58 protein-coding genes and 1 other annotated feature (1 of these 59 running past the window's edge) are annotated in these 57,671 nt (G+C 34.9%); of the genes, 6 read left to right on the forward strand and 52 right to left on the reverse strand.

What is annotated here, in order from left to right:
• The first annotated feature begins 234 nt into the window (after positions 1–234).
• A complete protein-coding gene (locus BN3326_RS20645) occupies positions 235–1,212 on the forward strand; it encodes a hypothetical protein (RefSeq protein ID WP_070001126.1) in 978 nt (325 codons plus the stop codon).
• Between the two features lie 238 nt (positions 1,213–1,450).
• Here the strand turns inward: BN3326_RS20645 and BN3326_RS20650 are convergent, their stop codons facing one another.
• The 7 genes from BN3326_RS20650 to BN3326_RS20680 all read right to left on the reverse strand — a co-directional run bounded on the left by BN3326_RS20650 (position 1,451) and on the right by BN3326_RS20680 (position 11,206).
• Complete coding sequence (locus tag BN3326_RS20650) at positions 1,451–2,572, reverse strand: DEAD/DEAH box helicase (RefSeq protein ID WP_070001127.1); 1,122 nt, start codon at positions 2,570–2,572, stop codon at positions 1,451–1,453.
• Between the two features lie 483 nt (positions 2,573–3,055).
• Positions 3,056–3,514: a hypothetical protein gene (locus BN3326_RS20655; RefSeq protein ID WP_070001128.1), complete on the reverse strand. Its 459-nt coding sequence runs from the start codon at positions 3,512–3,514 to the stop codon at positions 3,056–3,058.
• An 18-nt stretch (positions 3,515–3,532) separates the two neighbouring features.
• Complete coding sequence (locus BN3326_RS20660) at positions 3,533–4,363, reverse strand: MerR family transcriptional regulator (protein ID WP_070001129.1); 831 nt, start codon at positions 4,361–4,363, stop codon at positions 3,533–3,535.
• 178 nt (positions 4,364–4,541) lie between these two features.
• Positions 4,542–8,138 (reverse strand): SIR2 family protein, encoded by a 3,597-nt coding sequence (locus BN3326_RS20665; protein ID WP_070001130.1) that lies wholly within the window; start codon positions 8,136–8,138, stop codon positions 4,542–4,544.
• Between the two features lie 35 nt (positions 8,139–8,173).
• The gene (locus tag BN3326_RS20670) at positions 8,174–8,392 is read right to left on the reverse strand and encodes a hypothetical protein (protein WP_070001131.1); all 219 of its coding nucleotides are present in this window, start codon (positions 8,390–8,392) and stop codon (positions 8,174–8,176) included.
• Positions 8,393–8,549: 157 nt separating this feature from the next.
• On the reverse strand, positions 8,550–9,521 hold the full coding sequence (locus BN3326_RS20675) for a DUF2971 domain-containing protein (protein WP_070001132.1): 972 nt from the start codon (positions 9,519–9,521) through the stop codon (positions 8,550–8,552).
• A gap of 1,001 nt (positions 9,522–10,522) precedes the next feature.
• Complete coding sequence (locus BN3326_RS20680; RefSeq protein ID WP_070001133.1) at positions 10,523–11,206, reverse strand: adaptor protein MecA; 684 nt, start codon at positions 11,204–11,206, stop codon at positions 10,523–10,525.
• A 532-nt stretch (positions 11,207–11,738) separates the two neighbouring features.
• On the opposite strand from BN3326_RS20680, the gene pflB reads away from it, so the two are divergent.
• Both pflB and pflA read left to right on the forward strand, forming a co-directional pair.
• Entirely contained in the window at positions 11,739–13,967 is a 2,229-nt protein-coding gene (gene pflB, locus BN3326_RS20685; RefSeq protein ID WP_070001134.1) for a formate C-acetyltransferase, read from the forward strand.
• A gap of 142 nt (positions 13,968–14,109) precedes the next feature.
• Positions 14,110–14,835, forward strand: a complete 726-nt coding sequence (pflA, locus tag BN3326_RS20690) for a pyruvate formate-lyase-activating protein (RefSeq protein WP_070001135.1) — start codon at positions 14,110–14,112, stop codon at positions 14,833–14,835.
• Positions 14,836–14,880: 45 nt separating this feature from the next.
• On the opposite strand, the gene BN3326_RS20695 is transcribed toward pflA, so the two are convergent.
• The 6 genes from BN3326_RS20695 to BN3326_RS20720 form a co-directional block, all read right to left on the reverse strand.
• Positions 14,881–15,537, reverse strand: coding sequence for a helix-turn-helix domain-containing protein (locus BN3326_RS20695; protein WP_070001136.1), 657 nt, complete (start codon positions 15,535–15,537; stop codon positions 14,881–14,883).
• A gap of 78 nt (positions 15,538–15,615) precedes the next feature.
• Positions 15,616–17,178 carry a 2-isopropylmalate synthase gene (locus BN3326_RS20700; RefSeq protein ID WP_070001137.1) on the reverse strand — a complete coding sequence of 521 codons (1,563 nt, stop codon included), beginning with the start codon at positions 17,176–17,178 and terminating at the stop codon, positions 15,616–15,618.
• Positions 17,179–17,240: 62 nt separating this feature from the next.
• Positions 17,241–17,593 (reverse strand) — a binding site (T-box leader).
• An 86-nt stretch (positions 17,594–17,679) separates the two neighbouring features.
• Positions 17,680–18,687 carry a siderophore ABC transporter substrate-binding protein gene (locus BN3326_RS20705; RefSeq protein ID WP_070001138.1) on the reverse strand — a complete coding sequence of 336 codons (1,008 nt, stop codon included), beginning with the start codon at positions 18,685–18,687 and terminating at the stop codon, positions 17,680–17,682.
• Positions 18,688–18,708: 21 nt separating this feature from the next.
• Positions 18,709–19,464, reverse strand: a complete 756-nt coding sequence (locus tag BN3326_RS20710; protein ID WP_334292632.1) for an iron ABC transporter ATP-binding protein — start codon at positions 19,462–19,464, stop codon at positions 18,709–18,711.
• Positions 19,460–20,407, reverse strand: coding sequence for an iron chelate uptake ABC transporter family permease subunit (locus tag BN3326_RS20715; RefSeq protein WP_070001140.1), 948 nt, complete (start codon positions 20,405–20,407; stop codon positions 19,460–19,462). The genes BN3326_RS20710 and BN3326_RS20715 overlap by 5 nt, the downstream gene beginning before the upstream one ends.
• Positions 20,404–21,351, reverse strand: a complete 948-nt coding sequence (locus BN3326_RS20720) for an ABC transporter permease (protein WP_070001141.1) — start codon at positions 21,349–21,351, stop codon at positions 20,404–20,406. Before BN3326_RS20720 ends, BN3326_RS20715 begins: the two co-directional genes overlap by 4 nt.
• A gap of 177 nt (positions 21,352–21,528) precedes the next feature.
• Here BN3326_RS20720 and BN3326_RS20725 point away from each other — a divergent pair, with 177 nt between their 5' ends.
• Entirely contained in the window at positions 21,529–22,314 is a 786-nt protein-coding gene (locus BN3326_RS20725) for an AraC family transcriptional regulator (RefSeq protein ID WP_070001142.1), read from the forward strand.
• 101 nt (positions 22,315–22,415) lie between these two features.
• Here BN3326_RS20725 and ablB read toward each other — a convergent pair whose 3' ends face one another.
• The 24 genes from ablB to BN3326_RS20845 form a co-directional block, all read right to left on the reverse strand.
• Entirely contained in the window at positions 22,416–23,252 is an 837-nt protein-coding gene (gene ablB / locus BN3326_RS20730) for a putative beta-lysine N-acetyltransferase (RefSeq protein WP_070001143.1), read from the reverse strand.
• Positions 23,253–23,260: 8 nt separating this feature from the next.
• Positions 23,261–24,556, reverse strand: a complete 1,296-nt coding sequence (gene ablA / locus BN3326_RS20735) for a lysine 2,3-aminomutase (protein ID WP_242876040.1) — start codon at positions 24,554–24,556, stop codon at positions 23,261–23,263.
• A 384-nt stretch (positions 24,557–24,940) separates the two neighbouring features.
• Positions 24,941–25,633: an acylneuraminate cytidylyltransferase family protein gene (locus tag BN3326_RS20740; protein WP_070001144.1), complete on the reverse strand. Its 693-nt coding sequence runs from the start codon at positions 25,631–25,633 to the stop codon at positions 24,941–24,943.
• 9 nt (positions 25,634–25,642) lie between these two features.
• Positions 25,643–26,797, reverse strand: a complete 1,155-nt coding sequence (gene neuC, locus BN3326_RS20745) for a UDP-N-acetylglucosamine 2-epimerase (protein WP_070001145.1) — start codon at positions 26,795–26,797, stop codon at positions 25,643–25,645.
• Entirely contained in the window at positions 26,794–27,789 is a 996-nt protein-coding gene (gene neuB, locus BN3326_RS20750; RefSeq protein WP_070001146.1) for an N-acetylneuraminate synthase, read from the reverse strand. The genes neuC and neuB overlap by 4 nt, the downstream gene beginning before the upstream one ends.
• Entirely contained in the window at positions 27,782–28,429 is a 648-nt protein-coding gene (locus BN3326_RS20755) for an acetyltransferase (RefSeq protein ID WP_070001147.1), read from the reverse strand. Before BN3326_RS20755 ends, neuB begins: the two co-directional genes overlap by 8 nt.
• Positions 28,426–29,475, reverse strand: a complete 1,050-nt coding sequence (locus tag BN3326_RS20760) for a nucleotidyltransferase family protein (protein ID WP_070001148.1) — start codon at positions 29,473–29,475, stop codon at positions 28,426–28,428. Before BN3326_RS20760 ends, BN3326_RS20755 begins: the two co-directional genes overlap by 4 nt.
• 22 nt (positions 29,476–29,497) lie before the next feature.
• Positions 29,498–30,646 (reverse strand): LegC family aminotransferase, encoded by a 1,149-nt coding sequence (locus tag BN3326_RS20765; RefSeq protein WP_070001149.1) that lies wholly within the window; start codon positions 30,644–30,646, stop codon positions 29,498–29,500.
• A gap of 14 nt (positions 30,647–30,660) precedes the next feature.
• Positions 30,661–31,641 carry an NAD-dependent 4,6-dehydratase LegB gene (locus BN3326_RS20770; protein ID WP_070001150.1) on the reverse strand — a complete coding sequence of 327 codons (981 nt, stop codon included), beginning with the start codon at positions 31,639–31,641 and terminating at the stop codon, positions 30,661–30,663.
• Between the two features lie 94 nt (positions 31,642–31,735).
• A complete protein-coding gene (locus tag BN3326_RS20775; protein ID WP_070001151.1) occupies positions 31,736–32,038 on the reverse strand; it encodes a hypothetical protein in 303 nt (100 codons plus the stop codon).
• Positions 32,039–32,060: 22 nt separating this feature from the next.
• Entirely contained in the window at positions 32,061–32,372 is a 312-nt protein-coding gene (locus BN3326_RS20780) for a peptidase associated/transthyretin-like domain-containing protein (protein ID WP_083258990.1), read from the reverse strand.
• Between the two features lie 18 nt (positions 32,373–32,390).
• Positions 32,391–32,696 carry a carboxypeptidase-like regulatory domain-containing protein gene (locus BN3326_RS20785; protein WP_141722963.1) on the reverse strand — a complete coding sequence of 102 codons (306 nt, stop codon included), beginning with the start codon at positions 32,694–32,696 and terminating at the stop codon, positions 32,391–32,393.
• 8 nt (positions 32,697–32,704) lie between these two features.
• Positions 32,705–32,887, reverse strand: coding sequence for a hypothetical protein (locus BN3326_RS20790; RefSeq protein ID WP_070001154.1), 183 nt, complete (start codon positions 32,885–32,887; stop codon positions 32,705–32,707).
• Between the two features lie 41 nt (positions 32,888–32,928).
• A complete protein-coding gene (locus BN3326_RS20795; RefSeq protein ID WP_070001155.1) occupies positions 32,929–34,647 on the reverse strand; it encodes a motility associated factor glycosyltransferase family protein in 1,719 nt (572 codons plus the stop codon).
• A 34-nt stretch (positions 34,648–34,681) separates the two neighbouring features.
• Positions 34,682–34,984, reverse strand: a complete 303-nt coding sequence (locus BN3326_RS20800; RefSeq protein ID WP_141722964.1) for a hypothetical protein — start codon at positions 34,982–34,984, stop codon at positions 34,682–34,684.
• A 107-nt stretch (positions 34,985–35,091) separates the two neighbouring features.
• Positions 35,092–35,379, reverse strand: a complete 288-nt coding sequence (locus BN3326_RS20805; protein ID WP_070001157.1) for a hypothetical protein — start codon at positions 35,377–35,379, stop codon at positions 35,092–35,094.
• A gap of 117 nt (positions 35,380–35,496) precedes the next feature.
• A complete protein-coding gene (locus BN3326_RS20810; protein WP_070001158.1) occupies positions 35,497–35,850 on the reverse strand; it encodes a hypothetical protein in 354 nt (117 codons plus the stop codon).
• Entirely contained in the window at positions 35,847–36,839 is a 993-nt protein-coding gene (locus BN3326_RS20815; RefSeq protein WP_070001159.1) for a glycerophosphodiester phosphodiesterase family protein, read from the reverse strand. The genes BN3326_RS20810 and BN3326_RS20815 overlap by 4 nt, the downstream gene beginning before the upstream one ends.
• Before the next feature lie 31 nt (positions 36,840–36,870).
• The gene (locus tag BN3326_RS20820) at positions 36,871–38,400 is read right to left on the reverse strand and encodes a transglycosylase domain-containing protein (RefSeq protein WP_070001160.1); all 1,530 of its coding nucleotides are present in this window, start codon (positions 38,398–38,400) and stop codon (positions 36,871–36,873) included.
• 5 nt (positions 38,401–38,405) lie between these two features.
• Positions 38,406–38,774: a BlaI/MecI/CopY family transcriptional regulator gene (locus BN3326_RS20825; RefSeq protein ID WP_070001161.1), complete on the reverse strand. Its 369-nt coding sequence runs from the start codon at positions 38,772–38,774 to the stop codon at positions 38,406–38,408.
• 176 nt (positions 38,775–38,950) lie between these two features.
• Positions 38,951–39,907, reverse strand: a complete 957-nt coding sequence (gene msrB / locus BN3326_RS20830; RefSeq protein ID WP_070001162.1) for a peptide-methionine (R)-S-oxide reductase MsrB — start codon at positions 39,905–39,907, stop codon at positions 38,951–38,953.
• 65 nt (positions 39,908–39,972) lie between these two features.
• Positions 39,973–40,830 carry a mechanosensitive ion channel family protein gene (locus tag BN3326_RS20835; RefSeq protein WP_070001163.1) on the reverse strand — a complete coding sequence of 286 codons (858 nt, stop codon included), beginning with the start codon at positions 40,828–40,830 and terminating at the stop codon, positions 39,973–39,975.
• Between the two features lie 82 nt (positions 40,831–40,912).
• A complete protein-coding gene (locus tag BN3326_RS20840) occupies positions 40,913–42,949 on the reverse strand; it encodes a sensor histidine kinase (RefSeq protein WP_207646383.1) in 2,037 nt (678 codons plus the stop codon).
• Between the two features lie 58 nt (positions 42,950–43,007).
• The gene (locus BN3326_RS20845) at positions 43,008–43,700 is read right to left on the reverse strand and encodes a response regulator transcription factor (RefSeq protein WP_070001165.1); all 693 of its coding nucleotides are present in this window, start codon (positions 43,698–43,700) and stop codon (positions 43,008–43,010) included.
• Between the two features lie 259 nt (positions 43,701–43,959).
• On the opposite strand from BN3326_RS20845, the gene BN3326_RS20850 reads away from it, so the two are divergent.
• Positions 43,960–44,646 carry a thioredoxin family protein gene (locus BN3326_RS20850; RefSeq protein ID WP_070001166.1) on the forward strand — a complete coding sequence of 229 codons (687 nt, stop codon included), beginning with the start codon at positions 43,960–43,962 and terminating at the stop codon, positions 44,644–44,646.
• A 62-nt stretch (positions 44,647–44,708) separates the two neighbouring features.
• Here the strand turns inward: BN3326_RS20850 and BN3326_RS20855 are convergent, their stop codons facing one another.
• The 3 genes from BN3326_RS20855 to BN3326_RS20865 form a co-directional block, all read right to left on the reverse strand.
• Positions 44,709–45,686, reverse strand: a complete 978-nt coding sequence (locus BN3326_RS20855) for an aldo/keto reductase (RefSeq protein ID WP_070001167.1) — start codon at positions 45,684–45,686, stop codon at positions 44,709–44,711.
• A 312-nt stretch (positions 45,687–45,998) separates the two neighbouring features.
• On the reverse strand, positions 45,999–46,919 hold the full coding sequence (locus BN3326_RS20860; RefSeq protein WP_070001168.1) for a DUF4367 domain-containing protein: 921 nt from the start codon (positions 46,917–46,919) through the stop codon (positions 45,999–46,001).
• Positions 46,919–47,467: a sigma-70 family RNA polymerase sigma factor gene (locus BN3326_RS20865; protein WP_070001169.1), complete on the reverse strand. Its 549-nt coding sequence runs from the start codon at positions 47,465–47,467 to the stop codon at positions 46,919–46,921. Before BN3326_RS20865 ends, BN3326_RS20860 begins: the two co-directional genes overlap by 1 nt.
• A 229-nt stretch (positions 47,468–47,696) precedes the next feature.
• On the opposite strand from BN3326_RS20865, the gene BN3326_RS20870 reads away from it, so the two are divergent.
• Positions 47,697–47,930, forward strand: a complete 234-nt coding sequence (locus BN3326_RS20870) for a hypothetical protein (protein ID WP_070001170.1) — start codon at positions 47,697–47,699, stop codon at positions 47,928–47,930.
• Between the two features lie 54 nt (positions 47,931–47,984).
• Here the strand turns inward: BN3326_RS20870 and BN3326_RS20875 are convergent, their stop codons facing one another.
• The 12 genes from BN3326_RS20875 to fabD all read right to left on the reverse strand — a co-directional run.
• Positions 47,985–48,638, reverse strand: a complete 654-nt coding sequence (locus tag BN3326_RS20875) for a M48 family metallopeptidase (protein WP_070001171.1) — start codon at positions 48,636–48,638, stop codon at positions 47,985–47,987.
• 49 nt (positions 48,639–48,687) lie between these two features.
• Complete coding sequence (locus tag BN3326_RS20880; protein ID WP_070001172.1) at positions 48,688–49,443, reverse strand: nitroreductase family protein; 756 nt, start codon at positions 49,441–49,443, stop codon at positions 48,688–48,690.
• Positions 49,444–49,528: 85 nt separating this feature from the next.
• On the reverse strand, positions 49,529–49,705 hold the full coding sequence (locus BN3326_RS22150) for a hypothetical protein (RefSeq protein ID WP_171903874.1): 177 nt from the start codon (positions 49,703–49,705) through the stop codon (positions 49,529–49,531).
• 556 nt (positions 49,706–50,261) lie between these two features.
• On the reverse strand, positions 50,262–50,816 hold the full coding sequence (locus tag BN3326_RS20885) for a cysteine hydrolase family protein (protein ID WP_070001173.1): 555 nt from the start codon (positions 50,814–50,816) through the stop codon (positions 50,262–50,264).
• A 581-nt stretch (positions 50,817–51,397) separates the two neighbouring features.
• Positions 51,398–52,339 carry an acetyl-CoA carboxylase carboxyltransferase subunit alpha gene (locus BN3326_RS21810; RefSeq protein ID WP_141722966.1) on the reverse strand — a complete coding sequence of 314 codons (942 nt, stop codon included), beginning with the start codon at positions 52,337–52,339 and terminating at the stop codon, positions 51,398–51,400.
• Positions 52,340–53,194 carry an acetyl-CoA carboxylase, carboxyltransferase subunit beta gene (gene accD, locus BN3326_RS21815; RefSeq protein ID WP_070001174.1) on the reverse strand — a complete coding sequence of 285 codons (855 nt, stop codon included), beginning with the start codon at positions 53,192–53,194 and terminating at the stop codon, positions 52,340–52,342. It lies immediately after the preceding gene.
• Positions 53,184–54,560: an acetyl-CoA carboxylase biotin carboxylase subunit gene (locus tag BN3326_RS20900; RefSeq protein ID WP_070001175.1), complete on the reverse strand. Its 1,377-nt coding sequence runs from the start codon at positions 54,558–54,560 to the stop codon at positions 53,184–53,186. The genes accD and BN3326_RS20900 overlap by 11 nt, the downstream gene beginning before the upstream one ends.
• Before the next feature lie 16 nt (positions 54,561–54,576).
• Positions 54,577–54,999 (reverse strand): 3-hydroxyacyl-ACP dehydratase FabZ, encoded by a 423-nt coding sequence (gene fabZ, locus BN3326_RS20905; protein ID WP_070001176.1) that lies wholly within the window; start codon positions 54,997–54,999, stop codon positions 54,577–54,579.
• A gap of 17 nt (positions 55,000–55,016) precedes the next feature.
• Positions 55,017–55,472, reverse strand: coding sequence for an acetyl-CoA carboxylase biotin carboxyl carrier protein (gene accB, locus BN3326_RS20910; RefSeq protein ID WP_070001177.1), 456 nt, complete (start codon positions 55,470–55,472; stop codon positions 55,017–55,019).
• The gene (gene fabF / locus BN3326_RS20915) at positions 55,473–56,717 is read right to left on the reverse strand and encodes a beta-ketoacyl-ACP synthase II (protein WP_070001178.1); all 1,245 of its coding nucleotides are present in this window, start codon (positions 56,715–56,717) and stop codon (positions 55,473–55,475) included.
• Positions 56,718–56,743: 26 nt separating this feature from the next.
• Entirely contained in the window at positions 56,744–57,487 is a 744-nt protein-coding gene (gene fabG / locus BN3326_RS20920) for a 3-oxoacyl-[acyl-carrier-protein] reductase (protein ID WP_070001179.1), read from the reverse strand.
• Positions 57,481–57,671, reverse strand: partial view of an ACP S-malonyltransferase gene (gene fabD / locus BN3326_RS20925; RefSeq protein ID WP_074463635.1) — the 3' portion only. Its footprint extends 751 nt past the window's final position; the window shows 191 of its 942 coding nt (coding positions 752–942); its start codon lies beyond the right edge, outside the window; the stop codon is at positions 57,481–57,483. The genes fabG and fabD overlap by 7 nt, the downstream gene beginning before the upstream one ends.

Here is a 57,671-nt window from a genome sequence, read left to right on the forward strand (position 1 = left end):
AACCCACGAACTCTAATGAATTATCAGAAATTCGTGGGTTATAACCATAGAGGTGACCCCTGGTAATACTACTCTCTATTTTTTAAACTACAAATTTTATAGTTATCTACTCAATTGCCTATATTTGCCGGCATTCCAATATAGAAGATATTATTTAGGGAATCTTCCTTTTCAAGACATATATCATATTGAGAAGATAAATATCCAGAAAGTTTAAAGGGGAGAACGATTACCATGTCTATGAAATATCTTAAATATTGTCCAGAACTTAATCAAATAACAGGCAGTATCAATGCAACTATTCTTTTATTACAACTCGAATATTGGTTTACAAAAATGACAGGAGATAAATTTTATAAATTTCTAGATATTTGTGAACACGAACTCTACAAAAAAGGAGATAGCTGGGTAGAAGAGCTAGGCTTTAGCAAACAAGAATTCCGTACTGCTTTTTCAAAAATTGGCAAGGTTTATACATCTAAAAAAGCCTTTAAAGAAAGCAAAGATCTCTTTAGCGGCAAATACTATGCTTCCTACTACGACCGCATCAAAGGACTTACATACTATATTCGAAATGACACTAAATTAAGTGAACTATTTCATGATGACTCAAACAAAATCTCATATTCTGAAGAGAAAAGCACCGAAAACACAGAAGAGGTTCTACGCACACCACAAAACATAATCCCCGCAAATCCAAAAACTCCATCTCCATTATCAGTAGATTACAACAAATTATTAACATCAGTAAAAGACACACATACTCCAAAAGTGTGTGTGCCTTACGAAACGATTAAAACCCTTTTTAACCAATACTGCCCATCTTATCCTCGTCTTACACTCCTTACTGCCAAAAGAAAAACCCTGCTCAAAAAGCTATGGCACGACCTGGGACAAACTCTGGATAACTTTAAACAAGCCTTTTTACTCGCCCAAAACAGCGACTTTCTAAGCGGTCGTCTAGGCACCTTTAGAGCTAGTTTTGATTGGCTGATTCAAGAGGACAAGTTCATTGCCCTCTTAGAAGGCTGCTACACCAATAACCGCCATCAAAACCAATCATCATCAACCCCCTCTGCCCCTAAGCCTGATTCTAAGTTTATAACTATGTATTCCCACCATTGGGATTTTGAAGAGCTGGAAAAACTCGAAGATCAGTATATCGATAGACAGATCGCTAAATACTCAACCATCTCATCAGCCTTAGATTAATTTCTATAAAACAAGCCTCTCGGGTATAAACCTTATCTTATACAAAAAAGCACATCTATCATCTTACACATTCTAACAAAAGTCGAGTAGCACCCGATGCCCTAGTATGCTACTTCTTTTAAATTATGCTTGAATTGTGTGGCGCAGGGAACCATAGGCGAGAGGTAGCACCTTTAGCTCCTTGAGCCTTGCTACTATTTCAATATACTCATGATACACATTGATATCCTTTTCCAATTTATATTTCCATAACCTCTATTGAGCCGCCTTGAAGTTCTTCAATATCTTTTAAAAATGCTGTTTCTTGACTGCTGCAGAATGAAACTGCAGTACCACCCATCCCAGCTCTTCCTGTGCGTCCAATTCTATGAATATAAGTTTCGGGAATATTTGGAATATCCATGTTCACTACATGTGACAATTTTTCTATATCAATACCTCTTGCTGCTACATCTGTGGCAACTAAAACCCTTATTTCTTTATTTTTAAAAAGCTCCAAAGCCTTTAGTCTTTCAGATTGATTTTTATCACCATGAATAGCTTTAGTCCTTATATTTGCTATATTAATAGCTTTACTTACTTTATCTGCTTTTATTTTAGTTCTTACAAAAACCAATACTGATTCAAATGATTTATCCTTTAGCAAATGTAATAATAACGATGTTTTGTCTGGTTCATCAATGAAATATACTTGTTGTTTAATATCTCTTTCATCTGTAAGATTGCTTTTAACTTCTATTTTAACTGGATTTCTTAAAATCGAATGAATAAGTTTAGAAATCTCCTTGGGCATTGTTGCTGAAAACAACATATTTTGTCTCACTTTTGGTAATTTTGATATGATCGTTTTAACATCTTTTATCATTCCGAGATCAAGCATCCTATCTGCTTCATCAAGTACAAATATTTCAATACTACTTAAATCAACATATACTTGTTCACTGAGGTCAAGAAGTCGTCCAGGTGTTGCAACTAAAATATTGGGTTCTCTTTTCAATACCTTGATATGGCGTTTTGGAGTTACTCCCCCATAAATAACACCAATCTGAATATTGAGATGTTGCCCATAAGTTTCAAAGCTTTCACCAATTTGAATAGCTAATTCCCTAGTAGGTGCTAAAACCAAAGCTCTAATTTGATTACATTCTCTCTGATTAATACTATCTTTTGAAAGCATATGCAATATCGGCATTGCAAATGCAGCCGTTTTACCAGTTCCTGTCTGGGCACATCCAAGCAAATCTTTTCCACTTAATATTGATGGAATAGCTTTTTCTTGTATTGGCGTTGGTTTTTCATATTTTTGATCCTCTATAGCTTTTATAATAGATGGATTTAAGTTGAAATCTAGAAATAACATTTATCTTCTCCTTTTACATATAGATTTCACATATTTAGTTTTAACTTATCCGTGGCGATTCATGATGTGAAATCATTCTGAGAAACAACTTTGTGCAGCTGCATAGATTAAGTTTTTAAGTTGTTTCTCTATAAATGCTATATTACATCTTATCACACTTTCTAGAAGTTACGTTATTACATTTTATAAATGAAAATTGAAATCACATTCTTTTATATTACAAAACCATTTAATCATTATACTCCTCCTTATTACTCAAAAAAACGAACTCATTTATGATACAGTTCACCGTATCGTTGTATCAGTGATTCTTAGATGTACTTATCTGTAAATGGTTAAAATAAATTCTAGATCCCTACACCTAACAACAAATGAAAGAAAATTCACTTGAGGGGTTCGATTTTTTCATTTAACAACTCAAAAGCACTGTAAAGGCACAAATTTTATCCCCCTACAGTGCATATAAATATTTTATCATATCTATTATTTTATTCTTGTCATTGTGGATTCATATCCTCCGCCACCAGGGTATACCCAAGCACCACTGTTACTATTTCCCTCTTCGTTAAATTGACCTTTGTAATAAGCAGGGGATCCTTTTTCTCCACCCCAAATAATAAGGGTATCCTCCTGTATCTCATAGGTATAATTAAATGTATTTCCCAAGTTGTCATAATACCTTGATTTAATATCTTCACTTGGACTTTCTGCTCCAAATTCTCTATCTTGTCCAATTATTTCTATACCTTTTATTTTTTGTCCATATTGTTCAAGATCTACATGTTGAGTCAGAAAAAAACCGCCTTCCATCCATGAGTAGGTAACTTGTCCTCTAATATCCGACCCCGACACTTTCCATGTACCCACTAATCTGTTTAGTTCCTTAAGCTCTACACTTGGTACTGGCATTTGGTATGTTTCATTATTCATTGTATCACTCATAATTTCATCTCTCCTTTTTTATTGTTTTTTAGCTATTGGAAACTGAATTTCAGTTTGATACTTATCAGGGTCTTGTTCATTTCCCGGATGACGTAATCCATATGCTCGTTCACTTCCTATAATCTCATATCCATTATCTTCAATCCATTGAGCCAGCATGGCTTCCCCTTCGGGAAGCGTCTTATCATAGTATCCGTCACAGATTACTGTGGCTGCAAGCGCTATAGGCTCTAACTCTTTAAAGATAAAATTACCTGTGCTATTTCTCCTCTCTTTTACAGGAATAGCTATTTCAATATCAATATCTTGTTCTTTATATTCTGTCTCATGATAAATAGCAATAACATCCTTCTCTATGATAGTATACAAATTATTATCTTCAATATAGGCGTACATTTTTTCCCAAAGTGCCTCTTGATAACTATAATCAGAGATTGTTTCTCTTAATGATAATACTTTTATACAAGGTATTTTCTTTAATATAACCTCTTCACAGGTTGTTGTGTAATTGCCTTTCTCTATCCTCTCATACATTTTATTTATCAAGTCCATCTTTTTCATTTCATTAGCAATACTCTCTTGTAGGGCTTTGGATTTTTCCTGAAAAATCTTTTGAGTATTATCTTGCTCCTCAAAATTATCTAAAATATCTCCAATTTCTTGAATAGAAAATCCGATATCACGTAAAGCAACAATTCTTAAAATCAGTGGAATCTGAGATGCACTATAAAGTCTATATCCGTTAATTTTGTCTATTTCAGCAGGGTAAAATAATCCACTCTTTTCATAATGCCTCAGCATTCGAGGCGATACACGTACCAGTTGAGAGAACATCCCTATTTTGAACATTATAACACCACCTATTATCTATAATCATGATTATAAATAAAGTATATAGTTTGACACTGTGACAAGGTCAAGTACCAATTTATATAATTCTAAATATCATTAGAATTTATGAAGGATTATACAATATTTATAATCTTATTTCAAAAACCGCCGTCATTTATGGTACGGCTCTCCTCACCTAACTAAGTAGAGGTTTTTTTGTTATATCATCTCCTAGTTTTTTTCCCCACTCTTTCATTTGATTAATTACTTTGCCTTGCGATATAAGTATCCTACAGATATCTTTTGCCTCGTTTACCATACCTTCTGATAATAGCCTTTCCATTATACTTTCTATATACTCATATGAAGCAGTATCATTAATAACCTCGAATATCTGTAAAAGTATCTTAGTGAACCATGGTATATTTTTATTTATTAATCGTTCTAGCAAACTTTGAAATTCATACCAATATGCATCTTGACCTTGTAACATACTAATACTGTTATAAACCACTTGCCATGTTCTTTCTGAAAAGCCATCTATAACCGCTGTAGTATTAATTATTTGAAAAATAGTATCCCTATCTAGTATATTTTTCTTATCTAGTACTTCAGTATATAACTTATAATATATATCATCGTAGTTAATCATATCCTTACTATTTACTTTTTGATTTAATGCTTCAAATAATGCTATGTACTCATTCTCCTTCATTATATCTATCATTGACTTAATAACCTTAAATTCACATTGTTTAAATAAATGTGCTGTGACCATGTACCTAATTATTTCATGTATATATCTCAAATCTTGTTCATTCTCTTTATTCCAATTACTATCTCTAAAATGTAGCCATACCTGCTTGTCAACCATTAAATTTGTTAAATCTTGATAAATATAATGCGTATGACCTATTGCCAGTCGAATAGCTGTCATGTCTATCTTTCCTTCATGACAAAAAATCACCTCTAAGTTATTCTTTGTCCATTCTTTATTCATATAGTATAAATTTTGGACATTCATAGCTAAACCATATCTTAACCAAATATTTTCTCTATTGCTTAATATATCACTAATATTCTGTATATATTGATTGACATATACTCTGTCATTCTTAGTACTATACATATCAACCAAGTTCTCGATTAAACATAATACAACACTTCCTTGATATGTATTCAAGATTGCAATTTCAATGTCACTATCATTATAATTATTATCTTCAGCTAATTTAGCTTCATATAAAAACATCCAGCATTTCTCTACTATCTGTTTCTTTTGCGATGTATTCTTTGCTATTGTCTTTATATATAGTAATATATTTTTTATACATTCACTATTCAAATCATTAATCTCTTTATCTTTTAAGTTTGATAGTATTAAATGTCCCTTACTACTATATATGTCTTGATTAATTATGATTTTTTTATCATCCCATATTCTTAATCTTTGATAAATATCATTTATTAGCCCTACTGATAAGTCTATAAATATCTCTTGTTTAAAACTTCTTTCACAACTAATTATTTTTATTAATTGCTCTGCCAAGTACTGTCTATTCCAATAACTATTTGCCTCTTTTTCATAAATATCGTTTATATAATTCAATTGCTCTTGTCTATCTCTTTTTTCTAATTCTTTTAAGTCAATAAACTCCTTTGGCTTAGCATATTCAAACGTATTTTCTTTTAATCTTTGATAAGGAGGTTCTAATTTCCATATATCTTCCTCTTTTAGTTCTTGATATTTCTGATTTGCTTGCTCATTAACACTTGATAATATTTTATATAATGCAGCTTTCCTGCTTTTAATACGTTTTAATGTGTATGGTTCCTCCTTTATTTTATTTTCTCCAAAATCCGCATTGTCAATCATATTCAATATAATTATAACATCTTCTTCCTTAAACTGATTGCTACTCTTTTCAAGATAAATATAAAAATCGGGATATATGTAATCTTTCTTAAGCAATTGACTATTATTTAAGATGATTCTATAATCAACATTTAATTTAGTACATAAATATATTGTTAACTTAAGTATACATTCATTACTGCTCTGTATCCATTCATTTAGCTTGCTTACTCTGTATTCAATATTACTATTTCGACATATTTCGCGTATAAGTAATATTAAATTGCCCATATACTTTCCCCTATATAATTTTAATGAAGTATCTATATCATCTTTCATTGAAATTCTATTAATCATTACTTCCAGTTCTCTACTAAAATAACTAAATGCTATTTGTAGCATAGTATTTTTCTTATGATCACTTATTTTAGGCAAGAGATTTGCTATTAATCCCCTATATAGACTATCATTTAAAATACCTTTTTTATTCCACTGTTTTTCACATTTATAACTATCTAACAAGATACTTACTATTTTTTCAAAGCTAATAATGTCCCACGTATTTATTGAATAGTTGTTTTCATCAAGACAATACCCCAAAGAATACATACCAGCCTCTCTAGCAAGTCCTAAGTACTCCAATATTACCTCAGGAATAGTATCTATACTTAATTTAAAAGTAATCATTGCAACATCATGATATATATGCCAATTCTGCTTCAAATCTTCATTAGCTAAAATTCCGGGGATTATCTCTTCTATAATTCCACTAATTGTTATACTTAATTTTGATTTATCAGTATCCTTATCAAGTAATCTAAGCATCATTTGTAAAGCTTCCCAATACTCTCCTCTTATACTGCTGTCTTTTCTGATTACAGTTGGAGAATACTCACACTTAAATAACCCTTTAGTTTGTGCAAACTCTAGCCACTGTTCATATTGCTCACTCTTAGAAATGTTTCTCATAAATTCATTATATGTAATCTTATTCTCATTATCTAATGCTAAATAATACTCTACTAATTCAGTACTTTCTTCTGAGTATGTCTTCATAATCTCATCTAATTCAATTATATTTTCAGGATTATAGAAAGTTGATTTCGTTAAGTCTTTAATCCATTTTTCAAGAATATCATATTGCTCATCATACCCCTTATTATCCTGAATATATTCTAATAATTCTATACCTAATGACTCATAATAACTTCTCTTTGCGTCACGTAAAGCTTCATAATCTGTGCAAAATCCTTCTAAGATAAAATATCGCTTTCTATTGTCTCCTTTCCCTATTTTTGTAAACAAGTGATCAAGTAATTCAAACTCGTTCAATCCATAACCTAAAAAAAGAACTGTTTTAGTAGCAAATATCCCCTCAATAAATTCTAAAAATACTTGGTCACTATATTTATTTAAATACTGATCCACAGTGAAAACTAATGATTCCTTATCTTCTTCTATTCCATCTCTGTACCTTCCATGCAAATAAAATACAAAACCACCTCTTTTGCAATCTTGAAGTCTTGATATATTGCAATCTCTAGACCAATTATTTTTAGGCAATACACTTTCAAGTAAGCCATCTGCATTGGTTGTAAGAAATAAGCAATTAAACTTTTTTATTAAATTATATATTTTATTCCCTTCATCTGTTGATGCAAAACTATTTTTTAAACATGAATAAAATTCCTCTTCCCTATGCTGTTTACAATACTCTTTATATGCAATTGTAATTAATTCTTTATTTCCTCTTATAGTTGATAAAATCTGTTCCCTCTGCTTAAAATTAAATATTCCCTTTATAAGATTATTTGCTAGTTCATCCCAACCTTTACAACCTGCTAATCTTGATATTCCAGCCCCAATAAAAACTACTAATTCATGTCTATCCCATGCTTCTTTTATCTCTTTAGGTAATTCTGATTCCATAATACTCATATTACTATTCTCCTTTTTAATAATAAAATCGCTGATTATTTTTTCTTAAGCAATTCGACCAGCTCTTTTAAAACCTTTGGATGATTAACTACTTCTTTTATCCTTTGAAAAACATACTCTTTTGCATGGTCAGCTCTAATGCTATTGAACCCACACGCTGATGCATCCTTGCTTCTAGCATCCCCACACCAGTAGTCCCGTAAGAGTTTTTTTATGCCATCGTTAAGCCTGCTAGTTGTTCGTGTCCCTACCATTGTGGCTCCGCTGACAGGGCATTAGATGAGACCAGTGAGAACATAGTTCCCTTCGTAGTTTTTGATGAGCTTCTCCATTTTTTCTTGTTAGATAGCTGTCCTTTATCCTACGATTTGGAGCAAATGATTGTCTTGTAAACCCCACTCACTTTAAAAATTATCTATATGTAGCTTCAGATCTACTTATTTTTATATCATTAGCCTCATATCCTTTTGATAATAAAAAATAATATAAGTCATCTTCTTTAAGCGTAGATTTTGGGCCAAGAAATATTTCATTTATTATTTTCTCATTTATTAATGCGCTAAAATCAATATCACAAGAAGTAACTAACTGATTGTTTCTATAATTAATTGCCAGAGGCCTTATTTTAAACTTTTCAACTTCCTTTACCTGTTCAAAATAATCTTTTGCTTCTTTTAATGATATGTCTCCCACAACTTCACGATTAGGTAATTGAGGATTATATATTATTCTCACTTCTTTTTCTTCACTAAAAGCTGGATTTTTAATAATACATCCTACTCGCCAAATATCTTCAGCTAGCACTTCACAAAAAGTATCAAATTCATCCTTAAAGAAATCATTAAAATTATCAAAAAACTTAGCAGACATCTTTCTATAGAGTCTATCGACATAATAAATAGTTGCATCTATCAGACCTGCCAATCTTTTTTTCTGATCATTTTCTCTATAAATTACTTTTTCTATAAATATATTATACTCCCCATCTTTTAGTTGAGTAAGTAGTTTATAGTTGAATCCTATAGCCACACCTTCTCCATCCTGCCCATAGGCTCTCCATTGACTTAGTTTATCTTTTTCCTCTGAAAAGCAAGAAATCAATATGGGGCTTTCATCATACAAAACTCTTTCAATCTCTTTTTTATAATACCGTAGATGATTATTAGCTTGTTCATCGTACCAATAATCCTCTTCCAAATCCATATCAATTTCATATTCTTCTAACTGCTCTTTTAAAGCATATGCAATAAGCTTGTTCGCCCACTTCTTTTCCATATAATCGTTTGTTTTATTTAGGTCTGATAGCCTTATAGTTTTATTTTGAATTATAGCTAAAAATGTATCTATGGTGCAATAATGATATATTGAATCTATTTTTGCCATTTGTCTCTCCCCCAAATATATTAATCCTTAATATACAGTATAATCCCGCTTCATTAGATTTCAAAGCTTTACTTACTTATGAAACTTCTAATTATCAATGATTAGCAAGTAATTTCAGTATTCGGAAGCTGCCTGTGGAGTGTTTCGTTAAGAAAATCTTACTGGTTTTTTCAAATGGTATTTAGCTCGCACTGTTTGAACGAAGTGAGTTTGCGGCGTTCATTTGAAAAAACCAGTTAGATTTTTAGAAACGCGCAACTGAGCAGCTGGAGAATGCTGAAATTACTTGCGAAACCACTCAACATACTAGAGAACTAATTTATGCAATTTTTTTACTTATGATACGGTACCGCACCACAACACCTGAATTAATCATCTACACCACAGTATTATCCAGGCTTGAAGGTCAAATCTCCCTTATTTATGGTAGGGTTCACTATCTTTAATCCTAAAATTTATTTTCTTTAAAACTTAAATAACCCACGTCTTCTAACAAATTATTCGAAATTCGTGGTTTATAACCATGGAGGTAAACTGCACTGAACCCCTGTCCATTATTCTTTCTATTGCCTGCCTTAATTATTATTAATAAAAGATTATTTTGCAGTTCATTAGAAATAATTCACGAAATTATGTTATGCCTCCTTATAATGGGCTAAGCCATTTGGAAGATATTTTTATAGCTCAAGGCCAAGTATGAAAGTATCAATAATACATATAGCATTAAATTTTATAACATAGTGCTTTTTATAATTCTTTAATAAATACATAGTTTATAAAGACTAGTGAGGCAGGCAGGGGCTCTTACAGCTCGACTCGGGTTTGGCTGTGGGTAGGCGGGAGAGATGTAAGAGCCCCTGTCTGCCTCACGCCCCCTTTAGATACATAAAAGTATAAATATCACTTCAAGTACAGGCAGCAAAAAAAATCCTGCATCTGAGCCTCTTTGTTCTCAAATACAGGATTATCATATTTTTATTGCATCTCCTAGGCAACCCATCTTACAAGTACTTCGCAAGAACATCAACTGCATGTAAAGGAATAAGCAATTTACCGTGTTCTTTTAAAAACATTTCATTAAGATCTGTGGAAGGACACCTACTACCAAACTCATCTAATATGCCTACTAATGTATCTGTTTTAACATTAGCCTTACTATTTTTATTTAAAATAAGAAAATACCTTTCGTTATATTTATAAAGAGAACTATCTCCAATAAACATAGGCGTTATGCGATGTGCTGCCATGCTTACAGTATCAAATTCACCAAATAAATAAGTTAAAGATCTAACTTTCACTTTACTATCGTTTTCTTTATGCTCCTCACTACCTTTACCCATAAGTGCCAAATCAGTTAGTCGATCCTCTTCTGGGTCTTTAAAAGTACGATGTGTAGGTCTTTCTCCTATAGCATCTAACTTTTCTTCGATCTGAGAGGGGTCTTCTACCTTAGTGACCACTATCATAATACTATCTGTTGATAAAGGAACTGCTTCTATCATAAGAGGGACATTTTCTGTCTCAAATCCAAAATCCTCATAAGCTCTTGCCATCATGTCTTTAAAAAGTGCTTGTGCCTTCTTAGAGCCATAGGCAAGCTCACTAATTTTAATATTTCTATCTATAAGATCTGAGTGATTTAAAGTGACTTGTATTTGTGTATCGCTGAGTTTTTCTATCTTCATTCAAATCACATCCTTTCACATAAATACAGATTATTCGTAATGCACATAAACCAAAGTTTGATATAGACTAAGTATAATGTAGATAAGCCACAGATGTAAAGAGGATAATATCACTAATTAATAATAATATACTATGCACCATGTTAGCAAAAAAATCAATATTTATACTTATATTATACAATAATTTTTATTAAATGAATATTGATTTTAAAATATAATCAATTTTTATTATTCTAGAAACGCTCTGCTAAAATCAACAAATCCTTTTAAACTAGGGCTTTTACACACTTACACTATAACTAAATTTTTCATTGTTTAAAAAGGTATTTCATTATATATATCGGTAAATAATGTTCCTATATAATAATTTTTTATAAAATGTCATATTTTATCAGTATATTGTTGACGTGTATACAGTATACATTATATAATATGTATATACTAATAAATGTTATTCCTTTATTTACTAGCGTTTTACTGTTATATTATAAGTGTTAGCATCTTATTTATTGAAGTTAAGGAGATGATATATATGTTTAAAGAATGGAATGGATTTGAACTTGGCGATTGGACCAAAAATGTTGATGTACGAGAGTTTATCCAAAAAAATTATACCCCTTATGAGGGCGATGATGCTTTCCTCGCAAATGCTACCGAAAGAACATCAAAGCTTTGGGAAGATGTACTCGTTCTTATGAAAGATGAGATTGAAAAAGGTATTTTAGACGTTGAAACTCAAGTACCTTCTACTATTTCTTCTCATGGACCAGGTTACCTCGATAAAGAAAATGAGCAGATTGTAGGTTTTCAGTCAGATGCGCCTTTAAAAAGAAATATTATGCCAAGCGGCGGTATTCGTACTGTAAAAAATGCATTAGAATCTTATGGTTATGAACTTGATGCAACCACTTGGAAAACTTATACCGAACATCGTAAAACACATAATGACGGGGTATTCGCAGCTTATACAACTGCAATGCGTAAAGCAAGACACTCTGGTATTATCACTGGTCTTCCAGATGCTTACGGACGTGGACGTATTATTGGTGACTATCGTCGTGTGGCTTTATACGGTGTAGATAGATTAATAGAAGATAAAGATCAGCAAAAGCTGTCTCTTGAAGTCAATAGTATGACTGAAGAAGTGATCAGACTTCGTGAAGAAATCACAGATCAAATCAGTGCCTTAAAAGAACTTAAGAAAATGGCTCTTTCTTACGGCTTTGATATTTCTATACCAGCTCAAACAGCAAGGGAAGCTATTCAATGGACTTATTTTGCATATCTTGGTGCTATTAAAGAACAAGATGGCGCTGCAATGTCAATAGGCCGTGTCTCTACTTTCCTTGATATTTATATTGAAAGAGATTTAAAAGCAGGATTACTTACTGAATCTGAAGCTCAGGAACTTATGGATCACTTCGTTATGAAACTTCGTATGGTGCGTTTCCTTCGTACACCATCTTATAACGAACTCTTCTCAGGAGATCCAACCTGGGTAACAGAAGTTATTGGGGGTATGGGCGTAGATGGTCGTACACTCGTTACTAAAAACAGCTTCCGTATGCTTCATACCCTTACTACCCTTGGACCAGCTCCAGAACCAAACTTAACAGTACTTTGGTCTGTTCGCCTTCCAAAAAAATTCAAAGACTATTGCTCAAAAATGTCTATTAAAACAAGCTCTATTCAATATGAAAATGATGATTTAATGAGACCTTATTGGGGAGATGATTATGGTATTGCCTGCTGTGTATCTGCAATGAGAATCGGTAAGCAAATGCAGTTCTTCGGTGCCCGTGCAAACCTTGCTAAAGCTTTACTTTATGCAATCAATGGCGGCCGTGATGAAAAAGCTGGTGAGCAAATCGCTCCTAAATTTGCCCCTGTCACTACAGAATACCTCGAGTTTGATGATGTTTGGGAAAAATTTGAACAGATTATGGAATGGCTTGCAGAGCTTTATGTGAATACCCTAAACGTTATACACTATATGCATGATAAATATGCTTATGAAAAATTAGAGCTTGCGCTTCACGACCGAGACATTCTTCGTACCTTTGCAACAGGTATTGCAGGTCTATCAGTTGTAGCTGATTCCCTTTCTGCTATCAAATACGCAAAAGTTAAAACGATAAGAAACGAAGATGGCCTTGTTAAAGATTATGAGATCGAAGGAGAATATCCAGCGTTTGGTAACAACATAGATGAAGTAGATGAACTGGCTATTAAGGTTGTAGAAACATTTATGAGTAAAGTGAGAAAACATAAAACTTATAGAGATTCTTATCCAACACTGTCTATTCTTACAATTACTTCTAACGTTGTATACGGTAAAAAAACAGGCAATACACCAGATGGACGTAAAGCCGGCGAACCTTTTGCTCCTGGTGCTAATCCAATGCATGGCCGTGATTTAAAAGGTGCGGTTGCTTCTTTGGCTTCTGTCGCTAAATTACCTTATCAACATGCAGAAGATGGTATTTCTTATACCTTCTCAATTATACCTGGTGCGCTTGGTAAAGCTGAGGAGGAACGCATTGCCAACTTATCCGGTATTATAGACGGCTATTTCTCCCAAGGCGGCCACCACATTAATATCAATGTTTTTGATCGTGAAACATTACTTGATGCAATGGATCACCCTGAAAAATATCCACAGCTTACGATTCGTGTATCTGGTTACGCCGTTAATTTTATCCGCTTAACAAGAGAACAACAGTTGGATGTTATTAACAGAACTTTCCATCATCATGTGTAATAAATCATTTAAATACTTTTTAATTTGCTTTCATTTATAAATTAAATTATAATAAAGAGGATTTTTAAGGCTTTATAAAAATCCCAAGGATTTATATAAAGCCTTTATCTTCTTTTAATTAAACTTATGTAGGAGGGATACTATGAAAGGTAAAATACATTCAGTAGAGACTTGTGGAACCGTAGATGGCCCTGGTATTCGCTACATATTGTTTACCCAAGGGTGTCCTCTAAGATGTAAATATTGTCATAACCCAGATACTTGGGCCCTGCAAAATGGTAAAGAAGCTGATACCGATGATCTCATAAAAGATATTGTAAAATATAAATCTTATATGCAATTTTCTGGCGGCGGCGTAACGATCAGTGGCGGTGAACCTTTACTTCAACCTGAGTTTGTAAAAGATTTACTGCAAAAATGTAAAGCAAATAATATTCATACAGCAATTGATACTTCGGGCTACGTCAGTCTCTCAACTGCTGATCCTATATTAGATTATACCGACCTTGTACTTCTCGATATTAAATCTTATAATCCTGATGTATTTAAGGATTTAACAGGTGTTCCTCTTGATCCTACTCTTCATTTTGCAAACCATCTTAATGAGCGTAAAATACCAGTCTGGATTCGCTATGTATTAGTTCCTGGTCTTACCGATGATGCAGAAGATATCGATCACTTAGCCCAGTTTCTGGCTTCTTTGAAAAATGTAGAGCGTATTGATGTGTTACCTTTTCATAAAATGGGTGAGTATAAGTGGGAACAGCTTGGCTATAAATATGAACTTGCTGATACTATAGAACCTGATTTATCCGAAGTAACAGCGGCACAAGAAATCTTTAGAAAATATAATCTTCCTGTATACTAAAACCAGCAACCTATTTTGACTCAAAATAATAGGCTGCTGGTTTTATCATATATCTGTTGCTCTGTCTTTTTCTTTAAAAATACGACTCCAGAAGGATGACTTGTTTTTTGCATTTTCAAAATTTCCCTGTGCAATTTCTCTTCTGATTTTCTGAACTTCTCTCATGGTTTCATCCAGTTTTCTATAGTATTCTTCATTTTTTTCGTTTTGCTTTTCTTCAAGCTGTGTCAGTTTTTTATCAACGGCACTATTAACTTCTTCTTGAATTTCTTGTTTCATCTCTTCTTTTGAGTGATCATTATACTCGACTAACGCTTGCTTAAACATTTCTTTCATCATCACTGAAAATTGTTTAACCTTATCTTGATCCTCATCTGTTATATCTAATGTTGATATATCATTTTTTTTAATAGGTGTTATAGTGGCCATCTGAATACTGCTTAATTGCTCATAAGTTTCTTTCGCTTCTTGATTAGAGTCATGTACAATCCCTTCAATGGCTTTTAGCTGAAGTCCTTGTTCACGCATATCCTGAATTTGCTTAAATAACTCTACATCTTCCATCGTATATACCCTATGACCTTTGGCATTTCTTTTAATGTTAAGATTTAACTCTTTTTCGTAAAAACGGAGTACATAGGCTTCTGTATCTAACATATCTGATACGTCCTTTACTGTCAGATAATCTCCTTCACGTAGCATATCCTCACCTCATCATTTGCACACTTTTAAGGTAATTATACCATATTTTTACAATAATTCAATATTTTTTAAAGTTTTTTACTTATTGTTCTGCATAGCACAATCCTGCATAACTTTATTCATCGCATTAATAAGTGCAATGCCGCTAGCTCTTATAATATCTTTTTCTATCGCCTTGCCCTCATAAAGAACACCTTTATGAAGTATTTGAATACTTACCTTACCAAGGCCTTCTTTGCCTCTTGATATATTGTGAATACGATATTCCAGTAAGGCAACTGGCATCCCTGCCGCCTTAAGAATTGCCGAATAAAGTGCATCAATAGCACCATTGCCGCTTTGTGAGGTTTCCCTGATGCTATCTGCTTTTTTTATTTTGACTGTTGCTGTTGGAATTTTGGTATTGTAGATGACTTCAAAATCTACTAATTCCCATAAATCTATCTTTCTTTCTCTTTGCACAACTGTTTCTGGATAGCTTCTTAGAAGCATCTCTATATCATAGTCATAGATTTCTTTCTTTTGATCTGCCATCTTTAAAAAGTCTGCATAAACTTTTTCTTTATGTTCCTCCCCTATTTTACAGCCTAGTTTTTCTATCGTATGCATGAAAGCATGCCTGCCTGATCTGGCTGTAAGAACGATTTCCATTGGTGGTGCCCCTATATCTTGCGGTTCTATGATTTCATAAACTTCTTTTGACTTTAAAAGTCCATCTTGATGGATTCCAGAGGAATGGGCAAAGGCGTTATCTCCTGTAATGGCCTTATTAACCTGCACATCAATCCCCATAATAGCACTTACTATACGGGAAGTCTTATAAATCTCTTTTGTTTTAATCGTCGTATACCCCTTGTAATAGTCAGGATGTAACCTAATGCCCATCACAACTTCTTCTAAGGAAGTATTGCCTGCTCTTTCGCCTATGCCATTGATGGTACATTCTACTTTATCTGCCCCATTTCTGATCGCTGCTAAGGTGTTAGCCGTCGCAAGCCCTGTATCATTATGACAGTGCACACTTAAAAGCACATTAGGATTTAAGTTCTTTAAGCGCTCATTAATACGGTAAATAAGACTTCCGAATTCTTCTGGGACGGCAAACCCTACAGTATCTGGTATATTAATAACAGTTGCTCCAGCCTTAACAACCGCATCTATTGTCTGCCACATATAGTCAAAGCTCGAACGGCTTGCATCCTCTAGGGAATACTGGACATTTGGCATTAATCTTTTTGCATATTTAACCGCTTCTACTCCCATGCTCAAAACTTCCTGTGGACTTTTATTAAATTTCTTCTGCATATGCACCCCTGAAGATCCAAGCACAATGTGAATCATTGGTGACTCTGCCTTCTTTAAGCTTTCATATATAGCATCTATATCTGACTTTACGGCTCTTCCTAAGGCTGTTACGGTTATGTCTTTGCCTACTATTTGGCTAATCGCTCGAACAGCTTCAAAATCGCCTTGTGAAGAGGACGGGAAACCTACCTCCATCATGTCTACTTGGAGTCTGATGAGTTGTTTGGCTACCTCCATTTTTTCTTCTAGATTTAATTTAGCCCCTGGTACTTGTTCTCCATCTCTTAATGTAGTGTCTAAAACATAAATCTTTCTGCTGCTATTTACGCAGTTCATACAGTCACTCCCTTTCAATTTTTAGACTAAATGTAAAAAGCCCCCTATCATCTCTTTAAAACCAAAGAGACGAAAGGGGGCTTTCGCGGTACCACTCTTTTTCATTCCAAGACGGAATGCACTTATTGAATACAGATCAACGCGGATGCGAGTTTTGCAAAAATAAAAAACTCCTGTCTCTAAAGAGACAGAAGTATATTCTGCGTAACCACTCTTATGTGCCTAAAAAGGCGATTGATACAGGCATCCTTATTCACCGATATCTAGCCACAGTAACGGTTGGCATCCGTCTAGACCTACTTATTTCAGCCAGCAACTCCAAGGCGAGTTCATTATCTTCTAAATCCTGTTTCGCACCACACAACAGGTCTCTGACATTTATAGGACAACTACTATTCCTTTTCCTAGTCTTTATTTTAATTTTTATGAATTTGATTATAGCTTATAAGTTTTTAGTTGTAAAGTATTTTTTGAATTTAATTTTGTATTTAACTTTATGACCTAGTTTAAAAGTGCCTGTTTCATTTCATCAAGCATAATCTGGGTACCTTTGATCCCGCCTGAAGCGACATACCATATCTGAGTGTTTAAATAAATGATACGATCGTTTTGATAAGCTTTAGTTCCCTCCATAAGAGCATTATCAAAAGCTTCCTTAGTACTCACTGCCCCGCCTGCAACGACAGCACGATCAATGACAAATAGATAATCTGGATTTTTATTGGCAATATATTCATAAGAAATAGACTGACCATGTTTTGAAACTTCAATTCCAGCATCTACTGGTGTAAAGCCAAAGGTCTCATGAATCATGCCAAAACGTGATCCTGGACCATAAGCACTTAAGGCTCCCTCATTGATCATAAGTACCAGTGCATTTTTATCTAATTGTGACGCTTCCTCATAAATGTTTTTAATACTTGATTCAATTTCACTGATTTTAACTCGAACTTCTTCTTCCTTTTCAAAGATTTCTCCTAAGATTTCCAGATTACTTCTCACATCACCCAAATAATCATCTGAAGGTGCAGGTAAAAATACTGTAGGCGCTATTTTAGAAAGTTCATCATACAGCTCTATCTGTCTTCCTGAAATAAAAATAACATCCGGTTTAAGGGCAACTAGTTTTTCATAATCAGGTTCAAATAAGGTCCCAACACTTTCATATTGCTCAGCTTCAAATTCTTCAAGATATGTAGGAATATTGGACTTAGGAAGTCCTGTCATTGTTATCTCCAGTTCCCTTAAAGAATCTAATGTCGCATAGTCAAAAGTCACAACTTTTTCGGGTCTTGTTAAAAGAGTCGTTTCTCCAAGATCATGCGTTATGGTGATTTCTTTTGGTTCTGCTGGCTCTTCTTGAATTGCTGCATCACTGCCAGCTTCAACACTTTCTGCTGCACCTGCTTCTGCAACAGCAATATTTTCTTGTACTGTTTTCTGTGGTGCACATCCTGCAAATGAAAGTGTAAGTACAGCTATTAAAAATGTGGTAAATAATTTTTTCATTGTTTTTCTCCTCATCTTTCCTTATTGATAATATATGCAAAGAGGTTTTCCCTCAAAGTGCCTGATTTCAAAGGGCAAATCATAAATATTTTCTAAAACATCCTGTTGAATAATTTCTTCTGTCTTGCCCATTTTAAATAATCTGCCATTTTTCATGGCAATAATATAATCTGCATATCTTGCTGCAAAATTAATATCGTGTATGACTAAAACAATGGTCTTATTAAGGTCTTTTGTAAGTCTTCTAATAATCTTCATAATTTCTACTGAGTGTTTCATATCTAAGTTATTAAGAGGCTCATCCAGTAAGATGTATTCTGTATTTTGTACAATGACCATGGCAATAAAAGCTCTTTGCCGTTCTCCGCCACTTAACTGATCTAAATACCTATCTTTAAAAGGCATCAGTTCCATATACTCAAGAGCCTTTCTAATTTCTTCTTCATCCTCTTCGGTTAAACGTCCTTTTGAATAAGGAAAACGGCCAAAGGCCACTAACTCTTCTACTGTAATCTTCATTTCCATCTGTGTACTCTGCATTAAAATAGATAAAACTTTAGCTAGATCTTCTCTTTTCCACTGACCTAGGGAAGTTCCATTGATTGAGACCTCTCCGCCGTCTCCAGAGATTAACCGGCTGATAAGAGACAGCACGGTGCTTTTACCTGCACCATTAGCGCCAATTAATGCTGTGATCTTTCCTTTTGGAATCTCAAAGGAAACTTGATCAACAATGGTTTTGTCCTGATATTTTTTTGTAAGACTTTTTACGTCAATCATGTCGATTCTCCTTTAATAATAATAAAATAAAATATAGCCCCCCTATCCCATTAATCAGAACAACCATAGGCGTAGAAAACTGTAAGATCCGCTCAACAATAAGCTGGCTTGCGACTAATGCAATAAAGCCAATTAAAAAACTAATAATAATAAGGGTGCTATGTCGATAGGTCTTACAAAGTGTTCTGGCAAGATTCACACATAAAAGCCCTAAAAAAGTAATCGGTCCCACTAAAGCCGTTGAAGCAGCAACCAGTATACCTACTGCCACAATCCATTTTTTTCTCATACGGTTTTCATCTATTCCTAAATTAACTGCATAAAACTTACCTAAAGCCATCACATCTAAAACATATTTCTGTTTAAAAATATAGATGCCTACTCCACATATAATGATCGAGGTCAGTATAAGAAGTTCTAACCTGATTTGATTAAATCCTGCATACATTCGTCCCTGCAGCACACTAAATTCATTAGGATCAATGATAGTCTGCAAAAAAGTTGCACTGCTCCCAAAAAGGGTTCCCATAATGAGTCCCGCAAGAGAAATAAATACCATGCCATTTCTTTTTACTGTTAAAAAATGTTTTAAAATAATCATCACAAATACAATAAGGAAACTGCCTGTTAGTATAAAATTAAGTTCTTTGTTTGTAATGAACACATGGGTGGATCCCAGAAAAAAGATTACAAGGGTTTGAATAAGAATATATAGGGAATCTAAGCCTAAAATACTTGGTGTCAAGAGACGATTTTCACTTAAAGTTTGAAAAACAAGGGTCGATAAGGCAATAGCCGCTGCTACAACAGCCATGGCCCAAATTTTAATAAGTCTTCTTGGAAAAGCATAAGCAAAAGTACCTGGCAGCATCCCCCAAAAAAGAAACAGCAAAAGAACAATGATTAGTAAAGTCCCTAATACTCCCATTAGCTTTTTCATTTTGCCACCTCCTTGGCCAGCAAATATAAAAAGAGTATGCTGCCTACTATACTTACAGTAATGCTAATAGGAATCTCATAAGGGAAAATAATAATTCTGCTAAATATGTCGCAGACAAGGAGCAGACTAGCTCCAGATAAAGCAACCCCAACTATATTTTTTCTCAGATGATCACCTCTTTTAAGTGCTATTAAGTTAGGTACTACTATACCAAGAAAAGGAATGCGCCCCGCTATAATAATAACAATAGCTGTTACACATGAAACTATAATCAGTCCAAGGTTAAGGATAGCCTGATAGTTAAGACCTAAATTCTTAGAAAATTTTTCACCTACACCTGCTAAAGTAAAATGATGGGCATACATATACGCCAATAAAAGCATGGGTATACTTAAGTACAAAAGCTCATATCTACCTTTTAAAATGCTGGAAAAGTCGGCTTGAAGCCAAGAAGCCATATTCTGAACCAAGTCATTTTGATACGCTAAAAAAGTCCCCCCCGCATCAATAACGCCTCCTAGCAGCATGCCAATTAAAGGCACCATATAAGCCTGTTTTGGCTTTAGAATTCTAATCACTTTCATAAATAGAAAAGTGCCTAGTAAAGCACACACAAAACTAAATAACATTTTTTGTACAATAGAGGCGGCTGGCAAAAACAAAATAGCCAGTAACGCTCCTAATTTTGCACTATCAGCTGTTCCAGATACTGAAGGTCCTACAAATCTGTTTTTAGTCAGATGCTGCATAATAAGTCCACATATACTCATACCCATACCTGCAATAATAAGACTTATGAGCCGTGGTATTCTGCTATAAATAATTAGCTTTTGGCTCTCCCCTCCTAAAAGCAGATCTTGCCACGACAAGATACCGCCTGCTCCAATACATAAGGAAACACTTGATAAACCAATAAGTATGATAATTAAATAATTTTTTTTCATATCTGCTCCTACATCGCTCTTTCTTGACACCTTTATGTTTTACATATATAATAATCCGTATTACATGTGATTGATTATCATTATCAACATTTTTAGTTTATCATTTTTTTTAGCTTTTGTCTTAAGTATGTTTAGACAAAACTAATTATATTTTGATTGAGAAAGGCAGGTAAATCTATGTCTCCTAAAGAACATATCCGCTATACAGTCCTTGACTTTAATGCCTGTACTTGTATGCCCATTAAGGCCTTTAGATTAGATGGTACACTTGTGGCTGAAGCCGGATATACCTCCTTTTATGAAAGGCTTTTTCAAAAGCAGCAGGTATATCAAAAACTTCATGCACAGTTTAAAAATGCTTTTACGCCTTCTTTTAGACAAACTATTACTGTACAAGAAAATATGCATTTTACTGTATTTTCTATTTGTCCAAGATCTGCTGAAAAAGGATTTTATATCATAGGCCCCTTTATCTCAGATTCTAAAGAACGTATAAATCCGCTTTATAAACCTCTTGATTGTATCCCACTATTAATAGAAATGATGTATGCTATTGCTGCTAAAAGTCCATTTATACAATTAAAAAAATTAAACCTTGCCCACGTTTACAATATTCATGTTAGAAAAGCACTGGATTATCTAGAATCTCATTATCAAGAACCAATCACCCTAACTCAGTTGTGTGACTATCTCATGATTAATAAAAGCTACTTTTGCACCATCTTTAAGGCTGAAATGCATATGACGCTCTCACAGTATCTGAATAAACTAAGAATTAAAAAAAGCCAGCAGCTTCTTACTAACCCTGGATACTCTATTTTAGAAATTGCTCTTATGCTTGGCTTTAATAATGCTAACTACTTTAATATGGTGTTTAAGAAACATCTTAATGAAACCCCCTGTACATATCGCAACCGCCATTTAAAAAATTTAGAAAAAAATAAAACCTGTTCTTTTTCATGAAAAGGCAGGTTATCATAAATCTATTCCGTTATAGTGAGTGGCACATCAAAAAATGCGTACAAAAAATGTACGCACTTTTTAATATTTGATTTTTTATCTTCTCAGACGCTATTGGCTTTATACCACAGATTCATACTTTCTATCTGCCCTGCTATTTGTGTGTTGTTATAGAGCGTACCTCCAAAACTGTATCCCATACTACTAAAAGTGGCATTCATAGCATAAGAAGTGGCACGGGCTATGGTATAAAACGTCTTCATCTGAGCTTCTTGCATGGCCTTTTCCATTTCATGAAGTAGCTGTTTAGCAAGTTTATAATTTCTAGCCTTAGGAAGAATTGCAAAGTCTGTCATCTCAACATTTTGTTCTTCTTTATTCATTTCACAAGAAGATAGACCTATAAGCTCTCCTTGATAGGTTACACCAAAATATTTGACATGGGTTATCATCGTTTGTTTGATATACTCCGCATCACAGATTGGAAAAGGATAAGTTTCAAAAACTTCCTGATAGACCTTAGCCATATTTTCAGCATCTGCTTGCGTCATCTGACGTATACTAAACTCAGGTTTTAAGGGTGGTAAGTCTTTATATTTTTTACTTTTTGCAACTTCTATCACATTATCAATAAGTAATTTATCTTTTACTTCCAGCCTGTTTGCATCTAGATATTTGCTCAAAAGAAAGCAGGTTGAACATCCCTTATAATACCCTTGTATTTCTCCTTCTTTGGTAAAACCACTCTGGATGAACTTAGGGACTATTTTGTGAGGTAATTTGGCAATAATCTTTGAATAGCCTCTATTATTTGCCAGTAAGTCTAACCAATTAGTAATATGATCCTCATCTTTGTCATTATAAGCCATCAAATAAATTCTGTTATTATAAGGACCATGATGAATTGTGGAATACCCTATTTCTTCTACTTTATCATACATCTTATCACCTACTCTGCTGGTTTTAGTGTAATTGTCTCGTCATAGTCACATAGTAATTTTTCAATACCTATCACTTCATTATTATCTGATTTATCTAGTTTGAGATGCAGATTACAATTATTGCATTTTAAATCGCATTTGGTATGCTCATATTTGCTAGGTTCTTGGTAAGTTGTAATAACGCCCTCGTAATTTCTTAAAATAACTTTATTGGTGGACCATGATATTAAGTAGTTTGGCATGACTGGTATTTTGCCTCCGCCGCCTGGCGCATCAACAACATAGGTTGGAATGGCAAATCCACTAGTATGCCCTCTTAAACTTTCCATAATTTCAATCCCTTTTCCAATACACGTTCGAAAGTGCTCTAATCCTTCAGATAAATCGCATTGATAAATATAGTAAGGCCTCACACGAAACTGAACAAGCTTTTGCACGAGTTTTTTCATAATTCTTGGGCAGTCATTAACATCTGCCAGCAGCACAGACTGATTTCCCATCGGTATTCCAGCCTTAACCAATCTATTAACTGCAACTCTTGCTTCTTTGGTTAGCTCTTTGGGGTGATTAAAATGTGTATTAATCCAGAGATTATCATATTTACTTAATTTCGTGGCTAACTCTTCTGTAATACGATAGGGTAGTACCACAGGGGTTCTTGTTCCGATACGCATAACTTCTACATGTTCAATTTTACTGATTTCATCTAAAATATCAATTAGCATATCATCCGGAAGCATAAATGGATCTCCCCCAGATAGAAGTACATCCCTTACTTCTTTATGCACTTTAATATATTCTATCCCTTTCATAATCTTATCTTTTGAAGGGATAAAATCTTTATCTCCTACTTTACGTTTGCGCGTACAATGTCTGCAATACATGGCACAGGAATTACTAACGTGGAATAACACACGATCAGGATAACGATGGGTAATACCGTCTACCGGACTATCGTGATCTTCAGCCAGTGGATCAAGCATATCCGCCGATGCTATGTCGAGCTCTCTTACATCTGGAAAAGCTTGTTTAAATACAGGATCATTTTCATAATCACTGGCATCTACGAGTGAAAGATAATACGGGGTAATGGCCATTGGAAAACGATCTAATGTCATTTGCAGGGCCTTTTTCTTTTTTTCATCAAAAGTAGTGTGAAGTATTTTTTCAATTTCCTCAACAGTCTTTATAGTATTGGCTAATTGCCATTTCCAATCTTGCCATGACTGATGCAGCTTATAACTGTTTTCTTCACCCTTTTGATTTGAATACAAAAATTGTATAGATTGCATTGATTGTAACATACTAAATCCTCCTTATATAATTTCCACACTTGAAAAATATGGAAAATTTTAACATTGAATAAAAAAACACTCTAACCCTATTATTAAAATAGAGTTAGAGTGTTTAAACTTCGCAAATTGCTCGTTTTATACCACAACGATGTAGTATAGTTCATGACCTTTTGATCCTAAACAAACCCCAGTTCTAAACTGAATTTTTCAAAATAGTTTTCATTATCACGAAAGCCTTACTTAACTCCACATCCTACAGGATACGTAGCTAAGCTCGAAATTCAATTACTCACTATTTCTACTTCATTTTTTTATACAGTCTATATGATCTATTACTAAGTATACCTTATTTCCAAATTTCTGTCAAATCTACCCTTCTCTTTCACCTCGCGCCTACCTTTGCATAAGCCATTCGGCATGTTTAAATTGCTCCATATTATCAATATCAATCGAAGCTATTTGACTCATGATATAAGGATATGTTTTTTCTCCATAGAAACTTTTTTGTTTTAAAAAATACGAGGTTTTACAAAGGTATATGGCCCCATTAATCCTATATTCCTTTGCTACATCTTGTCTTCTTAGATTTTCGCTGCTGCTTAAAGGAAAATCTAAGGCTCCGTTCGTATGCAAGCAGACATTTAAAAAACTAGGATGTTCAAGCTCGCATATACTCACTACAGCATCAGCCTCACAGCTCAATAATACGTCTATACTTTGTGTAATATGCCGTTCATTTCTTAGAGGAGATGTGGGCTGCAGGATCATAAAGTAATCATATGTTTTACCTTGAAATTTAAGCTCCTGCAGCACATGCAAAATCACCTCATACGTCGATGTTGTATCTCGTGCAAGTTCTTTGGGCCTTATAAAGGGTATAGAGGCGCCATATGCACTTGCTGTTTTGGCATACTCCATAGAATCCGTTGAAACTATAATATCATCAAATATTTGAGCTTTAACGGCCGCTTCGATAGTATAAGCCATCAGGGGTTTATCATTCATTCGTTTTATATTTTTATCAATAATGCCTTTTGAACCACTTCTTGCTGGTATAATGGCTAAAAAACTTTTATGATGATACATTATACGCTCCTATCCTAAATCATAAAAACACTTTTTTAAATTTATGCTTTCACTCAGTACTTCTTTTATAAGCGTTATTATTTGTGTGCTGGTACCTTCCTTCTCATACGGATTAAGGAAAGCTTTCACATCCACCTCTGCATGCAATACTTTTTGTATAGTATCCCTTATGCCTTCTTCTGAGTGATCACAATGAATAATAGAACGCGCTTGTACCCTGCCTTTTTGCCGGTCTCCGATATTTACTGTGGGCACTTTAAGGGACGGAGCTTCTATAATACCACTTGAAGAATTGCCTATAATCACTGCGCTGTACTTCATTAAGCTTAAATATTTCAATACCCCAAGAGATGTAAAGGCCACAGCTCTTTTTTTATTCTGCGCTGCGTAAGTATCTATCATTTGATTAATTATACTGTGATCGGTATCTGAATTAGCTTTGGTAAAAACAACTTTTAATGCTTTAAAGTGATCTAATGCCCTAAGGATATTCTGAAATTGTACTTGTGCACTATTTATTTCTAAAGTAACAGGATGAAAGGTAACAAGGGCTATAGGCCCATTTAGACTAAAGTCTAGATGCTCTTCCAGAGCTTTTTGGGATAAAAACTCCATTTTTTTGATATTTTCAACCCCAAGTGCACCTACGTTATAGACTCTCTCCGGCGTCTCCCCCAGCTGAATCACTCTTTTTCTATAACTTTCAGTACTTGTAAAGTGCAGATAACTCATCTTAGTGACGCAATGCCTCATGCTATCGTCATAGGCCCCTTCTGTTATTTCACCCCCATGGATATGGGCTATAGGGAGCCTACTGATCATCGCGGCACTTGCTGCGGTAAATATCTCATATCTATCGCCTAAGAGAACAACCATATCGGGCGCAAGTCTTGCATAAGCTTCACAAAAGCCCATCATCCCAAGTCCCATAGACTTACATATACCAACTGAAGTATCTGAGTTTAGATTCATTTCTATTTTGGCATCTAAGGTATAACCATCTTGTTCAATTTCTTTATACGTAAGTCCAAAAGTATTCGCAAGATGCATTCCCGTTGCTATTAACTGTAAACTTAAATCTCTATCCTTTTCTATCTTTTGAATCAGAGGTCTTAGAAGGCCGTACTCGGCACGACTTCCTGTTACAACACAAATCTTCTTCATAGACTAATCAGCTCATCTTCTTTATAATCTCTACTTGCCACTTGCCCTAGTATTTCCTGAAAACGCATAGGTGATATACCGGTTCCCGGCCGTTTGATACATAGATTCTTTTCATTAAATACCTCACCTTTTTTGATGGCCTTTTTAGATACAATGCTTTTTCTTACACACGCTCTATTTCTCATTTCACTTACTGTGGGTTCCTTAATGCCAGTTCCTAGTGCTTGTTCTATATTTCTAATACTTTTAACGAGCGACTTGAATGCTTTAGGTTCTAGGCTTGCCTTATGATCTGGCCCTGGCATGGTGCGGTCTAATGTAAAATGTTTTTCTATAATACATGCCCCTAGTGCTGCTGCCGCAATAGCTACTTCTATCCCTTGGGTATGATCTGAATAGCCTACCTCTAACTGAAAGTTTTGTTGCATTGTAAGCATGGCTCTTAAGTTCACTTCTTGCATAGGTGTGGGATATTGGGTAGTACAGTGAAGCAGCGTAAGCTTTTGGCCACTCAGTTTTAAAATATCTATTGCATCCTTTATTTCATCCAAATGAGACATGCCTGTTGAGAGAATAATCTCCTTTTTTAAATCCGCAATCTTTTTTAGATAAGGATAATTTGTTATTTCTCCTGATGGAATCTTAAATACATTCATTCCAAGTGTATTTAAGATCTCTATACTTTCTAGATCAAAAGGTGAACACATAAACGCTATCCCCATAAGCTTGCAATACTCTAAGAGCTCTTTATAGTCCTTTTCTTTTAGCTCTAATTTTTTCAGCATTTCAAACTGCAAAGTACTTCCCTCTGTACTGGCTATCTGATAATCAGCTTTTTTAGCATCTTGGGTGACTAAACTTTGTGTTCTAAAAGCTTGAAACTTAACTGCATCCGCTCCGCATGCCGCCGCTTGCTCAATTAACTTTTTAGCGAGTTTTATATCACCGTTATGATTGACACCGGCCTCTGCTATAATCATGATCTTATTCATACTGGCCCACCTCCCTGCATGGGTTACCATATGCCAACTTATGATCCGAAATATCGTTTACTACGACACTGCCTGCTCCTATCAGCGTCTCTTTACCAACTGTAATATTTTGTATAATTGTCGTATGTGTACCTATGTGGGTATGTTTTTTAATCCAAATCCCTCCGCTCAAAGTACATCCTGGTGCTATATGCACAAAGTCTTCAATGAGACAATCGTGTTCAATGATACAGCCTGTATTGAATATACATCCACTCCCTATACGTACATTTGTATTGATAATTGTTCCTTTGCCGATAAAATTGCCTTCACCTAGGACTATATTGGGAGAGAGTATGGCACTCGCATCAATTATATTAGGTAAGTCATAGCCTATTTTTTTACACATGTCGTATAATTTTCTTCGTAGAACAACATCCCCTATACTGCCTATTGCTATAACAGCCTTTGTGATATACTTATTAAAATAGTTCTCAAGGTCACTGTTATCTCCTATTATTTTTATGCCATTAACAAATGTGTTTTTCTTATCAGCAGTATCTATTATCCCTATAATTTCAAACAACTCCATCGTATTGATAGCATCAATGACGCTTCTTGCATGACCGCCTCCACCAACTATGATTATTTCTTCTTTCATAGTTTCAACCTTTCTACCATGTTTTGCATAGCTTTAAACTCTCCCATATCTAACCAAGCACTTTCCCTAATAGGATATGCTCCTATTGGCTCACTATTTACCAGACACTGATTAATCAGATCTGTCATATCAAAATAACTCTCTTTTGGAATATAACTTAGTAGCTCTGCCTCCAGTACATACATCCCAGTATTAACCAAAAGCTCATATTGGGGTTTTTCACGCAGTGTACTTATGGCGCCTTTCTCATTTAAAGTAAATACACCATAAGGTATCTCATAATTTTTCAAAGCTGTAACAACTGTCATCTTATAGTGGTGTTTTTTATGATAATTTAAAAGCTGGGAGTAGTTGATATCAATTAATATGTCGCAGTTACTGACAAAAAAAGTGCTTTGTATATTATTTTCAAATACAGATAAGCTCCCTGCCGTCCCTAGCGGACTATCTTCTTCTAAAAAGTTCAGTTGATAAGGCTGTTCACCATTAAAATATGCTTTTATCATATCTTTTTTATAGTTCATAATGAGATAAAAATCATTAAATCCAAATTCTAAAAACCTATTAATGATTCTTTCTACTATAGGCGTATCCCCTATTGGAATAAGCGGCTTAGGAATAATCTTTGTATAGGGATGCAGCCTGGTGCCTTTTCCCCCTGCCATAATCATAACGGGAATATCATTTGTGTTGTAATACTTAAATTGATTATCATATACTTCATTCCAAAATAGTATATCTACGACCTCACGACTATCATTTATAAGGGGGATTGCTTCAATACTGTGTGCCTTCATAAGTTCAATACACTTATCTTTCTCTTCCCTATTTAAAAAAACTGGTGAGGTATTCATAATCAAACTTACACTCCGTTTAATATCGCCATTTTTAAGAATCCAGCGACGTATGTCTCCATCCGTAATAACACCTATTAACTTTTTGTCTTCCACTACAACGAGGAGCTTCTTAGCTGTTTGATCTAACCGCTCTATAGCTTGCCTAATCGTGATATCTTTAGTTACAAAAAATCTGCTGATAGCTTCCATGCTCCCCCTTCTCTCTATCTCTTTACAAGCTCCCCAGTATATGTGTTATAGACTCTATCTCTTCAGCTTTTAGATTGATACTGCATGGCAGATTTAAAACACGGCTTAGATAATAGGGGGCCTTTTCTATTTGATAAGCTTGATTTTTTAGGTACATCTTTTGTGTATGAATAAGCTGCCATATAGGCCTTGTTTCAATCTTATTTTCCTTAAGTTTTTGCATCAGCCTATCTCTTTCAAATCGCTCCGCTTGAAGATATAAAGCATAAAACCAATGATTGTTTCTAGCTTTTGGGTTAAAGGCTAAAAGACTTAACCCTGAAGCCACGTTTATTTTACTTTTATAATGATTATAATTTTTAATCTTAACTGCTATAAATGCCTCTAATTGCTCTAATTGTGCAACCCCTAAAGCGGCTTGCAAATTAGTCATTCTGTAATTATAACCTATCTCATTATGCTGGTAATAAAGGGGATCATCCTTTGCCTGGGCAGATAAATACCTTGCTTTTTCTACCATCAAAGGATCTTTGGCTACGAGCATCCCACCTCCCCCTGTTGTAATCATTTTATTGCCATTAAAGGAGTAGGCTCCGAAATCTCCTATGGTCCCTGCAAATCTGCCTTTGTACAGGCCTTCAGTAAAGTAGGTTCCTAAGGCTTCTGTTGCATCTTCTACAAGTTTTATCTGATAGGTCTTAGCAAGCTGGTGTATTGTTTCTAGATTCGCCATATTCCCAAATATATGCACTACAATTAACGCCTTAATCCTGCGGCCCGTATGTCTATTGATTAAGCCCTGAGTTGTCAGCTTGCACTCGTTTTGCAAAAAACAGGCCAATTTATCACAGTCTATATTTAAAGTATCGTCACAGTCCATAAATACTGGCTCGGCACCTAAATATTTAACGGGATTAACAGTTGCTATAAAAGTGAGTGTCGGGACGATGACCTCATCATCTTTTTCTACCCCACAAAGTTTTAATGCAAGATGTATGGCTGCTGTACCACTTTGACAAGCTGACGTCTGGTCTACCTTTAGATATTTTTTCATCTCTTCTTCAAATCGAGTCACATAGTTCCCTGAGGTGGATACCCATTCACTTTGCAGAGCATCTACTACATACTTTATTTCATTGCCTTTTAACTGAGGAACAGATAGGGGTATCATAGTTTCCTCCCTTATTAGATATTATAAATATCTGACTTATATTTGGTTAAATTTTGACCCATCCACTGAATAGTCTCTTTAAGTCCAGCTTCAATGGAATACTCAGGCCTCCAAGAGGTCAGTTCTTTTATCTTTTTATTAGAACCTAATAATCTATTTACTTCACTCTTTTCGGGTCTTAATCTTTGATCGTCACATATTATTTTGGCATGAGGATTAATTTGATTAATAAGTTCATTGGCTAAGCACCCTATAGAGATCTCTTTTTCGGTTGCAATGTTTATTTCTTCCCCTATGGTTTTCTCACTTTTGGCTATCTCCATAAAACCATTTACTGTATCTTTAACATAATTAAAATCCCTGGTGGGTGTCAGCATACCTAGTTTAATTTCTTTTTCCCCTGATAATAATTGTGTGATAATCGTAGGGATAACTGCCCTTAATGACTGTCTGGGACCGTAGGTATTAAAGGGTCTTACAATAGTTACAGGCAGCGCAAAACTTTTATAGAAAGATTCGGCTAACCTGTCTGCACCTATTTTGGTTGCTGAATAAGGGGACTGCCCTTGAAATGGGTGGGCTTCATCAATAGGCACATATCTTGCACTGCCATAAACTTCCGATGTAGATGTGATTAATATGCGATTTGTCTCCAGCACTCTGGCTGCCTGCAGTACATTAAGGGTTCCTTTGATATTCGTATCCACATAAGCATCTGGTGAATGATAGCTAAAAGGTATGGCTATAAGGGCTGCCAGATGATAAACCTCTTCTATATGCTCCATGGCTTTTCTAACACCATTTGGATCTCTGATATCTCCGCTAAACACTTCGATTTGATCTCGCACAGGCTTAGGTAATGTATCAAGCCACCCCCAAGAATTAAATGAATTATAATAGACAAAAGCCCTGACACAATAGCCTTCTTCTAATAGTCCTTCTACTAAATGACTTCCTATAAAGCCATCCGCTCCTGTTACTAACACTTTTTTCATATACATCCTCCTTTATTTCTTTTAAGTCCTAAGAGGATAGCTCCTGTTATTTGTCTATGATAAAAAAAGAAACTGTCATCAGTTTCTTTTTTTATCATAGACAAATAGTCATATTAGAAGTATGCCTGCCATTATCATTGTAATGGGTATCAAAAACTTTTATTTTATAGTATTTATTTCTATCCCCAATAAGAAAACAGAACTCCCCATGTCTATTTGTCGTTGTATACGTAGAATAGATAACCTCATGTTCCACATTAAATGCGCACGAAGGTTTCATTAAAAGTATTTGCTCTAAAATAACTATCGCATTTTTTACAGGTTCCAGGTCTTCATAACACACACAGCCTTTAATGAATACTTCATCTGTATAAGTGGTATTTTTATTTCTTCTCATTATAATCTTCCTTTGCACTTAGTCACTCTACCTTCATTATAGGTTCATAAATGTCCAGTCTATAATTGATCGTATCATCCCTTACTACTAAGAGAGCAAACTTACCCTCTTGATTGCTTAGAGTATAACCTAACTCCTTCTCTTTGGGCACTTGATGAGTATGGCTTATTTGTCTAATCACCACAACTGCTCCCGAAATAGGTTCACATTGTGCATCTAATACACACCCTGTTATGAGCACATCATTATCTCTTTGCAATATAATATTTTTTTGCAATGTGGTACAATTTCTTAATTCTCTTGGTGTGATAAGAATTTCTGCATAAGCTTTCAAAATTATCCCTCCTATCATTTAAGATAAAGGCGCATATACAGCCATTTCGTATTTCATACAAGCTAGTGCCGAAATAGCAAATACATATTCCCCATTCTCATCTGTAGAGCAATAACCTAATATTTTTCTTTTATTATTATCATCAGCTCTTATCTGAGTAATTTGAACAACTGCCCCAATACTCGGCTGTTGACTGTGATCATATACTGTTCCTCGTATGATTTGAAAACGATGAGTTCTTAATATCACATTAACGTTATATTGCCTATTTCTTCTCAGCTTTGATCCACATAGTATAATCGATGCTTGACTTCGCCCTTTCATAGACTTCACTACTGTTCTTCTTGAAGCTTCTCTGTAGTATTAGAATCTTGGGTATATATAGTTACACTTATTTCTTGGGCATTATCTGCAGCATCAGCGGAAATAATTTGCCCGTGTTGTTCTTTACCATTAATTACTAATTTTTTAATTTTAACCTCTTGATAGGTTTTTCCATCAATTTCTATGCCCATAAAATCGCATCTCCTCATCTTATACCTTATTTCAATATATGCTACTTATAAAATTCCGTTACTGTTTCGCACCCTATGTGTTTTACTTCTTCTAACATCTCTTGCATCGCTTGAAAATAAGCCTTAAAAGCTTGTGCCTGATGCTGCAAATCTGAAGTGAGTCTGTCATAGTCTTTAGCAAACATATTAAATGCATTCTGTTTAATATCATACTTAAATTTACTAAAATAGCCTCCTAAATAATGACTTTCTGCAGCATTTTCAAACTCATTGACAAGCTTTAGAATATATAATATTCTTTGTAAATCGATATCTTTTTCCTCGACATCAATTAAAGACTTCTCACTATTTTCTAAGATGATTGTATTGCATAATTCTAATCCCTGGCCAGCTTTTTCCAAACATTCATCAATATACCTAAGTATCGTATCTGCCGCCGCTTTACTCTCTATAACGATATCTTTATAAGGAGTCAAAGTTTTTTTTGATGCGTAAGGTATACTGCTTTTAAATATCTCTGAGAGTTCTTTATGCGCTGCCCCCTCAATTTTTGCCCCATAGGAACAGTTAATAAACGCTACATCAGTTTTTGACTGATAAAGTGCTATATAATCCTCTAATTTCTTTCTAAAGTGATTAAGCGTTAAGGTCGTTTTGACCTGATTCCCAAATACATCTTCAACTGTTATTTGAGATTCATACTTAAGTGTTTTGTCACGTTCATAAGTTGCTGTATCTGAATGATGCTTATCATAGGTATAAGCAAGATCTTGCCCTACTAACACTATAGGGGAACATCCCAGCATATTTGCCATATCAATACAAGTATGTGCTACTGAGCCTCCTAAATAAGCTCCCTTTAAATGCCTAAATGCTTTTATTACTTTAGGCAACAAAGAAGCTATATATATTTTTTCGCCTTGGTAATCCTTTACTAAATACCTATTGCTATACTCATAAAAAACCAGTGGTACATCTAAATCTAAATGCTCTTTCATCATATCATAGTTAGCATCTATGGGATCTATTGATAAAATCATATCTGGCTTTATATCGTTTTGGATAAGTGCCCGTACTGTTCTGCTTCCTGCAATAATAAAGTAGTCTTTCAGTCTGTTTTTATGAGCAGCCATAACTTGAATATGCTTATCTAGTGAAGGTCCAGCTGATACAATAATAGCTGGCACATTTTTATTGGTAAATAGATAATGGTGAATAGGTGTGGCCTTATTTAATATTTTTAGATTAGCAAGCATATTTTGAATAAATACTTCTCTAAATCTATTGGCTAAAACAAGTTGTGAAGATGCATTAATATAAGCCCAATCCAAAGTCTCTACTAAGTGATCATATTCTTCTTTGTAGATCTTGGCATAGTTTCCAAATGCATGGAAATATAAATTATTAAAATTAACACTATTAATATGTTTATCAAAAAAATTTTTCAACTGGTCTTTTTCATAAAAAACAAGTTGAATCTGTTCAGCTATACGCGGGTTATATTGCTCAAAAACTTCTGCACTAGGTTCAAAAATCACGACTTTATTCTTACTGCATAATAGACGAGATAAGGCGCCTAGATAGCCTCCTGTATCTATGCCAAATATAAAAATGATTGAATCATATTTGATATCATCTAAAGTCCCCAGTAAATCATCTATATCTTTTTGATAGGTTTTACGATGAGCTAACTCATGACTCTTACTCCCTTTTTTTATACGATATACGTTATATCCATCTGCTGTCTTATACTTTTTCATAATGCCTCCTTGTCACAATGACATCGATGTGATTTTAAGGATAAATAGCTGAGTAGGCTATTAATTTATAACTATATCCACTACAAGCTCTAGGTAAAGATATGCCATATGAACCATCCTGCATCGTAAAGGTCACCCCTAGCCGCTTTTCTACTGGCGGATGTATCGTTCTATTTATTTGCAATACTTCTACCGCCACGTCAGGTAAGGGCTCTCCATTTGGACTATACACAATACCTTTAAGTAAAATATATTTCTTGGCTGGTAAAACCATATCTACAGTCATGATTTCACAACAAATAATCCGGCTTCCTGAAATGACGATTTTAGGTGCCATATACATATCCCCCCCTTCTTAGCAAATAATGGCTTAATAAAGCCAAAAAAACTTATCTTATATGCTATTCATATAAGATAAGTAAACACTCCTAAAAATTCTAAAGACTAATTGTCATAGAATTTTATGGTAAGTGCTACATTGGCTTTGCACGTTATACCATATATCCCTTCTGCATCAGTAAAGGTCATACGTGTAGCTGGTCCTGTAGTAGGTGCTGTACTTTCCCATACTTGGACAGCGCCGCTTGCCAGTGGCGATTCTGATAAATCCAGAGCTGTTCCTTTGAGTAAAAATAATCCCCAAGTACTTGCAGTAACATTTTGATCTACTACTGTTCCTGATACTGCTGATGCTGATGGTATTACTTTTCCTTTTGGACTGTAATTAGGCATATATATTACCTCCCTTTAACTTTAGATAAACTCTAACTCTCATAGTATAATATGACAAGTATCGCCAAATGTTGTTTGTTTTAAATAATCTTATCTGTATGACTATCTATTTCTAGCTTATTCTTGCTCCTTTAAAGAAAATAAGAAAGCTGCTGCTAAAATGACTAACTCAATAAATGCCATAGGATATCTTTGAAATTTATAAAATAGGCAATATAACATACTCAGCCAAAATACAAGTACAAAAAAATTCGCAAAAATGCTTAGTTTTCTAATGGATCGTATTTTTGTTCCATAATTGATCCTAAGAACATTTAAATAGCCAAGCAGCATCAAGGTGGTTCCTCCATTAAAAAACCAAAATGCAGGTTCCTCCAAGCTTTTAAAAAACAATGGTGCTGCAATACACTGCAGCACCCCGGTTACAATTATTAAGTAAGCGTTATATAAATCATATTTTTTAAAATTCACTTCATGCTCTCTCCTTTTACCGTTGGACCAATGCGATCAATACGATTTGTCCAGATTCCCCCCGTATAACTAAGAGGTATTTGATTTAAATCTTCTATGTTATCAAATCCTTCTGACCACTTTCCATCTCCTGCGACGACAATAAAAAGCGAGTTGGCATTGTCCATTCTCTTAATCAATCGATGGGGCCATCCCCATAATACCTGCGCATATTTTTGAGGTAAATGCAGATAGGTATTCTTCATTGAATCCGGCACATATCCGCTCCATCCCACCAGCATATAAGAAATTAAAGCTTTTTTCATCGTCCTTTTAGACATTACTCGTAAATTCGGAAGGTTTTGTTTAAGCCTGTCAATAGGTTCATCTCCTCCATAGACTATAAGCCGATCCAGACGACTTTGAGGAATATTTTGAAGATACTGTGCCAGTAGTTCCCCCTCTTCTGGATCATTACTTTTAATATGGATTAAGAATGCTTGGCCCTCGAAATAGTCCAAAACCTCATCTAATGTAGGCATAAGCCCAATACCTTTGCCACGAAAGGGGTAGGTTTTTCCACAATCAGCCGTATAACCATACCCAATATCAAGGGTTTTTAACGCCTCCATGGTATATTCTCTTGTTCTGCCTGCACCATCTGTACGATAGTCAAGGGTTGCATCGTGAAAAACAGCAAATTTTCCGTCTTGAGTAAGTTGTATATCAAACTCAACGATATCAGCCCCAAGCCTAAAAGCTGCTTCCATAGATGCAATGGTGTTTTCTAAGTAAGGATGTTCTGGCTCGTATATACGCCGCGCTGTATTGGTTTCTCCAGTGATCCCTTCCATCGGAAAAGTTTGAGCGAGTCCCCTATGGGCTAACAAAATAGGCTTTTCTGCACTCTTTTTAGTAAAAGTCGAACTGTTATTAACATAAATAAACGTAACAAAAATAATACTTAAACAAATTATTTTATGCTTTAATAGCTTTCTAAATGGTTTCATAATGTGTGCTTCCTATACTTTCTTTCAATCTTTATTCCTTCATCATGCTTATAATATAATCTGCTTTATTTTTATTGTTTTCTGGACTTAGCAAAGGACTGTATAATGTTGGTGCTTGTATCACTGCAATCAGTGTGGCTGCTTCTTCTTTTGATAAATCTGAAGGCTCTTTTTCATAATAAGTTCTTGCCGCTTCTCCTATCCCCTGAATGCCATGGCCAAAAGCAATAACATTTAAATAAGCTTCCATAATCTGATCTTTGTTATAGTTTCTTTCTAGTTTTAGTGCTGTATAAATTTCTTTTCTTTTTCGGCTTAGTGAAATAGGTTCATCCTCTAAACTTACATTTTTAACGAGTTGCTGAGTGATCGTTGAAGCCCCTTGAAGCTGCCCTCTTTTTGTTACATTATTTATAAATGCTCCAGCTATTCGCGTTATATCTACACCACTATGTTTATTAAAATTTCTGTCTTCACTTGCAATAGCTGCACTGACTACATAGGGAGAAACCTTATCTAGTTCTGTCCAATTTTCACCTTGCTGCTCTTTTACCCTTTCGAGCTGGATATCAATCGTTTTTTGACTGGCATCACTGATAAAAAAGGCTCCCATTCCAATTAAGATGATGATACAAACCATTTTTATTAAAAAGTTAGGTTTTTTATAACGAAGTACTCCCTTAATCCTCTTTTTCATATTACTTTCTCCAAAGGCTACGATCCCTACGCTTTTAAGACTGCCTTTTTCTAGTGAGAAGTGAAGCAGTGAACTTGCATACTCTTTTTTGATATCCTGATCTGAAAGCTGGATAACTTTTTCATCACAGGATCTTTCCATATCTTTGTGCGCTAAGCTTAATGCAATCCAAATAATAGGATTGAACCAATGAATGCATGCGGCCATTAGAGCGATTAGTTTAATAAGATGATCAAATCTTTTGATATGTACTATTTCATGCTTTATAACATTTTTAAGCACCGTCTTATCTTTGGCTGTAATAAGCGCAGCAGGTACTATAATTTTAGGTTTTAAAATACCACATACGACTGGGGTAGACAGTTCTTCTAAACTAAATATCCTGACTTTTCTTTTGAGAATTTCTTTTTTTAATGCTTCTTCTAATAAGTCATCTGGATGATATACTATAGCTTCATTAAGTTTTTTTACAGTCCCATAATAAAATAGAATACAAAGGCCTATTAAGATTAATGCTGTTATAAACCATGTGTTAATAATAAATTCTTGACTTATCATATTTGAAGTGTCACTGACTTGATCAGTATTTAAAATTCGATCTATAGGCTGCTTTGTATAGTCTTTTATTGTGGTGTCCAGTGATATGGTAATATTTTCTGCTGAAATAGGATAAAGATTAAAAATACTCACAGCGGATGAAAAAGAGATAGGCACTAGCAATCTAAATAGCAAGATCCCCCACATAGCGTAACTCAATATCTTAGGCAATCGGCTGCCAATTAAAGCTCTTAGGAAGATGATCAAAACTGCTGCCAAAGTAGATAACATACTCATATAAACTACTTTATTAAATAAAGTAACCATACTGATTATTCCCCTTTCTGTGTATACTCATCGATAATGGTTTTAAGTTCTTTAGCCTCTTTCTCTGTTATTTTTTCTCTTTGTAAAAATGAGGCTAAAAACATCTTTATAGACCCCTCATAAACTCTTCCTAATAACTCCTCACTTTGTACTTGCTGCACTTCTTGTCTTTCTATAAGACTGGTCACTATGGCCTTTTCATTTTTTATGATCCCTCTTTCACCCAGTCTACGTAAAACAGTATAGGTTGTGGATTTTTTCCACCCAAGTTCAGCGTTTGCAAGTTTAACAAGTGCTGTAGAATTGATTGGTGCTCTGTGCCATATTAACTGCATAAATTTCATTTCAGAATTTGATAATTTAATTGTCTCCATCGTTCTCCCTTCAAGTCTTTAGACGATAAATTGATTAACGTTTAGGTTTAAAGTTGTAAACCTTTATTAAGTCTACAACTTTAAACCTCTGTTGTCAATAGGTATTAAATAAAGCCTAATGATTTTTAGATTAAAAATCATTAGGCTTTATTTTTAAAATTTACCTTAATAACTAGCTATACCTGATCAAGATACGCCGCGTACCCTTCTTCTGCCATTTTTTCTTTAGGAATAAATCTAAGTGCTGCAGAATTAATACAGTATCTAAGGCCACCTTCTTCTACAGGGCCATCATCAAATACATGACCTAAATGAGAATCCGCATGTTTACTTCGCACTTCGCTGCGAATCATCCCGTGGGTTAAATCTTCTTTTTCTCTTATATTGGCATGGCTGATAGGCTTTGAAAAAGCAGGCCACCCACACCCTGAGTCAAATTTATGTTTAGATGAGAACAACGGTTTGCCACTTACAATATCCACATAAATACCTTCTTCAAATTGATCGTAATAGGCATTATTATAGGGAGGCTCCGTCCCATTTTCTTGTGTAACCTTATACTGTATATCAGTTAGGTTTTTCTTCAATTCTTTTTTATCCGAAGTATTGTTATACCAATTTTTTTCAATAAATGCCTCTCTTCCAGATCCTTTATAATATAGGTTGTATCTAAAAGGATTCGTTTTATAATAATCTTGATGGTACGCTTCCGCTGGATAAAAAACTTCAGCTTCTTTAATAAGCGTTGCGATAGGCTTTTTAAACCTTCCGCTCATTTCAAGCTCTTTTTTGTAATTTTCCGCTATCTGCCTTTGCTCATTATCATAATAAAAGACAGCTGTTTGATAACTTGTTCCCCTATCGTGAAACTGTCCACCCTCATCTGTAGGATCGATGCTTCTAAAAAAAGCATCTACAAGTTCCTTATAACTTGCTTTTTCTGGATCATAAGTGATCTGAACGGCCTCATAGTGACCTGTGGTATGGGTACATACTTCTTCATATGTTGGGTCTTTCTTTTGTCCCCCAGTATAGCCTGCTACCACCTTTATAACCCCCTCTAATTGATCAAAGGGCTTTACCATACACCAAAAACATCCTCCTGCAAAAGCCGCAACTTTAACCTGACTCATTTTATCACCTCTTTATTTATTATCCCAAGGTTTATTCAAATTATTTCAGCCAGAACTATATTTTCTTATCCTAATTTTATTTCTTCATATGCTTTAGTCATCTTAAGAATTGCTTCCCATAAAATATGTTCTGTGACTCTTACTTTTCTAGGCTCACATAAATAACGGACATTGAAAAGAATCTGATGTTCTTTAAGTTCTGTATAGATCGTTGGCGTTAAATTATTATAATAAATCAAATAATGCTTGCCTGCCTCATTGATCTGTGCTTTAGCTTCTTCTATCATCTCTCCAGTATGTTCTTCTAACAGCTTATAAATAAGCTCTTTTGCAAGCTCCCAGTTACTGTCTTTATCAATAGGAATAACAAGCTCATTCCATATAAATCTAAAGCCCTTTTCATAGTTAGCCAGTGGGTAGTTAAAGATATACAGATTAGGTATATTCACAATTCTTCCTGTGCTTTGCTCCCCTGCAATACGATTGCCTACCTCTAATATGCTAAATTGCAAGAGCTTCACGTCAATGACATCTCCTATTTGTCCCGAAATCTCAATCCGATCTCCAATCTTAAAAGGGGCTGCCCATAGTATGTAGAGTGCACCTATCATATTCAGTATAATATCTCTCATGGCAATAGCCATACCCGCTGTGAAAACCCCTATAAAGGACAGTATATTGTCTTTAGAGTCATACCAAATAATCAAAAGTGCAATGATAAACAGCACATTAAATAGTGATTTTACTGCTTTTCTTATGGTGAACTCTTTAGCTGCGTCGTACTCCTTTTTGCGGACAATTCTCATGGTATAGCGCTTTACCCCATAAAATACAAGCAGCACACCTACTGTATAAACTATGTTTTTTAATATAATATTATTATTTACTATATGATCTAAAAGATAAGTTTGTATCCAATTCAAATGCTTTACCCCCTATTTAAGTTGATTTAAATATACCATGAGGACTAAATAGGAGGCAAATAGATTTTTAGCTAAGTTCTCTTTAGCAAATAGGAATTTTAACTTCTACTTTAAACAAATCCCCATCAATACTATTATGAAATAATCCATTTTGCAGCTTAACCAAACTTTCAGCAATAGCAAGCCCAAGACCTGAGCCTTCAGTACTTCTTGATTTATCACCTCTTACAAATCTTTTAGTTAGTTCACTTGGATCTATATTTAAATATTCTTTAGATATATTTTTAATAACAAATACACCATATCCATTTTCCTGTAGAATATCAATATAAACTCTTGTATGGGGCATTGCATACTTATTGACATTAGATAATAAGTTTTCTATGATACGATACATATGTCTGCCGTCAGCTAAAATACGAACTTCTTCCATTCTATTCATAACGATCATTAATCCATTTGCTTCTAATCTGTCAGTATATTCTCCTATGGCTTGTCTAGCAAGCTGATTAAGCTCCAGTGGTGCTAAGTTGGCTTTTACATTACCCGTTACAGCCTTAGACGCATCTACTAGATCTTCAACAAGCTGTTTAAGCCTATTGCTGCGTTCATCTAACACTTGAATATATTCTTTTGCTGCAGTATTTTCCATAGGTTCTTCTTTGAGTAAATCAATATAACTTATAATAGAAGTAAGGGGTGTTTTAAGGTCATGGGATACATTGGTAATAAGCTCTGTTTTTAATCTTTCACTTTTAAGAGAGTCTTCCACTGCTCGCTCAAGGCCCTCCCCTATGTGATTAATAATATGCGCCATATCATTCATAACAGGTAACGCATAGTTTAGTTCGATTTTGGTCTTGATATTACCTTGTGCTATCTGCTTACTGCCTCTAAAAAGCTTCAAGTAATCCAGTACTATTTTTAATAGAGCAAGTGCTGCTGCTACATTAAATCCTAACATCAATACCATGCCAGGTAGTACAATAATGCGCGACCCAAATACCAACATGATAAAAACAAACATAAAATTTATAAAGAAATATGCCCCTACTATTAAAACCGCTGCCAGTGGCAATGTCTTTTCTTTTACAAGTGTTTTAACTAACCATCTTGTTACGCGCACAACGCCTATATATTGATGCATCGTATGATTTTTAATATGTTTTATTAGACTGCTTGCAAAGAGTATGTTGATAAAAACACCTATACTCACTAAAAGAAATATGCCTATTTCCACTCCCAGACTACTAGGATCAAAAGTATAAGGCAGCCAGCTATGAGGTACGATTTCACGAAGTATTCTTGCACTGCCAGCTACCCAGATAAGCATACCCAAACCATAAATAATAAATTGTATTTCAAAAGGTATTTTATCAAATAACCTGATTGTAATAGGCCCCCCCTTCTCCCTCTGTCCTATTATTTTTATCCAGTACACGAGTAAAATAAGGGCAAGGAGGACGCCGATTATGCCCGCCCCATAAACTTTATCTCTTATAAGGCTGCGTTTGTCAAATTCTTGTTTGTCCTTGTAAAACCAATCTCCTTCTTTTACTTCTTCAGTAACAGCTACATAAATTTCAAAATCTTCATCTCCCTCAAACGGCTCTCCAGTATAAAAATTTTGATTATAGTTGTAATAAAAATAACCTTCATTCCCATAAGGGGTCTTATGTGTTTTAAGTATAGTACTACCGTTCGCCCAAACAAAACCTGGTCTTTTGATAAGTTCCTCTATAACCTCTTTTTGGTTGTTGCTATTATAACGTGCTATATTTGTAACTACCTCTCCTGTTGTTAGATTAATGCCTAGATACTCCACATTAATATTATCTTTTATGAGTTCTTGCTCGATACGTTTAAAATAAGCTTGTCGATCTTTAATAATAGTCTCTATAGCTTGTTCATCATTTTTTATCTTATCATTATTTGCTTTATAGGCTTTTATCTGTTCTTCTTCAATACTACTAGGACTAAATATGGCTTCATCTTTATAACGTACTATCCAATCTCTTACAAAACCAGTTTTATAAGTTAATTGATTCATAAAACTAGCACTCTCATACCAACTTTTTTCTTTTGGAATACTTCCTAGGCCTGCTAAACTATTAAACATCAAAAAAGCAGACACACAAAATAAAATACAGACTATGCCTTTAGCCACATAACTATAACTACATTTTTTCAACCAGGTAACCACTACCCCACACCACCTTTACATATTTTGGTTCTTTGGGATTAATCTCGATTTTTTCTCTAAGTCTTCTAATATGTACTGCAACTGTGTTCTCTGCAGCATAAGCTACGTCCTGCCATACATTTTCATAAATCTGATTAATAGATAAAATAATCCCCATATTCTTCATGAGATACACGAGTATTTTATACTCTGTAGGCGTTAACTTAATAAGCTCTCCATCCACGGTGACTCTGCCTGTTTCTGTATCTACCATTAAACCACCAGTTACTAAAAATTGTTTTTCAAGCTGCAGACATCCAAGCGTTGTATACCTTCTTAATTGTGATTTTACTCTGGCTAAAAGCTCAAAGGTATTAAAGGGCTTGGTCATATAATCGTCCGCTCCAAAATTCAGTCCAGCAATCTTATCCGTATCTTCACTTTTAGCCGAAAGAATAATAATAGGAATATTTTTTTCCTGTCTGATACGAAGCGTTGTTGATAACCCATCTAACTTAGGCATCATCACATCTAACAAAACAAGATGTACTTCCTGCGTTCTTATAAGCTCCAATGCCTCTAAACCATCATACGCCTTAAGTATACGATAGCCTTCTTTTTGCAGATGAAGCGCTATAGAATTAACAATCAGCTTATCATCATCACATACCAACAAAGTATAAGTCATACGCCTTCCTCCATGTTACATACTACTTTTTAAGTTTATTATACACGAGATTAATCCTTAAGATACTTTCATTTTATATGAACCATCTTACAAAACATGAAATAACTTTCTTACAAATTCTTAAGAAATAACTACTTACTAAAAATATATTATTATTTTCCATTTTCTTTTTCTATTAATCATTCTAAAAATACACATACTAGATTTAGATTCATAGATTGATAAGTCATTTTAATATAAAGATTAAGGAGAATGAATGATGCAATATATAGATGAAAAAAGATCTCTAACGGAAAAGTTCCTAGGCACTGCCAGCACGCTTTTAGGTGAATCTACAATAAAGCTTCTTAAAATTATTTTTTCAAATCTTGAAAGAGAAATTACACTTGCTACTATTGTAGACTCTGAAAACCCTAAATCTATAGAATTAAAAAACTATATTCGAAGCATCGCAAGCTTAAGCCGGTATATTCATACTGAAACTTATAATAAAGATGAAAATCCTGATGCTGAAGTTTTTTTCCATGCTGATAAGTTTCCTGTTGTCAGTTTAATTGATGATGAAAACTATTATATGGGTGTTAAGTTTCATGGTCTTCCAGTTGGTGATACACTTACTGCCTTCATTTTGGCTATTTACTATTTAGCTGGCCCTAGAGAAGAACTTGACCCTTCCTTGGCTCAAAAGATTATTGCTATTGACAGGCCTGTTGATCTTAAAGTATGTGTATCTTCTACTGGCAGCTCTTATTCTGATACTGTAGTGTCAGCCCAAAGACTCGCTCTATTAAATCCAAATGTTCAAGCTGAAATGATTGATATCGATTTATTTCCTGCCCTCAAAAAACACTATGGTATCAAACAAGTACCTGCGCTTATTATTAATGACGAAACCATTTATTTTGGTCCTAAAACACTAGATGAAATACTTGATTATATTTTATAGCACAAAGAGACACTTTTCTCAAGTGTCTCTTTGTATTTTATAGGAACGCATTTACTTTTGCCCTATAAAGCTAAGGCATCTTCTCTCATACGTGCTGTATCTGCAGCATCCAGTATAATATCTGCTCCTTTAATATTATCCTCTAGTTGTTCTGTCTTTCTCGCACCACAAAGTACATTGACATTATCTCCTTGTGCGAGCAGCCAAGCAATAACAAGATGTGTTGGTGTACAGCTATACTTTTTACAAAGATCCTGCCACCCCTCCACCATATTGACTACCTTCGCAAGATTTTCTGGCTGATACCATTTTTTGCCGTAACGGGCACTATTTACTTCCGGTACATAATCTTTTTTCATTTTACCTGTTAAAAGCCCTTGTTCAAGGGGCGAATAAGCTTGAAAAGTAATATTGTGCTTCTTGGCAAGTGGTAAAAGTTCCTCTTCAATACGTCTGTCTATAAGACTATATTTTTCTTGTATGATATCAAGTTGTCCATACTTTACATATTCTTCAATATGCCAAGGCGTTACATTAGAAGCACCGATTGCTCTAATCTTGCCTTCCTTTTTTAGTTCATTCAGTGCTTCCATTGTTTCGCTGACTGGTACAAGAAAAGGCTCAACACTTTGCCAATGGGTAAAATAAACATCAATATAATCTGTCCCTAAACGTCTTAGGCTCATCTCAACATCATCTTTAATAGCTTTTTTTGAAACATTCTTATAAACATCCCTGCCATCTCTGCTAAAATAATAGCTGCCCTCCTGATCAGTCCACCTTAGCCCACATTTTGTAGATACAAGTACGTTACTTCTTCTATCTTTAATGGCTTTACCAACTACTTCTTCACTATGTCCAAAACCATATACAGGGGCAGTATCTACTAAGTTAATACCTTCTGCAATCGCTTCATGGATTGTCTTAATAGACTCATTATCATCATTCTGCCCCCACCAAGAACCGCCTCCAATAGCCCAAGTTCCAAGAGATACAACAGATGCTTTAAGATCTGATTGTCCAATTTGTTTATAAATCATATTATGCCTCCTATCAAATAGTCTTCTAATATCATTTTCTTTTATTATACAGGCTTCCTAGGCCTTGCTTCTTATTATATCACAATCTTCTTTAATGCCTAAATACATATTAATTTTAAATATAATAACTATTATAAACTGTGAATATTCCCTGTTCATAATTTTGGCTGACAAGACGAAAGTACTTTTAGCTTATTAGCGTAGCAAAAACAAAGCTTCTTCAAGAGTCAATGATTATCTTATTACCATTGACTCTTGAAGAAGCTTTAATAGATCTATTATCTCACTGTCTAATATTATTTATATTCTACATTACTTAATGGACTCAGCAATCTTAATCAACTCTTCTTTGCCAACTTCTCCCTCTGTCTTAGCGCCACTTAAAAAGTATATGTTTCCATATATTTCCCAGTCTAGACTTCTATCGCCATGTAAAATAGCATCTTCACCATTGATTTTTATTTTTTTCAGATTTCCCGGAGTACTTCCTATAGTAGCAGTTCCTTCATCCGCATACCTTTGCTGCATATAAATATATCTTTCTGCTGTTAGATGTGAAAAATAGAGGGAAATGTACTTAGTATCTTTCACAATACCTTTTTCATCTTTATAAAACTCAGCCCTGTCAAATACATACCCTTCTGGTAAGTAAGAAGGCAAAATGACCTTGAAACAAGTATAGTCATTTAATCTTTCTGAATCCTTAATGACTAGCGTATCTTCTGCTCTTGATTTTTCTCCTTGTGTTACTGTTACAATCTCTCCACTGGGCTTAGCACTTTCAATTCTTTCTCCATCTACTGTATAAATATCTTTTGTTTCTTCTGTAAAGTAATCTATGGGCTTACCCTCTTTATCAAAAATCTTCCCCTTTAAAGAAGGAGGCACGGGGCTCTCTTTAACGCCACTATCTTCATATTGTATAGCGGTTACATGTCCTAAGGATATTTGCATTATAATTTTTTCTACTAGCTCTTGTGCAAAAGTCGTTTGCATACTAAGTGTTGTTACCAGTGCAATGGCTGCTACCGCTAGGCCTGCTTTTTTAACTTTCTGCACTAACTTCATATTATTTACTCCTTCAGACTCATTGAGATTTTTTAGGGTCTTCATATACACTGTTTCTTTATTACTACTTTTGCTAAAATCCACGGCGATTAACTGTCTTGTTAAGTCTAAAAACGCACTATCTATTTCCTTATCTCTTTCTTCTTTGAAATGATCTTGATGCATTACTCATCCTCTCCTTCCAGCTTAGTCTTTAATTTCTTCATAATACGATAAAGCTTTACGCCCACATTACTTTCGCTCATGCCTAAAATCTGTGCTATTTCCTTATTTTTAAGACTTGCACCAAACTTATACGCTATAAGATGCCTTTCATTCTCTTCCAGTACTTTAATAGCCTCTAGGAGCTCACTACTTGTTTCTCTGCTTATAATTAACGCCTCCGGCTCTTTGCTGGCAGATTTTAAATGCAGTATACTATCTATTGAAATCCATTGATGCTTTTTTTTACTTCTAAAATAATCATTTACTACATTCCTTACAATTGCAAATAACCAAACTTCAAAATTTGACCTTTCCTCCTTATAAGTATGTAGCTTAAGCATAATCTTCTCAAACACTTGACTTGTTAAATCCTCTGATACATATTGGCAATGCACACGGTAATAAATGCAGTTATAAACTCTCTTATAATAAGTTTCAAATAAATATGTAAGCTCCTGCTCCCTGACTTCGCATTGATTTAGGCAGCCTTGTATAGCAACTTCCTCCATTCTTAAAACTCCTTCCTTACAAACCTAATGACTTAGCTAAGTTATTACATAGGTTAATACGTAATACTTTATATTTCATTACACCTCTTTTAAATCTTTTTATAATTATGGGTAAGCTGTATCTTAAATTTTTATATCTGACTAAATCAAAGAATCCTTTACAAATAGTCTTTGTAAAGGTAGGATAGTATAGAACATATTAATGTATTAAATTAAATGAGGTGACAAAATGGATGATAATAAAGCATTAGAGGTACTAAAAATATTTTACTATGGCTGTAAAAGTATGACTGAGCTTACTACTAAAGCAAAAGTCTCTAAGATAGAAGCAAGTAACATATTAAAAAACGCAAGAGATTGTCAGTTAATTTCTTACAGTACTAAATATTATGGAGAAGTTTTTGATAAGGTTAGAAAAGATAAATTAGGTGCTTACTTAAGGAAACATAATATTATTGAATAAACCTTTATAACTTATAAGCATCTCGCTTAGCCCTTTACACGGCAAGTAAGATGCCTATAGTGTCATATAGCGCCCATATGCCGCTAAAAACTCTTGCTTTTTTTTATAATCTGGTATAATACTCCCAACACGTCTCCAAAAAGACCTGTCATGATTCATATGCATCAGGTGACATAGTTCATGAACGATCACATAATCTATAACCTCGACCGGAGCCATAGCCAGTCTATAATTAAAAGTTATTCTTTTATCTGAACTACAGCTTCCCCAGTGGGTCTTAGATTCTGTTATTTCAACCGTTTTAGGTTTTACGCCAAGCTGTTTTTCATAGATCTTTATCCGTTTCGCTACCACATCCTTGCAGCTGGAAACATAAAATTTTTTGAGACTCTTTTTGAGTTCATCCTCTTCTAACTCTATGTTATCTATTAATTCATGAAGCAAGTACTCTTTTCCAAGATGAAGAAACTTTCCCTCCTCATGATATGCTTTTGGCTTTGTAACTTCTTTTAATTTTTTGATCCTCTGCAGCCCTTCTAATATCCACTTACTATTTAGCTCTACAGTTTTTATGATCGTTTCTTCGCTAGTATGCTTGGGTGCCTTAATCGTTATAAAACCTGTTGATTCTATATGAATGGATAATTTCTTCCCCTTACCATACTGCACATTGCATTCTATTATATTATTCTCTATTTCAATTTTCATACGTACCATCACTTCTGTCAGTTATTTTGCTGGTGTTTGTTTTGCATTTTTAGGCGTTTTTTACTTTAACTTTTACCATAAATTCATACCCATTAGGTGCGGTATTTTTATTGAAATCAACAATCCCGGTTTTTCCCTGATGTTCCAGTGACAACATTAAGTGACACAGTGCAATACCAATGTCAATCTGATTCATTTTCCCATAAAGGGGTGCTTTAATAAAATTTAACTTTTCGCGGCTTACTGTTATTTCATTCATATCCCCGCTGAAAAACCAAGGCTGACTATTAGAAGCCGAAGGCGCCAAGCGAACAGGCTCTAACAATTCTTCTGCACTACTTATGCTTGAGATAGCGTCTATGCTCTTTCGCCTAAATTCAGAAGCATCAGTTCTGTGTACTCGCTCCTCAGTATTGCCAAAGGCAAGCATAATAACAAACTTCATACCATTTTTCATAGTTGGAATATCTTTTGAAAGCTTTGCCATCCCCAGCCAGCAGCTGCCTAAATGATTGGCCGAAAGATAAAGGTCAATCTGCTGCAACAAATAACCCGCATTCATTAAATACCCCTCTTTTTCCTCAGAAAAAAGACAAATATAATGAGGTGCTTTAATCGGCAATAGATTTTTTACATGCTCCTCACTTATATAAGAAAACGCATAGCCAATACTTGCATCAAGCGGTCTAGCATTATTGGCATATTCTTTTACTTTAGTAAGCACTTCATCCGTAAGTGGTGTTTGAGTATATTTACGAATAGATTTTCTTTTAGAAATTGTATTAAAAAGCTGTGTATTTGTCATCCTATTACCTCCTGATATTTACTGGCTCCTGATCTTTTACTTGCCTTTCGTTATGCTTTGATTCTATACTAATGCTTAATCGTTTTCAAGTAATAAGCTTAGTGAATTTTTCTCTTGTAATAAATCTAAACCGCGGATAAAAATCAAGTACACTATCATTTGCAAAAAGATAAAGAAGATTAGAATTATCATCCCATTCTGTTATAACTTTTTCAATAAGTATTCGTCTTCCCCCTACGACTGTCCGCAAACTACTAGTCATAGTTCTGGGTAGGTCCGCAGGGGAATTTTAGGGTTCTCCAGTTACTCACTTGCGTATTTCTAAAAATCTAAGCACTTTCTTCAAATGAACGGTCGAAACTCGCGAATTATAAAATTTGCATACAAATTTTATAATTGCTGCTCAAACAGTCTCCCTAAAAACCATTTGAATAAACTGCTAAGATTTTCTTAACGAAATACTCCAGAGGCAACTTCCGAACCCTAAAATCTCCTCTGCTAAGCTTTGAATTAGTTTGTAGACAGTCTGCCTCGCCCCCACTAGGCTTTATCTATCACAACAGTCCCCATTTGTATATATCGTTTTTATTCTCCTAGCACTAAAAACTCCCTGTTGTCTATATTTTATTAGTCTCTTTCAATATAGCAATCCTTTGAATTTTTTCAAGACAAAAAATCCCACGCTCATTTTAATTTCAAAAAGTTGTAAGACTTTATTCAGATGTACTTCAAAAGATTTAACCCCCCAATACACAGTTTAGGAAAACTACTGAATTGTCATATACCGTTTATTACAAAAAGACTATCCCCTTTGATTATCAATGGATATAGTCTTCATTGGAGGCATTTATTCTTTTAATAATTTTATCCACATCAACAACCTGAGCAAAACGATTATGCCAAATTTTATTTTCATAGTACTCACATAAAACTTCTGCAGTTGCTAGTGTATTATCAAAAGTGGTAGTTGTCCCTCTAGGAATAGTTATATTATATTCATATTCAAAAGCAACTCGGCAAGTAGTATCAAAGCAATACTCCACTTGCATGCCACAAAGAATTAAATTCTTTGCCCCTATACTATCTAAATGCTCTTTTAATCCAGTTTTTCTAAAAGAACTCGTAAAATGCTTTTCAATTATTACTTCATCATTAAGTGGTGCTATATCCTCAAATACTTTCCAGCCCTTACTACCAGCTTCTAATTCTGTTCCTATGCCATCATCATGACAAATATAAATAACTGGGATTTTATGCGCTCTACAGCTCGTTAAAATAGTTTTAATGTTGTCCAAAACCTTATTTTTATTATAAGGATTTTTTTCAATTAAAGCTGTTTGCATATCAATTATTATCATCGCATCGTACTTCATCTCATGTTCCTCCATAAATTTTATTGCCATTCCATAAAATCTTGTAATTACTGATATGTACTATCTTTAATTCAATTTTAAACTTATTATACAATATGAACCTAATTGTTGTTAACTGTTCATTTGCAATAATCTATGTTGTTTCTACCAAACTGGCGTTCACATTCACCTTATACATAACTGCAGCAACGACTAATCGAATTGACATCCCACTACTAAAATACTTACACCCTTCTTATAAATAGCAAAACTCATAAGTCGTTGATAGTCATTAATTTACGAGTTATCTATTAATATCTGCGAGTATTTTCACATGCGACGCACGGTTTAGGAACCCGGCATTCTTTTAAAGTAGATAAAAGTTATAAATAATATAGCTTGGTAGGGGGAGGGGTAACTTTCAGCTCGACTCGGGTTTGGCTGTGGGTAGGCGTGGAGAGATGAAAGTTACCCCTTCCCCTACCTTGCGGACGTAATACAACTACTATTTCTACCCTTAAGCCCAATAAAAAAAAGGCTATCTGAAAAGCCTTCTCAACCTTTCAAATAACCTCTTAAATTATGCATAGAAGCGCAACCTGCTACTCCTCAAAATAAGCCCCATACTCCCTAAAGCGCTCATATCTCTCATTGACAAGTTCTTCACAATCCTTGATAACAAGTTCATCAAGCTGAGCTGCAATATACGCTTTAAGTGCACGAGCTGCTTGTTCACGATCTTTATGAGCTCCGCCTACTGGTTCTTCTACAATATCATCTATAATGCCATATTCAAGCAAATCCCTAGCTGTAATCTTCATGATGCCAGCTGCTTCTTTGGCTCTATTGCTATCCTTCCAAAGAATACTTGAAAAGCCTTCTGGTGAAAGAATGGAATAGGTCGTATTAGTCTGCATAAACACTCTGTCTGCTACACCAAGTGCCAGTGCACCTCCGCTGCCGCCTTCTCCAATAATACCGGATATAATAGGTACCTTAAGCCTTGCCATTTCAAGAAGATTTCTAGCTATTGCTTCGCCTTGTCCTCTTTCCTCAGCACCAATGCCACAATAAGCCCCTGGTGTATCTATAAGGCATACAACAGGTCTGTTGAATTTCTCAGCCTGCTTCATAAGTCTTAGAGCTTTTCTATAACCTTCTGGATGAGGCATTCCAAAGTTTCTTTCTATATTTTCTTTTGCTGTATTGCCCTTATTCTGCACAATAATAGTTACTGTATGCTCACCGATTTTACCGATACCCCCTACAATAGCTTTATCATCTTTAAAAGCACGATCGCCATGAAGTTCTATAAAATCTGTAACAATATTATCGATATAATACTGGGCTCTTGGTCTTTCTATTTTTCTTGCGATCTTAACTTTATCCCAAGGATCATACAAAGTTCCTGCTTTTTTTTCTAATCTATAGACAACTCCTTTAAGTCTTGTTATTTCATCAGTAATCTCTGGAGTTTGTTCTAATTGACTAAGCTGATTAATGGCTTCGCCAAGAGCTTCGATCCGTTCTCTTATATTTTCCATTTACTTAGCCTCCTTTTGATGGAGTTTTAATAAACGTCCAAGAGTTTCTCTCATCTCTTGTCTTTTGACAATGGCGTCTATCATACCATGCTCAAGCAGAAATTCTGCCCGTTGAAAACCTTCGGGTAGTTTTTGCTTAATGGTCTGCTCGATTACTCTAGGTCCTGCAAATCCAACGAGTGCACCTGGTTCTGCCAAAATGACATCCCCTAACATGGCAAAACTTGCTGTTACGCCTCCTGTAGTTGGGTCGGTAAGTACGCTTATATATAAAAGTCCACTTTCATCATGTCTGGCTAAAGCTGCACTTGTTTTTGCCATTTGCATTAAGGAGAAAATACCTTCCTGCATTCTCGCACCGCCTGATGCTGTAAAAATAATAACTGGAAGTTTATGAAGTGTTGCATGTTCTATAGCTCTTGTCAGCTTTTCACCTACAACTGAGCCCATACTTCCCATCATAAATCTCGAATCCATAATGCCAATAACTGTTTTTTGACCCTCTATTTCAGCTGTACCTGTTATAACAGCTTCTTTTTGATCCGTTTTATCAATATAATTAACCAACTTTTTTTCATAGTCTGGGAACTCTAATGGATTGACACTCATCATATCTTTGTCGAGCTCACTAAAAGTTCCTTTATCAGCTATTGTTGCAAGCCTTGCTCTGGGCGAAAGAGGATAATAATATGAACAGTCCGGACATACGCCAAGCTGTGTTTTAAGATCTGTTTTATAGATACTTTTCTTACATCCTGGACATTGAACGTACATACCTTCTGGTATGCCTGTTTTTTTTGGCTGAGGATTCGCAGTAGCATATTTCTTTGATCGCTTAATGAAATTATCTAGCATCGTCATCCTCTCCCTGTTCTAAAATTGCTTCTAGGTTTTTTTCAATAAAGGAAGTATCAAAATTACCTTCTTTAAATGCCTTGGTGTTAAGTAGTTGATATTGGAAATAGATATTCGTATCTAAACCACCTATAACTAACTCCCCCAAAGCCCTTTCCATAATGTTGATAGCTTCTTCTCTCGTATCCCCATAGGTAATAATCTTTGCAAGCATCGAATCATAAGTAGGCGGTACTTTGTACCCTTGATATAACCCTGTTTCTATTCTAACCCCGCGACCACCTGGAAGATGAAGCTCTGATACAGTGCCTGCACAAGGTCTAAAGTTTTTGTATGGATTTTCAGCATTAATACGACATTCAATTGCATGTCCTTTTAACTTAATATTTTCTGTGGTAAGACTTAGTTTTTCTCCAGATGCAATTTTTAGCTGTTCTTTAATAAGATCTACACCTGTTATCATCTCTGTAATAGGATGCTCTACTTGAATACGTGTATTCATTTCTATAAAGTAAAAATGTCCATTTTTATCCACAATAAACTCAATAGTTCCTGCATTCTCATAGTTAACTGCCTGAGCAGCTCTAATAGCTGCTTCTCCCATACTTTCTCTAAGTTCTTCACTTAAAAAAGGTGAGGGGGCCTCTTCTATAACTTTTTGATGTCGCCTTTGAAGTGAGCAATCTCTTTCGCCTAGATGTACAATATTGCCATAAGCGTCACCTAATATTTGAAATTCTATATGGCGTGGGTTTTGTACATATTTTTCCATATACATACTGCCATCACCAAAAGCATTACTCGCTTCACTGCTTGCTGATAAGAAAGCTTTTTCAAGCTCACACTCTTCCCATACAATACGCATTCCACGACCACCACCACCTGCCGAGGCCTTTAGCATGACAGGATAACCTATTTGATCTGCAATCTTTTTGGCTGATTGTGCATCTGCTATTTTGCCATCAGAACCTGGTACTACAGGTACATCTGCCTGCATCATCATTTCTCTGGCTTTTGCTTTATCTCCCATCATACGGATCATATCAGCTGTAGGTCCTATGAATTTAACATCACACTGACTGCATATCTCTGCAAACTTAGCATTTTCTGATAAAAATCCAAAACCTGGGTGAATAGCATCTGAGCCTGTTAAAATTGCTGCACTGATAATGTTTTCTATATTGAGATAACTGTCCTTAGAAAGCGGACTCCCTATACAAACAGCTTCGTCAGCAAGTTTAACATGCAGCGCCTCTTGGTCTGCAGTAGAGTAAACAGCTACAGTTGCTATACCCATTTCTTGGCAAGCTCTTATAATACGAACGGCTATTTCACCTCTATTAGCGATAAGCACTTTTTGAATCACAATGTCTCACCTCCCCTTAGCCTATAGCAAACATAATTTCTGCTTCACACACTTTTTTGCCATCTACAGTAGCTAGTGCTTTACCAATGCCCATGGGGCCTTTTTGTTTAATAATCGAGCACTCTAGCTTTAAAATATCTCCTGGCAGTACTTTGTCTCTGAATTTAGCTTCTTTAACCGAGGCAAGGTAGGCAACTTTACCTTTATTTGCTTCTTGAGATAAAATAGCAATGGCACCAACTTGTGCTAATGCCTCTACGATAAGAACTCCTGGCATTACAGGCAGTCCTGGAAAATGTCCCTGAAAAAATGGTTCATTCATTGTAACGTTTTTGTACCCTATAACACCTGCGCCATTTTCTAGTATTTCAGCCTTATCTACAAGTAGAAAGGGATATCTATGGGGTAAAATCTCCATAATTTGCTGAATGTTTAACATGGTTTCACTCCCTTAAATTATTTAATCACAAATAATGGCTGAGCATACTCTACCATTTGTTCATTTTTTACTAATACTTCTACTATTTCGCCGTCTACTTCGGCTTCCACTTCATTCATAAGTTTCATAGCTTCTATAATACAAATCACGTCACCTTTTTTAATTTTAGAACCTACTGTTACAAACGGTGCTCCCCCAGGAGTACTTGATGCATAAAAAGTCCCTACCATCGGTGAAGTAATTTGTTTTTTTTCTGAGCAATCTTCTTTTTTAATAACAACATTGTCACTTTCGTTATTAATAGCAATAGTTGGATAATTCATAGCTGGTTGAACGACTTGGGAGCTGGCTATTTGAACGATCTCTTTTTCTTTTTCAAGGTTAATCTCAAATGTGTCACATTTGAGCGATAACTTCGTAAGATCAGCTTCTTTAAACTCATTAACTAATTGTTTAATAATTTCAATATCCATCTATACTTCATCCTCCCACTTTTTGACTATAATACTTGCATTATGTCCGCCAAATCCTAGTGAATTACTCATTGCATATTTAACTTTCATCGCTCTTCCTACATTAGGTACATAATCTAAATCACATTCTTCATCTGAAACCTGATGGCCAATTGTAGGCGGAACAAAATCCTCTTCTACAGCTTTAACAATAGCCACTGCTTCTATACCACCAGCTGCTCCTAAAAGATGTCCTGTCATCGATTTAGTTGAACTAATAGCTACCTTAGTGTCATACCCAAATACTTTTTTAATAGCTAGTGTTTCTATCTTATCATTGTAAGGTGTACTTGTACCATGAGCATTGATGTAATCTATTTCACTTGGATCAATACCAGCTTCATTAATAGCTTCTTGGATTGCTTTTGTCGCCCCTTCACCATCAGGCATAGGGGAGGTAATATGATAGGCATCTCCTGTTGCGCCATACCCTACTACTTCTGCAAGAATACGTGCCCCTCTTTTCTTTGCATGTTCTAGTGTTTCAAGTACTAAAACACCCGCACCTTCTCCCATAACAAAGCCATCTCGCTCTTTATCAAATGGAATAGATGCTCTTTTAGGATCACTTGAACTGCTAAGTGCCGTAAGTGCACTAAAGCCAGCTATACCAAGGGGTGTAATACATGCCTCAGTACCACCTGCAATAATGACATCATTAATACCTTGTTTAAGTGCTCTAAAGGCTTCACCAATTGAATGGGTACCCGATGCACAAGCTGTTACAACTGTTGAACAAATACCCTTTGCACCTGTATAAATAGATACATTGCCTGCTGCCATATTTACAATAGCCATAGGTACAAAAAGCGGAGATATTCTTTTAGCACCTTTTTCTCTTAGCTTTTTCGCTTCTTCTTCTATAACACCGAGTCCACCTATACCACTTCCGATGATAACGCCCACTCTAGTAGGATCTTCTTTAGTCATATCTATACCCGCCTGCTCTAATGCTTCTTTACTAGCATAAATAGCAAACTGAGAAAATTTCGCAAGTCTTCTTTGCTCTTTTTTATCCATATGTTTTTCTGGCTGAAAGTCTGTGACTTCTCCTGCAACCTTTACTTGTAATTCTTCCAAATGATTTGCATCGGAGATAAGTTTAATACCACTCACGCCTTCTTTTAAATTATTCCAATAAGTATCGATATCATTACCTACAGGGGATACGACTCCCATCCCAGTAACAACTACTCTATTACTCATTTTTCCACCTCCTTATTAGGGTTAGATTACATTGCCATACCGCCGTCTACTCTAATTGTTTCTCCTGTAATATAAGTTGCAAGGTCACTTGCTAAAAACAATGCTGTATTTGCTACGTCTTTCATGCTTCCATAGCGTTTCATTGGAATATTACTTGTTGTTGCTTCTTTTACTGCATCTGGAAGAACATTTGTCATCTCTGATACAATAAAGCCTGGCGCAATAGCATTGATACGAATATTTTTTTGTCCGAATTCTCTTGCTGCGGATTTTGTAAATCCGATAATACCAGCTTTTGATGCTGCATAATTACACTGTCCTACATTGCCTGCAAGTCCAACTACAGATGCCATATTAATAACACTGCCGCCAGTTTTTAACATAACTTTTGTAGCATGTTTTGTACAGTTAAACACGCCTTTTAGATTAACAGCAATAACTTGATCAAATTCTTCTTCTGTCATTCTTAGAAGCAGCATATCTCTCGTTATCCCTGCATTATTTACAAGAATATCTAGTTTGCCAAAGTGATTGATCGTCTTATCAATAAGTGCTTTTGATTCTTCAAAGTTTGAAATATCCGCACAAATAGCAACAGCACTGCCGCCTTTTTCTTCTATTTCTTCAACTACTGCTTTGGCTTCTTGGCCCATGCTGTGCATCGGGTAATTAATAACAACCTTTGCGCCGTTCTCTGCGTAAAGCATAGCGATTTCTTTTCCTATTCCTCTTACACTTCCTGTAACGATTGCAACCTTATCTTTTAGCATACTTTGCCTCCTATAATCTCTATTACATTTTCAAGAGAAGCTTGATCTTCTACATTTAACACCCTAACATCACCAGATATTTTCTTAACCAAATTACAGAGTGTGCGTTTAGGACCCACTTCTATAAATGTATCAAATCCTTCACCTATTAAATGCAGAATACTTTCTCTAAACCGAACCCCTT

It is taken from the genome of Cellulosilyticum sp. I15G10I2, assembly GCF_900095725.1.
Classification (GTDB): domain Bacteria; phylum Bacillota; class Clostridia; order Lachnospirales; family Cellulosilyticaceae; genus FMMP01.

Coding starts and splice junctions, on each gene's coding strand:
- BN3326_RS20740 (WP_070001144.1), bottom strand. CDS start 25,633: ATGTATCATCATAAAAGTTTTTTAGCCATTATACCAGCAAGAAGTGGT.
- BN3326_RS20790 (WP_070001154.1), bottom strand. CDS start 32,887: ATGGGCATAGAAATTGATGGAAAAACCTATCAAGAGGTTAAAATTAAA.
- fabF (WP_070001178.1), bottom strand. CDS start 56,717: ATGAGTAATAGAGTAGTTGTTACTGGGATGGGAGTCGTATCCCCTGTA.
- pflA (WP_070001135.1), top strand. CDS start 14,110: ATGAAAGGTAAAATACATTCAGTAGAGACTTGTGGAACCGTAGATGGC.
- msrB (WP_070001162.1), bottom strand. CDS start 39,907: ATGAGTCAGGTTAAAGTTGCGGCTTTTGCAGGAGGATGTTTTTGGTGT.
- BN3326_RS20765 (WP_070001149.1), bottom strand. CDS start 30,646: ATGATACCCCTATCTGTTCCTCAGTTAAAAGGCAATGAAATAAAGTAT.
- accB (WP_070001177.1), bottom strand. CDS start 55,472: ATGGATATTGAAATTATTAAACAATTAGTTAATGAGTTTAAAGAAGCT.
- BN3326_RS20670 (WP_070001131.1), bottom strand. CDS start 8,392: ATGGTAGGGACACGAACAACTAGCAGGCTTAACGATGGCATAAAAAAA.
- BN3326_RS20805 (WP_070001157.1), bottom strand. CDS start 35,379: ATGCCTAATTACAGTCCAAAAGGAAAAGTAATACCATCAGCATCAGCA.
- BN3326_RS20645 (WP_070001126.1), top strand. CDS start 235: ATGTCTATGAAATATCTTAAATATTGTCCAGAACTTAATCAAATAACA.
- BN3326_RS20840 (WP_207646383.1), bottom strand. CDS start 42,949: ATGTTTAATAGTTTAGCAGGCCTAGGAAGTATTCCAAAAGAAAAAAGT.
- BN3326_RS20715 (WP_070001140.1), bottom strand. CDS start 20,407: ATGAAAAAGCTAATGGGAGTATTAGGGACTTTACTAATCATTGTTCTT.
- BN3326_RS22150 (WP_171903874.1), bottom strand. CDS start 49,705: ATGACTAGTAGTTTGCGGACAGTCGTAGGGGGAAGACGAATACTTATT.
- BN3326_RS20755 (WP_070001147.1), bottom strand. CDS start 28,429: ATGAAAGAAGAAATAATCATAGTTGGTGGAGGCGGTCATGCAAGAAGC.
- BN3326_RS20850 (WP_070001166.1), top strand. CDS start 43,960: ATGCAATATATAGATGAAAAAAGATCTCTAACGGAAAAGTTCCTAGGC.
- BN3326_RS20665 (WP_070001130.1), bottom strand. CDS start 8,138: ATGAGTATTATGGAATCAGAATTACCTAAAGAGATAAAAGAAGCATGG.
- BN3326_RS20675 (WP_070001132.1), bottom strand. CDS start 9,521: ATGGCAAAAATAGATTCAATATATCATTATTGCACCATAGATACATTT.
- BN3326_RS20680 (WP_070001133.1), bottom strand. CDS start 11,206: ATGAAGATAGAAAAACTCAGCGATACACAAATACAAGTCACTTTAAAT.
- fabZ (WP_070001176.1), bottom strand. CDS start 54,999: ATGTTAAACATTCAGCAAATTATGGAGATTTTACCCCATAGATATCCC.
- pflB (WP_070001134.1), top strand. CDS start 11,739: ATGTTTAAAGAATGGAATGGATTTGAACTTGGCGATTGGACCAAAAAT.
- BN3326_RS20785 (WP_141722963.1), bottom strand. CDS start 32,696: ATGAAAGGGCGAAGTCAAGCATCGATTATACTATGTGGATCAAAGCTG.
- BN3326_RS20855 (WP_070001167.1), bottom strand. CDS start 45,686: ATGATTTATAAACAAATTGGACAATCAGATCTTAAAGCATCTGTTGTA.
- BN3326_RS20885 (WP_070001173.1), bottom strand. CDS start 50,816: ATGAAGTACGATGCGATGATAATAATTGATATGCAAACAGCTTTAATT.
- BN3326_RS20660 (WP_070001129.1), bottom strand. CDS start 4,363: ATGTTCAAAATAGGGATGTTCTCTCAACTGGTACGTGTATCGCCTCGA.
- BN3326_RS20700 (WP_070001137.1), bottom strand. CDS start 17,178: ATGAACTGCGTAAATAGCAGCAGAAAGATTTATGTTTTAGACACTACA.
- BN3326_RS20775 (WP_070001151.1), bottom strand. CDS start 32,038: ATGAGAAGAAATAAAAATACCACTTATACAGATGAAGTATTCATTAAA.
- BN3326_RS20705 (WP_070001138.1), bottom strand. CDS start 18,687: ATGAAAAAATTATTTACCACATTTTTAATAGCTGTACTTACACTTTCA.
- BN3326_RS20870 (WP_070001170.1), top strand. CDS start 47,697: ATGGATGATAATAAAGCATTAGAGGTACTAAAAATATTTTACTATGGC.
- BN3326_RS20875 (WP_070001171.1), bottom strand. CDS start 48,638: ATGAAAATTGAAATAGAGAATAATATAATAGAATGCAATGTGCAGTAT.
- BN3326_RS20815 (WP_070001159.1), bottom strand. CDS start 36,839: ATGAAACCATTTAGAAAGCTATTAAAGCATAAAATAATTTGTTTAAGT.
- BN3326_RS20880 (WP_070001172.1), bottom strand. CDS start 49,443: ATGACAAATACACAGCTTTTTAATACAATTTCTAAAAGAAAATCTATT.
- BN3326_RS20865 (WP_070001169.1), bottom strand. CDS start 47,467: ATGGAGGAAGTTGCTATACAAGGCTGCCTAAATCAATGCGAAGTCAGG.
- BN3326_RS20695 (WP_070001136.1), bottom strand. CDS start 15,537: ATGCTACGTGAAGGAGATTATCTGACAGTAAAGGACGTATCAGATATG.
- neuB (WP_070001146.1), bottom strand. CDS start 27,789: ATGAATAAGATCATGATTATAGCAGAGGCCGGTGTCAATCATAACGGT.
- BN3326_RS20760 (WP_070001148.1), bottom strand. CDS start 29,475: ATGGAAGCTATCAGCAGATTTTTTGTAACTAAAGATATCACGATTAGG.
- BN3326_RS20795 (WP_070001155.1), bottom strand. CDS start 34,647: ATGAAAAAGTATAAGACAGCAGATGGATATAACGTATATCGTATAAAA.
- BN3326_RS20725 (WP_070001142.1), top strand. CDS start 21,529: ATGTCTCCTAAAGAACATATCCGCTATACAGTCCTTGACTTTAATGCC.
- BN3326_RS21810 (WP_141722966.1), bottom strand. CDS start 52,339: ATGGAAAATATAAGAGAACGGATCGAAGCTCTTGGCGAAGCCATTAAT.
- ablB (WP_070001143.1), bottom strand. CDS start 23,252: ATGTATGATAAAGTAGAAGAAATAGGGTATTCCACAATTCATCATGGT.
- BN3326_RS20860 (WP_070001168.1), bottom strand. CDS start 46,919: ATGCATCAAGATCATTTCAAAGAAGAAAGAGATAAGGAAATAGATAGT.
- BN3326_RS20845 (WP_070001165.1), bottom strand. CDS start 43,700: ATGACTTATACTTTGTTGGTATGTGATGATGATAAGCTGATTGTTAAT.
- accD (WP_070001174.1), bottom strand. CDS start 53,194: ATGCTAGATAATTTCATTAAGCGATCAAAGAAATATGCTACTGCGAAT.
- BN3326_RS20770 (WP_070001150.1), bottom strand. CDS start 31,641: ATGAAAAAAGTGTTAGTAACAGGAGCGGATGGCTTTATAGGAAGTCAT.
- BN3326_RS20650 (WP_070001127.1), bottom strand. CDS start 2,572: ATGTTATTTCTAGATTTCAACTTAAATCCATCTATTATAAAAGCTATA.
- BN3326_RS20720 (WP_070001141.1), bottom strand. CDS start 21,351: ATGAAAAAAAATTATTTAATTATCATACTTATTGGTTTATCAAGTGTT.
- ablA (WP_242876040.1), bottom strand. CDS start 24,556: ATGTTACAATCAATGCAATCTATACAATTTTTGTATTCAAATCAAAAG.
- fabG (WP_070001179.1), bottom strand. CDS start 57,487: ATGCTAAAAGATAAGGTTGCAATCGTTACAGGAAGTGTAAGAGGAATA.
- BN3326_RS20825 (WP_070001161.1), bottom strand. CDS start 38,774: ATGGAGACAATTAAATTATCAAATTCTGAAATGAAATTTATGCAGTTA.
- neuC (WP_070001145.1), bottom strand. CDS start 26,797: ATGAAGAAGATTTGTGTTGTAACAGGAAGTCGTGCCGAGTACGGCCTT.
- BN3326_RS20820 (WP_070001160.1), bottom strand. CDS start 38,400: ATGGTTACTTTATTTAATAAAGTAGTTTATATGAGTATGTTATCTACT.
- BN3326_RS20655 (WP_070001128.1), bottom strand. CDS start 3,514: ATGAGTGATACAATGAATAATGAAACATACCAAATGCCAGTACCAAGT.
- BN3326_RS20800 (WP_141722964.1), bottom strand. CDS start 34,984: ATGGCACCTAAAATCGTCATTTCAGGAAGCCGGATTATTTGTTGTGAA.